The organism is Butyrivibrio sp. AC2005 (genome assembly GCF_000424145.1).
GTDB lineage: Bacteria > Bacillota > Clostridia > Lachnospirales > Lachnospiraceae > Butyrivibrio.
In genome coordinates this window covers 23,456-81,126 of the sequence record NZ_KE384141.1, presented here as the reverse complement: position 1 = coordinate 81,126, position 57,671 = coordinate 23,456, and the positions used below count along the sequence as shown (strand labels likewise).

Below are 57,671 nucleotides of genomic sequence, written 5' to 3'. Positions count from 1 at the left end.
AACTTCTGTGCTGCTCTTAACTACAGCGAAAAGAAGTGTTGTTGAACCTGTCGGAACCGGTACTCTCTGAGCAGCGCCGATGAGCTTGCCATTGAGTTCAGGAATAACAAGGCCGATAGCCTTTGCAGCACCTGTGCTGTTAGGAACGATGTTAACAGCGCCTGCACGAGCTCTTCTAAGGTCACCCTTTCTCTGAGGTCCGTCAAGGATCATCTGATCACCTGTGTAAGCATGGATTGTTGCCATGATACCGGACTGGATAGGTGCATAGTCGTTAAGAGCCTTAGCCATAGGTGCAAGGCAGTTTGTTGTGCAAGAAGCTGCAGAGATGATGTTGTCATCTGCTGTAAGTGTCTCGTGGTTAACGTTATATACGATAGTAGGAAGATCATTTCCTGCAGGAGCAGAAATAACAACCTTCTTAGCACCAGCGTTGATGTGTGCCTGAGCCTTATCCTTAGATGTGTAGAAACCTGTACACTCAAGAACTACGTCTACACCAATCTTACCCCAAGGAAGGTTATTAGCATCAGCTTCCTTGTAGATCTCGATCTCTTTACCATTAACTGTGATGGAATGATCGCTGAATGATACCTTATCAGCATACTTGTACTTACCCTGTGAAGAGTCATACTTAAGAAGGTGTGCAAGCATCTTAGGATCTGTAAGATCGTTGATTGCTACGATCTCTGTTCCCTCGTGCTCAAACATCTGTCTGAATGCAAGACGACCGATACGGCCAAAACCATTGATTGCTACCTTTACTGCCATTTTAAGTCCTCCTAAAATGATTAAAAAAATTTATTTGCTGTTACTAATTCTTTACAACGTGATTGTCAAAAATTTGACAGCAAAACTATTTTATCTAACTTCTCACATTTTTTCAAGTAATCTTGGGCAAAAACATAAAATAATCACAATAAAAACACAACATTCCAAAATCACTCATATTTATAATAGAAGATATTCAATTTTTCTGTATTTTTCATATGCATATTAATAGTTGATTAAATAATTCTAAAATCAGTAAGAATTCTATAAACTCCATTTTATTTTCTGATTTTTCGTCTAAAATATTACTATAAATGTCAATCTTCCGGCGATTAGCCGTTAATGAATGGAGGTCTGGAAATGTCTGGAAAAAACACTAGTGATGTATCGAATTCAGCAAATGGTTCAGGACGGAAAGTAAAAAGAAGTATCAGTACTACTCTTCTGCTATGGCTAATGCCTGTTATCACTGTCGGTATTGTGGCAATCATCTTATTTTTGACAATCAGTGCTAAAAATACCATAACTGAAATTTCACTTATGGATCTTCAGGCAGAAACCAATGCCAATGCCTTAGAGCTCGGTACTTCCTTCAGAATGCTGACTGCAAAATTCGGTGAATACTGTGACACAATGGAGCAGGTTCCCTTCGAGGATCATGATGCACTTTTGAAATATATAGAGCCTTCAGCAAGCTACAGCGCAATAAAGAACACCGGTATCTATATTGGTTTCGAAGATGACAGCTACATTTTCGCAAACCACTCAGAAATGCCTGCTGACTGGCGACCCACGCAGCGTGACTGGTACAAGGCAGGTCTCGGACATGAAACCTTTGTAGAGACAGAACCCTATGTCGATGCTTCCACCAATTCTCTTTGTGTTACCTTTGTACGCCAGAACGATTTTTATAATGGCGAAATAGGTGTCTGTGCCGCTGATGTTTTCCTTGATGATCTGACAGAACGTGCAAATGAACTAAAGCCGCTTAACACCGGTGGTACTTTCATACTTGCCGGCGATTATATCATTTCATTTTTTGATCCTTCACTTGTCGGAACAAAGGTCTCAGAATCAGGCAACAATTATCTTAAGACAATCAAGTCACATATAGACAGTGGTTCAGGTGAGATAATAACAGTTCCACAGGAGGGTTCTAAGGACAAGCTATATATTGCAACTTCTCCTATTCAGGGCACAGGATGGACACTGGTTTCATCTGTTAACGTAAATGACGTTGAAGCGACTGCCAACAATTTTATGAAAGTCGGCATCATTGCCATGATTATTCTGATTTTAATAATTGCTGCTATTATTCTGTTTACAATAAACAGAGTTATCACAAAGCCTGTTCATGGTCTTTCAGACAGCATCAGCAAAATCTCCAGCGGTGACTTCACTGCAAAGATGCCAAAAGACACTGGTGATGAAATTGGTCTTATCAGTAGGGAAATGGATAATTATGTAAAAATCATGAATAGTACCATAACATCAATTCAGTCAAAAGCCGAGCAGTTAAAAGCCGATTCTTCAACCTCCCTGGATGCCTCCGGTAAAATGTCAGAAGGTGCCAATGAGCAGTCTCTTTCAATGGGCCAGATTCAGACAACAATGGATGACATCGCTAACGCCGTCAGCGAGCTTGCAAACAACGCAACCCAGCTTGCGGGAGCAGTTGCAGATCTTACAGACAGCGGAAACAGGACAAATGAAATCATGCTTGAGCTGGTAGACCAGGCAGACATTGGCCAGCATGATATGAACACAGTACAGCAGAACATGGAAACAATCACAGCATCCATGAACGAAATGAACGATGTTGTTACCACCGTAGGTGAATCCGCTGACAAGATCACGGAAATCGTGGAAATGATCGACTCTATTTCACAGCAGACCAATCTCCTGTCTCTTAATGCTTCCATCGAGGCAGCACGCGCAGGAGAAGCAGGAAAAGGCTTTGCGGTTGTTGCTGATGAAATCGGAAAACTGGCTCAGAATTCTCAGGATGCTACTAAGGAAATCAGTGCGATCATTTCAGAGATCACACAGCTCATCCGTACCCTGGCTGATAAGTCCCAGAACAATATGGCGGCAATCAACCAGAACAGCGAGGCCGTTGCTAAGGCAGGTGACAGCTTCAATAAGATTTATCAGGATTTGAATACAACTGCTGACACCATGAAGGATATGATCGGAATGATGGGCAATGTTAACGACATAGCATCCAGCGTTGCAGCGATCTCCGAAGAGCAGTCAGCAAGCAGCGAGGAAGTAACCGCTACTGTCACCTCACTTGCACAGAGTGCTCAGGATATTGCTAACGAATCCAGAGGCGTTGAGGATGTTGCAAACTCCGTATCAGATTCCGCACTTTCCATCAACGACGAACTGAGCAAGTTCATAATTGAATAATACACACCGGTAGAATAATGACATAAATACGCCCCCGGAAGATATTCATTCCGGGGGCTTAATTTTATCAATGTATCATTATAGCTTGTGAAATGAAGCTTTGCGCTGCGAGAATGTGGCGTAGTATTTGAAATGGCAGGATTTTACAATATGTACTGCCGTTTCAAAGCCAAGAGCTACATGTTCCGGTTTGTGGGCATCTGACCCAAAGGTAAGGATTTCTCCTCCGAGTTCCTTGTAGCGCGATATAATTTCGCGGGAAGGATTAGGATCTCCCAATGAGGGTTCGGAATATATGGATTTTGTGTTTATATCAAGTCCTTTTCCCTTGCTGATAAGTGTTTTTAAAATCTCATCCAAAACATCACTGTAGTCCTTATATTTGTAGCTTTTATTAAGATTTGGCGCATATCGTACAATATAGTCAAGGTGTCCGAGTACGTCAAAATCATCAAAGAGCTTTATATTCTCCAGTGTTGATTCAAAGAATTCAGTAAATGCTTCTTTTTCTGAACGCTCCTCATAAAAAGACATGTAATAGGGATCTTTTCCATTACACAAATGGTTTGAACCTATAATAAAGTCAAAAGGATAGCTTTTTGCATATTCACTGTTACGCTCTACAAGATGCGGCTGTAATCCCAGCTCTATCCCGAAATTAACAGTGATACGATCCTTGTACTTTTCCTTTAGTATCACGGTTTCAGCCATATATTCGTCTGTATTCACTTCGAATATTCCTGCTGTATCATGCTCATTCACAGGATAATCAAAATCCATATGCTCAGTTATACAGATTTCCGGCACCTTCCTCTCGATTGCTTTTTCTATCATCATCTCCATCGGAGCTTCCGAATCACCTGAATGATGCGTATGCATATGAAAATCTGCGGGTATTCTTTTTGCCATATTTTTTGCTCTCCCTTTTTATTCTAAGGCTCTTGCGACGCAGATAGTCCAGCCGGAGGTATCATCCTTTATGAAATAAACTGCCCTCTCTCCATTTCCTGTATCTATTTTATAGCATTCTTCTTTTGAATCAGACTGCATGAAAACAGCACTGCTCCAATCGTTTGCATCTTCAGGCTTCACCTCATACTGGGAATTTGCTGCTTCAAATCCCGTGCGGTCAACCATAAAGGATGCATCGCTTAATGTTTCTTCAGCAAGCATTTCGTGCAAATTAAACAGATCATAATTTCTCTGCACTACTCCGATAATTTTTCCATCATTACTCTTTACCGGTGCGGAAAATGTAACATAAGACGTCCCTGCTGCTTTGGACACAAGAATATCCGATACGTATGAATTGTCATTCATAGCCTGTCTGAAATATTCTCTGTCACCTATGTCGACAAGATTACCCTCTGCTCTTAAAACCTGCATTCCATCTGTGCCGGAAAGTATTGTACATGAGTTATCTTCCATCATGGCATCGAAACTTTTTATGTATTCGAGCTCAGCCTCCATGAGTTCAGCATTGTCCTTATCTTCAAGATAAGCAATCGTTGACGGTGAAAGTGCAACTGACTGAACTGACTTCTGATTTTCCGAAATAATACTCTGCCATCTGTTTTCAATATTTGAAGCTTCCTGCTTCATGGAATCAACCATTTCCTGACTTGCTTCGTTAGTGGGAGCATCTACTTTCTTCATTGCAATCTTTATATATTCCAAAGCTTTAGGCGCCAAAAATGCCATGACTGCGCCAATGAGCAGGACAATAACCAGCGTACCTATTATTCCCTTTGCCTTACTGCTCTTACTGTTATATCCATTAAAATCGTTCATGTGTAACCTGTAACCTCCAAAATCAAAACTCATATTATTCTAGAGGAAAACTGTCGATTTCGCAATGTACAAAAAAATACCTGCCAATGCGAAATATAATCGCGCGGTAGGTATTTTCCCTCATCCGTCAGCTTCGCTGACACCTTCCCCCAGAGGGGGAAGGCTATATTTATATAATGTCAACTCACTTGAAACACAAACAAAAAACTATCTTAAAACATGGGCAAAAAACTTCACTTGAAGCATAGGCAAAAAACTTCACTTGAAGCATAGGCAAAAAACAAAAGCCTTACTTAAAGAACGCCATCTCTTCGTTTAGCTTCTCTGCTACTTCCTTAAGGGAGTCAGCTGAGGAAGCAAGGGTTGTAACCGTAGCAGACAACTCCTGCATGGAAGCGCCTGTCTCCTCGGAGGATGCAGCATTTTCCTGAGAAATTGCTGACAGGGAAGCCATGGCATCCGCAACCACATTCTTGGCATCAACGCAGGTTCCGGCGTCTGCTTCAATACTCTTTACACTTACTACAGTTGAGGAAATATCCTCTATCATTGCATTTACACTCTGTACTGTGCTTCCCAGTACTGCCTGCTGCTCGTCGTTCTGGCGCTGTACCTCGGATGCCATTGAAACCGCCGACTGTGACTCTGTAAGAAGGATATCCATCTCTCGTCTGATTTCATCAGCCATGTTTCTGGAGTCATCAGCCAGTTTTCCAATCTCTTCCGCAACAACCGCAAAGCCCTTACCGGCTTCTCCTGCTCTTGCAGCCTCAATTGATGCATTGAGTGAAAGGAGGTTTGTCTGTGAAGCAATTGAAGCAATACCCATAACCTTTTCATTGATATTCTCAACAGCCTTACTTGTTGCACCGATTTTCTCGGTGATCTGTACAATACTCTCGCTCATGTTCTCCGAACTATGCTGCAGATCTGCAAGGCTCTGAGCAGATTCGGTGCTGACCTCCTGCATCCGGCTTGCAAGATTTGACAGATCATCGGTACTTGCCTGCACATTGCCCGTAGCTTCGCCGATGTTGCCAACATTCTCAGTAACGCTCTGAATCTCATCTGCCTGCTGAGTAGCACCTGATGCTATCTCCTGAACCGCATTGGATACATCATCCGCGGTCTGAGAAATCTGATTCGCTGTATCAGCAAGTTCCTCAGAGGAACTGTTCACAGATACCGTTGAGCTCTTGATACTGCTTACAATAGACTGCAGCTTATCTATAACTGAATTTGTACTGTTAATAATATCTCCGAATTCATCCTGCCTGCCGGTAAACTTGTTAATCCTGAGGAATTCACCCTCAGCCAGTTTGCTTACGGTATTATTAACTTCCACAAGAGGCTGTGTGAAGGAATTTGCCATCTTCCAGGAAATAAATACCGCAATAACAATCATAAGGAGTCCAAGACCAATGATAAGATTTGCGCTTCTCTGAGTTTCTGCCATAACCACATTGTAGTTTGCAACTGATCCTATAACCCAGCCTGTAAGATCGGCTTCTATCAGTGACATAACTACTTTTTGGCCATTGTTACTTCCAATGTAGTTATTGCTTCCATTCGCCTTAGTCTGAGTATAAAAATCAACACCGGCAAAATTCTGCATATCATTTATGTCAACTTCAAAGCCGGAATTACCGATCATATTACCCTCTGAATCAAGAACCATCACTTCTTCGTTCTTGGAAGTATCGACGACGCTTGCCAGATAATCATGTAATCCATCAAGGCCATAGCTTCTCTGAATTGTACCGACCACATTTCCTGAAGAATTCTTTATAGGGGCAATAATGAAAATAGTGGCACTTCCTGTAGACTTTGAGGCATAAACTCCTGAAATAAGAGTTTGTCCTTTAAGTGCAGCCTGAAAATAATCTCTGTCCGCAATATTCTGAAGATCTCCCGAGGATCTGACAACCTGTTGGCCGTCAGGAGCTGTAACTACGATGGAATTATCACCCTGAAGCTTCGCCTCCATAGCCTGCAGCCATTTCTGCATTGCTTCTATGTCTCTGTCTTCCTCTGCACTCTCCATAAAAGAAACAAGCAAGGGACTGGACGCTGCCGTCTCAAGAGAAAATACCATCTCTTCGAGGTAGCCCATGTACTGCTCTTCAATCACCTGTGCTTTTTTAATATTGATTGTCTCTGCATCCTCAAGTGACTTATTCATAGAGCTTACATAGCTCACAATCACAGAAACCATAATCGGTATAATGCAGCTAAGAAGCATTACACATATAAGCTTTGGTTTCACACTCTTCAACCCTTTTTTGGCTCCTTTTTCGTTATTATCCTTTGCCATGATATACCTCCTCATTAGACAGGATGTTTGTTACCGGGTAGATTTATATATCCCTTTCAACTGTCAGAAAGCACTCCTCTGCCAGCTCAGTTTCCTTTTCATAGAGAATATCCTGCAGATAGAACAATGAAAACTTCCTGGAAAAAGATGCTATTTCTTCCTTTTTCACACCAAGTCTAAGAAGCTTTTTGCGCAGTCTTGAGCACTCCTCTGCATAAAGATAGCCTGCAATTACAATCCCAATAGCAAAAATTACAACAATTGCAAACAAAAAGATCATAGCTGTTCACCTCAGTTTACATTTTACCAAATCAAATTCAGTAAATGTCGGACTTTCCCAATATTTTAGGGTATCTTTATCCTTAGTTTATGGTTAATGCATTTTTTTAAAAGACCTATATCTTATAATGATAACGAGGGATTTATGCGCTCAAAATATCGCTAATTAATTACTTAAAAATCACACCACGTCCTGCCGGGGCCAAGTGAATAAGATACATCACCCGGGTTAACAAAGGGGAGTTTATGCCAACAAGAAAAAAGCTTGTAAAAAAGCTACGCTTAACAAAAACAATTATCATGACAATATTCATAATCCTGGCCTGTTTATACTTTACAATCCTTATCGTCAACAAGGATTTTCGCAGCCAGATTGTACATGACAAGTTCTTTCTCACAACATTTTTTATTACCTGGATTTGCCTTCTGACAGGATTTGTGAATATACTCATGGATTTTATTTTGTTAAAGAAAAATACTGAAATCGCCCGTGATCTTAACGACCTGGCCTTTCTTGATAAGCTTACGGGTCTGCCAAACAGATACAGCATTGACCGAATATCTCAAAAATATGACACTCCATCTAAGCTCGTGGGACTTGGATGTGTGCTATTGGTAATAAAAAACCTGAAAGAAATAAATGAGAAGAGCGGAAGATCCGGAGGCGATAAAGTCATCTCCGATTTCTGCGCTATTCTTGAGTCCGTCGGCACACAGTACGGACTGATCGGAAGAAACAGCGGAAACGAATTCCTCGTAGTAATAGAAGGCTGTGACCACAACGCCGTGGATGCCTTCATAAGCGATTTGGAAAGAAGGATACACAACCACAACACTATTAGTCCGGAATGTGCCATAGAGCTTGAATATGCAAGCATTTTGGAAACAGAAGTCAATGCAGATCATTTCTATACACTGATAACAAATGCTTATAAGCGCTTTGAAGAAAGCCCAAAGATACTGGTGTAACTATAACCAAAGGAAAACAGGCATGCTGAAACGTGATACCAATTCAAAAATCAGAAAACTTGTGCTTGGTGCATGGAATGATGATACAGAAAGCTTTGCTGAGCTCTACTGCCTCACTGTGGATGACACCTACAACTATTGCAGGTATATCATGGATGATGAAAAAGAGACCCTGCAGGCTGTTGAAGAGATTTATTCAATAGCCCTGAGAAACATTTTAAAGCTCAAGGATCCGGCACTTTTTCCGGCATGGATAAGACGCATTGCCTTTGACGTCTGTTATCAGCGGGCTGTCGCCGGAACCAGGACTGACCTGTACTCTCTCCTTCATCCTGAGGAGCTTTTATCGCTTCCTTTTTTTGAGAGACAGATTTTTTTCCTTCATGACTTTACAGGTCTGACTGATAAGGAAATTGCAGGTGCACTACATTTAAGAAAAAGCCATGTTTTAAGGACGCTTTCCCTGGCGCGTGAGCATATGCTTCAGTTGCGGAAAATGTCCAGAGCCGAAACGCTATGAAATACATAAAAAACCGCGCAAACAAATTTCATATAGGCGATGATGAGGCCTCCGGAATTTTGATAGATGTCCTTTATGCCAATGGCAAGGATCCTGATTTTCTGTCAGAAGACGGTAATTCAAAAAGCCCCCCTGTAAAAGAGCGCTTTTTTACAGAACCCTTTACCCTTAGGATTTTTGCCTGTCTTGCCATGCTTGTTTTCATCTTTTTCTCACCCCTACTGCTCCTTATTCTTCCGAGCGGACCGGTCATTAGCGAAGAAAGAGCGATGGCCGCAAAGGCCATGGCAAACAGGGAAACCTATGATGTATCAGGTCTGGTAAAAGGCTCCCGCGATAACACTCCGGTATGTTTAAGACCAACACCTGGAAGAAAGGATATTCTTCAAAACGACATAACAATGGTTGACATAACCAACGCAGAAGACGGCTACATCATCGTCAAATACACCGGAGATTCGAAGAAAGTAAAGCTAAGAATAACCGGTCCCGACGAAATAGTTTATACATATAACCTCGCTGTTGACGGAGGTAAGGAGGAGGTTTTCCCTCTGCAGGCAGGAGACGGTGAATATCTTATCTGTGTATATGAGAATCTTGCTGCTACTCAGTATGTAACAGCATTTTCCAAAAAGGTGACCGTGACAATAGAGGACAAGTTCCTGCCCTTCCTGTATCCAAATCAGTATGTGGACTTCAACGAAGGTAATCAGGCCATCGCCTACAGCGAGTACCTGGCCTATACCGCTAACAGTGACCTGGATGTAGTTTCAAACGTGTACAACGCCCTGATTAGCAGTCTTACTTATGACTACGAGGAGGCTGAAAGTGTACAGAGTGGTTACATTCCTGATGTGGACGAGGTACTTACCACAGGAAAAGGTATCTGCCTTGACTATGCGGTTCTGATGACAGCTATGCTCCGCTCGCAGAGGATTCCGACGAGAATGGAGGTCGGCTACGCCGGAACTGCTTATCACGCCTGGATCAGTACATATATAACCGATATTGGTTGGGTAAACGGAATGATCAAGTTTGACGGAAAAGAATGGTCGCTTATGGATCCGACCTTCGCGTCCACGACGGATACGGAGAAGCTTGCGAACTTTATCGGTGATGGGAAGAATTATCAGAGGAAGTATATTTATTAGGAGCACTCACAAATGAAAACGAAGACCAATAAAGTCTTAAATGATTATGAGATTTCTGTTTTTTGCAGGCAGATGGCTCTGCTTATAAAGGCAGGAATTGCGCCTCTGGAGGGAATCGAAATCATGCTTCAGGATTTCAAACTGGATGATGACGATTCAACTCTTAGAACAATTTCACAGATTCTCAGTTCAGGTGAAAAATTCCATATCGCCCTGCAGATGTCCGGTGCCTTTCCGGGTTATGTCATTCACATGGTAACCATAGGTGAAGAGTCCGGTAATCTCGATCTTGTCATGGATTCACTGGCGGATTATTACGAGCAGGAGGATACGATAAGAAACAATATCAGTAGTGCCATCTCCTATCCTCTTATCATGATAGGTATGATGATTGTCGTAATCATAGTTCTTATCACACAGGTGCTGCCGATTTTCGGGCAGGTATTTGCCCAGCTTGGAACAAGTATGAATTCATTTTCAAGGTCCCTTATGTCCATTGGAAACGCACTGAACAGATACTCCATTGTTTTCATAATAATTATGGTGCTCTTTTCAGGCGCATGCATTTTCTTTGTAAAAACAGCTAAAGGTCACTCACTTTTCAGATCGATAGGAATGCATATTCCGCCCATCAGAAAAATCTATAGTGAGATATCCACCGCCAGATTTGCCAATGGTATGGTTCTCACATTATCAAGCGGAATGGATACCTATGAGGGACTGCGACTTGTGAGTAAGCTTGTTGAGTACAAGGAAATGGCCGTAAAGATAGACACCTGCCGCTCCCTTATTGCTTCAGGTGACAGTTTTCCTGAAGCTCTCCAGGAAGCAGGTATATTTAACAAATTTTACTCAAGGATGGTCGCAATAGGTTTCCAGTCAGGTTCCATGGACACCGTAATGAAGCAGATAGCAAGAAAATACGCCGATGAGACTCAGCGAAAAATGTATAACTTCATCTCCATCCTGGAGCCTACACTTGTTATCATTCTGTCACTTATTGTCGGTCTCATCCTGTTGTCAGTAATACTTCCTCTTATGGGAATAATGTCGTCAATAGGTTAATGATATATGGAAGAAATTACTTTAAGAAAAAAAGAAAGTTTTATGTCCGGAGTGCTTGGATTCATTATCCCCACTGTTATCCTTGTTGCGGTCGTGGTGTTTTTTTTCATAGGAGTAACACAAATAAGCGACAGCACTTTGGATAAGCAGGAGGACAGCCTGTATACAGCTATAGAGCGAGACATTGTACAATGCTACTCCTTAGAAGGCATCTATCCTCCGAGCCTCGAGTACCTTGAGGAGCACTATGCTCTTGTTTATAACAAGGATTTGTTTTTTGTAGACTACCGACCCATCGCATCCAATATATATCCGGATGTGACCATAATACGAAAAGGTAAAAAGTTCATAGGTGTTAATCCATGAAGAAAAATATGGAAAGCAGACATACCGTGGATATGCTTTTTGTAATAGCACTCCTTTTCCTGTTCGCAATGGGAGCGCTGATGCTGATTGCCCTTGGCTCAAGTATTTACAAACGCGGTGTGGACACTCTCACAAAAAGCTATGACAGGCGCACGGCCTATGCATATATAACCGAAAAACTGCGGCAATATGATTCCGAGGGAAGTATCAGTACCGATATCTTCAACAAATCCGGGGCCATCCGCATAGATACAACCATTGGTGATACTCCCTACGTAACCTATCTTTACGATTACGACGGCGCACTGATGGAACTCTTTGCCAGGGCTGACGCCGGTGAACTCCCGCCGGAATCCGGTCAGAAGATAATGGATATAGAAGATTTTCTTGTAACCTCAAGAAGTAACGGACTTTTGGAAATAACCATCACACTTACCAGCGGAGAAGACCTTACCTTTATAACCGCCAAACGATCAGGAGACTAATACTTATATATGAACCGGGCACAACACAGTAAAACGAGTCTCTTTCTAATGGAGCTCATCATAGCGATCCTGTTTTTCTCGATATCAGGGGCTATCTGCGTGCAGCTTTTTGTAAAAGCTCATATGCTCTCGGAAGCCTCTGTCGAGATGAACAATTCCGTGCTCTGGACGCAGAATGTCTCTGAGACGTTTCATGGTATGCATGGAAGTCTTCACTCAATCGCCGACTTCTTTTCAGACAGTTCCATTGTTATTGTCTCCTACGAGGATAACCCGGAGGTCGGAACCCTTGTTATGTTTTTTGATGAAGACTGGGAGCTTATAAACTTCCCCACTGAAAATGGCGCTTTGGAAAATGCAAAATATGAGCTCCTTCTTTGCATATCAAAGCTTCCTGCTGCAGAGGTTTATGCAGACACCTCAGCTAATACCTCTCTTATGAATGGCAATGCGTTAGTCGGAGAAATTGTAATTTTAAAAATGGAAGACAGCACAATAATTGATCACATTCCGGAGGAGAATAATCCAAGTATTATTTCAGACAGATTCACGGACTATTACATCGGAATAATGGAGGACGATGCATATGAAACGTAATCCTGTTTACAGCACCCATATCGGCGCAGCCTCCGTGCTCCTCATTTTTTTGGTACTCAGCCTTATTTCCTTTGCTGCTCTCACACTGGTGAACTCAAGAGCAGATTATGTGCTCAGTAAAAAGATGTATGAGCGATCGGTTTCGTATTACAAAGCCTGTCATGAGGCAAACGGATTTATTGCGGAAAATGAGCCCGGACTTCGCAATGGTTCTCATGGAAAAGGTGATATAAAAAGGAGTATTCCCTTAAGTCAGTTTCAGACTTTGGATGTATGTATAAGACCTTCCTCGGAAGATAGCGAAAACTCTTACGAGATAGCTGAATGGAAAGTGGTAACCCACACTGATGATGTAATTTTAGATGAATCCTTACCTGTATTAAAATGATTGGATTTATTTTCTGAAGAAACACGTTTACGCTTGAGGTAAAATATGGCGCATTTGGATTTAAGTGATTACAGCCTGAAAAAAGAATATAAACTCATCCGTGAATACTTTGATAAGTGCAAGGTTTCCATCTGCGAAAGCAACAGATATTCGCTTAGAAAATCCTGCATGTATATTTCCATGGTCAGTGTGGCGATGATTATCATTGCTTATCTTGTCGTGCCTGATTTCAGACTTAGTCTGGCCCATGTTTTGTTAATACCATTCCTTGCCATTTACTTTTTGATCAATCTCTTTACAAGAACAAAGGATAACATCACGCCTGTTGTCACTGACTCTTTATGCCTTATTTTCTACTTTTTCCTGTTCATAATCTTTATTTACAGGGATATGACGGCAGATCCGGGAATGCAGGCGGTGTGGTTTCCTCTGTTTTTAATGGTATTCCCGACAGTCTACATTGCCAGGATCTACATGTATGGGCTCTTTGAATTTATACTTCTTATAATTTTCTGCACTGCCTCTTTTTTTTACAAACCACACGAAATATTCTTAAGGGATGTCTACCTGGCCTTTGCATCGTACATCCCCTCCGTTCTCTGCGCTCAGATAATCCTTGTATCCCGTGCAAAGGAAGGTCTTGCCATTGATGAGCTGACAAAAATAAGCACCATAGATAAGCTTACTTATCTTCTTAATAAAGGCGCTTTCCTCTCCTCCATCAATACCTATTTTGAGAGAAGAAAGCCCGGCGAGCCCTGTGGTATGTGCGTAATTGATGTGGATAATTTCAAGCATGTAAACGACAACTTCGGACACAATGTAGGCGATCAGCTTCTGTCAAACATTGGTGATCTGCTACGCAAAAATTTCCGTTCCTCGGATTTTATCGGCCGTTTTGGCGGTGATGAATTTATGGTCTTCATGCCGGGTATCGCCCGCCTGGATTTGGTGGAGATGCGCTGCAGAAGTCTGCAGATGATGCTTATGGATCTTGATCTTGGAACCGGTACTCCTTTCACACTAAGTATCGGTGCAATCATCGATACAGGAGATCATCCAATGGGCGAAGTATTCAGAATGGCTGACGATGCCCTGTACCAGTCCAAGGTAATGGGTAAAAACTGCGTAAGCTCCTGGATAATTCCAAAAACAGAAACCTATGGCAAGCCGCTTATATTGCTTGCCTCTCCGGAAAACAATCCACGCTCGGCACCTTTTGTTACCAATGCCTCTGAACGATATTCGATAATCGAGGCGCACAGCGGTGATGTAGCTCTGACTAATCTCAGCCAGTATCATGATAATATACGCCTTGTAATCGTTGATCTTGATCTTGAAAAGATATCAGGTGACCAGGTTGTTCACTACATCAAGGAACGTGCCGGATTCAAGCACATTCCCGTTATCGCTGTTGCATCCGATGAAGATTCATTCATGGAGGCCCGTGAATCCGGAGCAGACCGCGTTTTCTTCTCAACAGAAAAGATAGGTTCATTTAAAGCCGCAATAGATGAGCTTATTAGCAATACAAAATCAGAGGCTGTCGTTTGACAGCCTCCTGATTTTTATGCCGTAACCATCTCCGGCTTATTTCCTGTATATAACTGATAGTATCTCTGTTTAAGTCCAAGAAGTTCTTCATGGTTACCCATTTCGACTATTCTGCCCTGTTCAAGAACTACAATGACATCGGAGTTCTTAACGGTTGAAAGACGATGGGCGATTACGAAGGTTGTACGTCCATGCATCAGCTTATCCATACCATCCTGGACAATTTTCTCGGTACGTGTATCGATGGAGCTTGTAGCCTCATCAAGGATAAGTACAGGCGGGTTGGCGATTGCTGCACGAGCAATAGCAAGGAGCTGACGCTGTCCCTGAGAAAGGTTCGCACCGTCTCCGGTAAGCATAGTATTGTACCCTTCAGGAAGACGCTTAATGAAGCCATGTGCGTTGGCAAGCTTAGCTGCTGCCTTAACCTCTTCATCTGTCGCATCCAGTTTTCCATAGCGGATGTTCTCTGCAACCGTTCCCGTAAACAGATGTGTATCCTGAAGTACCATTCCCAGTGATCTTCTAAGATCAGCCTTCTTAATCTTGTTTACGTTTATGTTGTCGTATCTGATCTTTCCATCCTGAATATCATAGAAGCGGTTTATCAGGTTTGTGATTGTAGTCTTTCCTGCACCGGTCGAACCGACAAGAGCAACCTTCTGTCCCGGCTTAGCATGGAGAAGGATATTGTGGAGAACGATTTTTTCATCTGTATATCCAAAGTCCACATCATTGAAAGTAACATCACCTTCCATGGGCTGATAGGTTGTTGTACCCTCTGCCTTGTGGTAATGCTTCCAGGCCCATTTTCCTGTAAATTCAGAAGACTCTACTATCTGGCCATTCTCTTCCTTAGCGTTAACAAGAAGAACATAACCATCATCATCCTCAGGCTTCTCATCAAGAAGATTGAAAATACGCTCTGCTCCCGCAAGTGCCATGATAATACTGTTAAACTGCATGGACACCTGATTTATAGGCATTGAAAAGCTCTTGTTGAAAGTAAGGAAGCTTGCAAGTCCTCCAACTGTAAACCCAAGGTACTGGTTCAGCGCTATGGCACCACCGACAATCGCGCATACAACATAGCTCAAGTTACCGAGCTGTGCATTTATAGGCCCCAGAATTCCGGAATAAGCATTAGCCTTATATGCACTCTGGTAAAGTTCCTCATTAAGCTCATCAAATTTCTTTATTGTATCTTCCTCATGGCAGAACACCTTGATAACCTTCTGTCCTGTCATCATTTCCTCGATGTAACCATTGAGAGCACCCAGATTTTTCTGCTGAGCCACGAAGTTTTTACCTGAAGCTCCTGTTGCCTTTGCCGAAAGGAAAATCATAAGTGCAACCATGATAAGTGTCACTATAGTAAGCGGAACACTGAGAATGAGCATTGAAACAAATACACTGACAATAGTAATCGCACTGTTTAAAAGCTGAGGAATACTCATTGAAATCATCTGTCTTAGTGTATCTATATCGTTTGTATAAATTGACATTATGTCGCCACGGGCATGAGTGTCAAAATACTTGATAGGGAGTGATTCCATGTGGTTAAAAAGCTCTATTCTAAGATTACGAAGAGTTCCCTGTCCAACATAAATCATCAGTCTCGCCTGAACAAAAGCAGCTACAACACCGACTGCATAGAAAACAATTACGTTTCTGATTGCTCCCGCAAGCGGTCCGTAATCGGGATTTGCCTGTCCTATCAGAGGTGTGATGTAAGTATCGATAAGTGTCTTTGTAAACATTGTTCCCTGAACACTTGCCACAACCGAAAGGATGATACATCCAACTACGAGCACCATATGAATTCCGTAATCCTTGAACACATAAGACATAAGTCTCATGAAAAGCTTGCCGGGATTTTTTATCTTAGGTCTCGGGCCTCCGCGCATATGACGATTACCGGGGCCTCTAACTTCTTTTACTCTTTCCTCTGCCATCAGTTATCACCTCCTTCGTCAAAATCAGCGTCTCCTGAGCTTCCGACCTGTGATTCATAAACCTCACGGTAGATTGTGTTATTTGCAAGTAATTCTTCATGTGTTCCGAAACCGTCAACCTTACCGTCATCCATAACAATTATTCTGTCGCAGTCCTGAACACTCGATATTCTCTGGGCGATAATAAGCTTTGTTGTGTTGGGAATTTCTTCCGCAAAAGCTTTTCTTATCTTAGCGTCTGTTGCTGTATCGACAGCACTTGTAGAATCATCAAGAATAAGAATCTTAGGCTTTTTAAGAAGTGCTCTTGCAATACAAAGTCGCTGTCTCTGACCACCTGATACATTGGTTCCACCCTGCTCGATGTAGGTGTCGTAACCATCCGGCATTTTTTCGATAAACTCATCAGCACATGCAAGGCTGCAGGCTCTTCTTACTTCCTCATCAGTTGCATTCTTGTCACCCCAGCGAAGGTTCTCATATATTGTTCCGCTAAATAGGACATTTTTCTGAAGTACTACGGAAACCTGATTTCTAAGGGCTTCCATATCATATTTTCTTACATCCACGCCGCCGACGCTTACGCTTCCTTTTTCCACATCGTACAGACGGCTGATAAGGTTAACCAGTGAAGACTTGGCAGAACCCGTTCCACCGATTATACCTATGGTCTCACCTGATTTAATTTCAATATTTATATCCTTAAGTACAGGCTCCTCGGACTCTTTGTTGTAAGCAAAATCAACATGATTGAATTTGATGCTTCCATCCTTCACATCCATAATGGGGCTGTCAGGATTTGAAAGACTTGTCTTTTCATCAATAACCTCAGCAATACGCTTGGCACTGGCCTGAGACATTGTAATCATAACGAATATCATTGACAGCATCATAAGGCTCATAAGGATATTCATACAATATGTGAGAAGACTCATCATTGAACCGGTTGTAAGTTCCCCTGCTACTATCATATGAGCACCCATCCAGCTTATAAGAAGGATGCAGGCATAAACTGTTGCTGTCATTACCGGTCCGTTCAAGGTAACAACCTTTTCTGCCTTTACAAACATCTCATAGATATTAAGCGCTGCAATCTTGAACTTGTTGTTCTCGTACTCCTCACGTACATAAGCCTTGACCACGCGGATCGCGGATACGTTTTCCTGAACACTTTCATTCAATCTATCGTATTTTTCAAAAACCTCTTTAAAATACTTTGTAGCTTTGCTCATTATGAAAACAATGAAAACTCCAAGGCAGAGCACTGCAATCAGGTATACTGTTGCAAGCTTAGGACAAATAACAAATGACATAATAAGTGCAATTATCATTGATGCAGGTGCTCTCATTGCCATTCTGAGTATCATCATGTATGAGTTCTGGATATTTGTAACATCCGTTGTAAGTCTTGTCACAAGTCCTGATGATGAGAATTTGTCTATGTTTGCAAATGAAAAGGTCTGAATATTATCAAACATTCTCTTTCTGAGATTTCTTGCAAGACCGGTGGATGCCCTCGATCCGAAAAATGCTCCTCCGATGCCGGCAAGAAGCCCTAAGATTGCCACAATTATCATCATAATACCCGTGCGAATAATGTAGCCTAAATCCGCACCGTTGATGCCAAGGTCAACTATTCTTCCCATAAGTACAGGGATGATCATCTCTGCGATAACCTCTCCTATCATACACAGGGGAGTAAGTATGCTTGGCAGTTTGAATTCATGTAATTCCCCAAGTATCTTCTTTACCATTTACTCACCTTCCTTATAAAAAATAGAAGAGGCGCCGAAGCGCTCTCTTACACTAAGATTGTATATCATATATTGCACACAATTTGTAAGCAATATATGATATCTATTTCACTTTAAACTGTATTCCCCTCATCCGTCAGCTACGCTGACACCTGTCTTCGCTTCGCTTCGGTCCGCGCAAAGCCATCGTCCCCCGGACGATGTGCGCCCCCAAGGGAAAGGCTATATTTTTTTACTTGTTCATCTTTGAATCAAAGATTTATTCTTTTATAAAGGTTCGTACATTCACACCGTTAACTTCGATGTGGTCATCTACCGCAATTACAAGGCACTGCCTGCCGTCAATTATTCTTGATTCAACAAGGTCCGCTCTGTCGGGCTTAACCTTGATCACAACGTTAGGTGCTGTGATATCGAATTTCCTTGTGTTGGCAATATTGGTAGCAAGGAATGGCTGCTCCTGCTCTCCTAATATCTCCTGATAATTGTGATCAAAATAGTTCATTCTGTCTTCAGGAACACCACTGTCTGCAAGAAGGTGCTTAACGTCATCCTTGGAAAGTTCAAAATGAACCTCATCCTCCTCATGATCCTCCAGCATCGTTGCAAGATTTTCATGAAGATTTCTCATAACATCGTAGTCAGCCTCCTCACCTATTGTCTCCTCGACAAGTGCCTGGAACAGGTTCTTCTGCTCAGGTGCTGACATGGGCGGTCTTCCTCCAAAGAGTGCCTGTATAAATTCAGGCTGAAGATCATCTGCCTTTTTTGAGAAATAAAGCATATTGTGAATATCTGCATTTCTATCGATAAATGCCGGGAAAAGGAATCCCTTTGAAGGACCGTCAACAACCCAGTCACGGTACCTGTCCTCTATCTCATTGGTCTTTTCATTATAGAAAAGACCTGCCTTGGAAGGTTTTACAGGACAGATACTGCAGAGTATGTAATCATAAATATTCTCAGAGGCATCCTCCATCTCGATTCCGTCCCTTGTGATTCCGGGAACATCATAAATGGCATGAACAAGAATAATATAGTAACTGTCTTCCATGAAAAGATTTCCAATAACCTTGTCATAGAACTCGTCAATAAGACTGTCATCCTCAAGATGAGAGTCTCTAAGGCGCAGCAAAAACTCCTGCGTTCCACCTTCCTGTTCCTGATCGATTGGAAATTCAAGATTTATAAGACTTTTCCCGAAAACACCTGAGAGAGTGTGCTTGAAAATGTCGAGATATTTAAACATCTCCTCTTCGGGTATACTTCCAAACGCCTTCTTGGATACAAGGCGCTTGTTCAACTCCCCATCAACATAACACCCGCAGATGTGATCAATCGTACATCTGTCGGGTGTGAATTGTTTCCTTATTTCTAATGCTTCTGCTTTGTTCATGTGCGCTTCACCATTACCCCGGCTAATTAACAGCCACGAAGTAACTTTAGTCCTTTGCTATAAATTTATCACACATCTCGCGAGCAAACTGAACAGGGTAGAGCTGCACCATAACTGAATCTATAAGATTTTCAATAGTCATCTTAAAAGCAACCTTGACGAAATTATCGTATTCTGTTTCAAAACTCTTTTCAAAAATCTTGACGCTATCCACGTCAATTCTGTTAACTACAGGTGTGCTGATATCAGTGGGAACGCTAAGCATCATGGAAAGAGATGTAGCAGCAGCGCCCATCATCTGGTTCATGGCCTCAGAAGCAGCTGACAAATGCAGATCGGAAATCTCACAGTCTGTATTTGTTCCGTCACCGCCCATCATCAGATCGGTCATAACCTTGACATCATTTTCTTTAAGGATTAGGACATTGTTACCTGTAAGTCCCTTTACATAATGTATCTGAACGAAAATACAGGTTTTTTCATAGTCATCAAGTGATTCACTTCTCTTGATAATCTTTACGTTAGGAGTGGTAATATCAACCTTCTTGTTTACCATCATACTGAGAGTGGTAGCTGAATTACCCATACTGATATTGGCAATTTCTCCTAAAGTGTCTATCTGTACGTTTGTAAGTACCTGATCCATAAGAACCCCTCGCTCCTTGTATAATCAGTTTTTTTACTCCGTTTAGAGTAATACTTCGCTAGATATCACGGATATACTACTATTTTATGCTAATAAAGGATGAGTGTAAAGAAAGTTTCAATGTGGGATTTCTTAATTTTCTATAACCTTTTTTTGATTTTTTTATTTATTCATTAGATGATAGGCGTGCCTATTTTATCAAGTCCTGCATAAAATTCTGCAGTTCATATAACGAACCAAGTTTTTTATAATATAGTCCCTTAAGTTCTTCCTCATCATCATTCTGGTCAGGTATATAGATTGTTTTTATTCCCGCAGCGGTTGCTGATCTTACCCCATTTGGCGCATCCTCTACTGCTATGCAGTTTTCCTTCGGCACTCCCACCTGCTCGCAGGCATAAAGATACAGATCAGGCTTTGGTTTTCCCTCTTTAACCATGGTGGCACAGCATATTTTATCAAAATAATCAACGAGGCCAACCTTTTTCAGATATCGCTCAGTGCGCTCTTCGTCGGTGGCTGTCGCTGTAGATATAAGTATTCCCTGCTCTTTTAACCATTTAAGTATTTCCTCCGCGCCGGGCTTTAGACTTATTCCTTCTTCCTTTATATATTCTTCAAACAACTGCTTTCTGTACTCTCTTACCTTTTGGTAATCAAAGTCCTCACCATACCATTCCTTAAACCTCTGTGGTGCAAACGGTCTGCCGAGACTGCGCAGCTGCAGAGTCTGCTCTCTTGTCATGCTGTAGCCGAAGTGCTCCACTGCCTTGGGCCATATTGTCTGGTAAATGCGCTCTGTATCTATCAGAGTGCCGTCTAAATCGAATAATACTGCTTCTACTTCCATCTTCGCTCCTTACCCTCATCCGTCAGCTTCGCTGACACCTGACTAGAATATTACATTACCTTACCACGAAACATGTGATTTTTTACAATTTTTTGTGATTATTTTTGTTTATTAATCCTTTCTTAATTTGATTATTTTTGATTGACTTTGATTTTTTGTGATGCTATCCTACTCTCAGATGGTGATTACACCTTGCGTTTTTCATGCTTATCATTCACCATCAACATCATTTTGGGGAGAAAACACATGCTTACAGAAGAAAGAAGATCTGCGATCGTTTCTTATGTAGAAGAACATAAAGCTGTAACCGTACAGGAACTTGTTGATGCACTTGATTCCTCTGCGGCCACAATAAGACGTGATCTGAACGCACTTCATGCTGAGCACAGAATACTCAAGGTTTTCGGAGGTGCAACTTCTCTTAGCAGTAAGGACGTCAACACTATAGAGCCTTCGGTTGCTGAGAAGATACAGAAGAATACTGAGGAGAAGGACATTATTTCAGAATATGCCGCCTCTCTCATACAGGATAACGATTTTGTATATATTGATTCCGGTACAACCACTCTTCACCTGATAGATCACATAACCAATAAAAAAGCAAAATATATCACCAATGGTATCGTTCATGCCAAGAGACTTCTTGAACGGGGGCTGTCAACAATGATCATCGGCGGAAGAATAAAGCCTGTCACAGAGGCTGTAATCGGCCCTGATTGTGTGGAGGCACTTAGTAAGTTCCATTTCACAAAAGCTTTCATGGGAACTAACGGCGTATCGGTACAGGCAGGTTTTACCACTCCCGATGTGGATGAAGCACTGGTAAAGGCTGAGGCAATAAAGCACACTTACCTCTCCTACATCCTTGCTGATCACACTAAATTCGGAGTAGTAAGCTCGGTTACTTTTTCAGACCTCAGAAGTTGCTGCATCATCACTGATGAAGAACCAGCTAAAAAATATAAGGATCAGACAATTATAAAAGCTGTATCTTAAAAATGGAGGTAAACATGATTTACACAGTTACATTCAATCCGGCAATTGACTACATTGTCCGCATGGACAAGCCACTTGATCCCGGCATGACAAACCGCTCGGTATCTGAGGACTGCTTCTTTGGAGGTAAGGGCATCAATGTTTCTACCATATTAAAGAATCTTGGAATAGAAAACACCGCTCTTGGCTTTGCGGCAGGTTTTACCGGAGAAGCAATTGTTGAAGATGTAAAAAGGAAGGGAATTCTTGCAGATTTCATCATGCTCGACAAAGGAATCTCAAGAATAAATGTAAAAATAAAATCTGAGCAGGAAACAGAGATAAACGCTCAGGGACCTGCAATAAGCGACGAGGCTTATAACGAGCTTCTCAAAAAACTTGATTCGCTTAAGGAAGGTGACATGCTTATTCTTGCAGGAAGCATTCCCAGTACTCTTCCAAGCGATGTGTATGAAATCATTTTGGACAGGTTAAAGGATAAGGGCGTTGTCTTCGTAGTTGACGCCACCAAGGATCTTCTGATGAATGTCCTTAAATACCATCCTTTCCTTATAAAACCGAACAATCATGAACTTGGTGAAATGTTCGGAACAGTGCTTAAAACCGATGATGAAATCGAGGCTCACGCTAAAAAGCTCCAGGAAATGGGTGCCCGAAACGTCCTCATCTCAATGGCCGGCGACGGTGCAATGCTTATCACAGAGGACGGTGAGCGCTTCCGTGTAGGTGTTCCGAAGGGAACAGTTAAAAACTCGGTTGGAGCCGGTGATTCAATGGTTGCAGGTTTTGTTGCAGGCTACATGAAAACAAAGGATTACAAGGTAGCTCTTAACATGGGAACCGCAGCAGGCAGTGCTACTGCTTTTTCAGACGATCTCGCTACAGGCGAGCTTATAAACAGTATTTACGAAACGCTTAAATAATCACTTATATACACGTTTCGTCAATATAAATAATAAAAATGTATTGGGGGTATCCTCAATCGCTAAATGCTAAGGCATAGAAAGGGAGAATAATGAAAATCAAAGATCTTTTAAGCAAAGATGGGGTTAGCTTAAATCAGACCGCTGCAGACCAGAATGCTGCAATTGATTTGATGGTAGCGCTTCACGACAAGGTAGGCAATCTTAACGACAAGGCTGCATTCAAGGCAGCAATCGAAGCAAGAGAAGCAAAAGGTTCAACTGCGGTAGGTATGGGGATAGCTGTTCCGCACGCTAAGACATCAGCTGTTAAAAAGGCCGGTCTCGTAGCAATCACTGTTCCTTCTGGTGTTGATTACAAATCACTTGATAATCAGCCCAGCAAGCTCCTGTTCATGATCGCAGCTCCCGATGGTGCTGCTGACACACACCTTGAAGTATTGTCAAAGCTCATGACAATGCTCATGGATCAGAGCTTCACACAGTCTCTGATCGATGCCAAGACTCCCGATGAGTTCCTTGATATCATTGACAAGCAGGAAGCTGAGCGCGATAAGAAGAGCTCTGCTTCAGAGACAGCTGCTCCTGCTCCCTCAAAGTCAGGACTTAAGTTCCTCGGTGTTACAGCTTGTCCCACAGGTATTGCTCACACCTACATGGCAGCTGAAGCCCTTGAACAGTGTGCTAAGGACAACGGCATCTCAATGAAGGTTGAGACCGATGGTTCAGGCGGTGCAAAGAACGTTCTCACTGCATCTGAAATCGCAGAAGCTGATGTAATCATCATTGCAGCTGATAAAAATGTAGAGATGGCCCGTTTCGATGGCAAGAAGGTTATCAAAGCTTCTACCGCTGATGCCATTCATCATTCAAGCGATCTTATCGAGCGCGCTTCATCAGGTGATGTTCCGGTTTACAAACACACAGGCAGCAAGGTATCTGCTGATGCATCTCTCGACAATGAGAGCGTTGGAAGAAAAGCATACAAGCACCTTATGAACGGTGTATCACATATGCTTCCTTTCGTTATCGGTGGTGGTATCCTTATCGCTATCGCATTCCTTCTCGATGACTATTCAATCGATCCCAGCAACTTCGGTTCCAACACTCCTGTTGCTGCATGGTTTAAGTCAATCGGTGGAACAGCATTCGGATTCATGCTTCCTATCCTTGCAGGATTTATAGCACAGAGTATTGCAGATCGTCCTGGTCTTGCAGTTGGTTTCGTAGGTGGTGCTCTCGCTGCATCAGGTGCTACATTTGCAGCTCCCGGCGGTGATATTCCTTCTGCTTTCCTTGGCGCTCTTGTTGCAGGTTTTGCAGCAGGTTACATCGTACTTGCTATCAGAAAGCTTACAGATGGTCTTCCGGCAGCACTTGAAGGTATCAAGCCCGTACTCATCTACCCTCTTTGCGGTATCCTGATAATCGGTCTTGTAATGTGTGCTATCAATCCTATCGTTGGTGCTCTTAACGCATGGATCACAGGTGTTCTTAACGGAATGAGCAGTGGTTCAATCGTAATCCTCGGAGCTATCCTTGGCGGAATGATGGCTACAGACATGGGTGGCCCGCTCAACAAGGCAGCTTATGTATTCGGTACAGCAGCACTTGCAACAGCAAGCCAGAGCGATCAGACAGGCTGGATGATCATGGCAGCAGTTATGGTTGGTGGTATGACTCCTCCTATCGCAATCGCTATTGCAACACTTATCTTCAAGAACAAGTTCACAGAAGGCGAGAGAAAGTCCGGTCCCGTTAACTTCATCATGGGTCTTTGCTTCATCACAGAGGGTGCTATCCCGTTTGCTGCAGCAGATCCGCTCCACGTAATCCCTTCTCTTATGATTGGATCAGGCGTGGCAGGTGCTCTTTCAATGCTCTTCAAGTGCACACTTATGGCTCCTCACGGCGGAATCTTCGTATTCCCTGTTGTAGGTAACGTAGGAATGTACCTCGTTGCTCTCCTTGTTGGTTCAGTAGTATCAGCAGTACTGCTCGGCATCCTCAAGAAGGACGTAACTAAGTAATATATCGCGTTGCAGATAACTAAGTAATATATCGCGTTGCAGATAATCATCTTATAGCCTTCCCTCTTTGGGGGAAGGTGTCTGCGTAGCAGATAATCATCTTATAGCCTTCCCCCTTTGGGGGAAGGTGTCTGCGTAGCAGACGGATGAGGGTTTTAACAAGAAAGGAAATAAATTATGGTATCAAAAAAAATCACAGTAAAAAACGAGCAGGGCATGCACATGCGTCCCGCCAGTCTTCTCTCTCAGAAAGCTACTCCCTTTGACAGCAATGTCAAGATTCTCTTCAATGGAAACAGCTATGACTGCAAGAGCGTTATGTTCCTCATGAGCGCATGTATCAAGTGCGGATCTGAAATCGAGCTTCAGTGTGATGGTCCCGATGAAGAAAAAGCTCTCGCTGAACTCTCAGAGTTTATCGAGTCCGGTATGGGAGACTAATTAATCCAATACGTTGTTCTGCTCCCCTACTATAGTGAACGACAAACGTAAATTGTCATTCTTTATAGTAGGGGAGTATTTGTAATTTATACATATGGAGGTAAATAATGTACAAAGGAATAGCTGCATCAAGAGGTATCGGCATCGGAAGTATCTGCCGTATAATTGAGCATGATCTTTCTTTTGAAGCAAAAAAGATTGATGACCCTGCTACGGAAAAAGAACGCTTTCACAAGGCTATCTCGGATTTTGTAGACGAAACAAATGCCATGGCTGAAGATGTCAGAAAGCGCATAGGTCCCAAAGAAGCAGAAATTCTTCAGGGCCACGCGGTGATGATCTCAGACCCTGCCATGTCCGGTGAAATGGATAAAATGATAGATCAGGGACAGTGCGCTGAAACGGCTCTCACCGCTGTCTGTGATATGTTTATCAACATGTTTTCACAGATGGATGATGAAATGATGAAGCAGCGTGCTTCAGACATTTCCGATGTAAAAGTGAGTGTACTGAAAAAGCTCCTCGGAATCCAGGATATTGATATCAGCAAGGTTGCACCCGGAACAGTCCTCGTTTGTAAGGATCTTACTCCTTCCATGACCTCACAGATTATCAAGGAGAATGTTACCGGTATCATCACAGAAATCGGCGGCAAGACCTCTCACTCTGCCATTCTTGCCAGAGCACTTGAGATTCCCGCTGTACTCTCCGTTCCCGGAATAGTTGATGAGGTAAAGGATAAGGATACCGCTATAATAGACGGAACCGAGGGTGATGTTTTCATAAATCCCGATGGCGAAGTTCTTTCAAAATATATGCTAAAGCGTGAGGAATTCATCCGTAAGCAGTCAGAGCTTAAGACCTTCATCGGCAAGGAAACAGTTAACGCTGACGGAACAAAGCTTGAACTCTTCTGCAACATCGGCACACCGAAGGATGCAAAGAAAGCCATCGAATGCGATGGTGAAGGAATCGGACTTTTCAGATCAGAGTTCCTTTTCATGGACAACACACACCTTCCTACCGAGGATGAGCAGTTCGAAGCATACAAGGAAGCTGTTCAGACAATGGATGGCAAATGCGTAATCATCCGTACTCTCGACATCGGCGGTGACAAGGACATTCCTTATCTGGGGCTTGAGAAGGAAGAGAATCCATTCCTCGGTTACAGAGCTGTCCGCTACTGTCTTGGAAACCAGGATATGTATAAAACACAGCTCCGTGCCATCATAAGAGCCAGCGCTTTTGGAAAAGTAAAGATAATGGTGCCTCTTGTAACAACTGTAGATGAGGTAAGAAGCGTAAAAGCACTTGTAGCTGAGATCAAAGAAAACCTTTCATCAGAAGGAATCGATTTCGATAAGAATATCGAAGTCGGCTGCATGATAGAGACAGCCTCTGCTTCTCTCATTGCTGATCTTCTTGCGAAGGAAGCTGACTTCTTCTCAATCGGAACAAACGACCTCACTCAGTACACGATGAGCGTCGACAGAGGAAATCCTAAGGTTGCTTACCTGTATTCTTCCTTCCAGCCATCCGTACTCCGCTCAATAAAGTATATTATCGAGTGTGGTAAAAAGGCCGGTATTCCTGTAGGAATGTGCGGTGAAGCTGCTGCAGATCCTCTTATGATTCCGCTCCTTATGTCCTTTGGTCTCGATGAATACAGCGTAAATCCTGTACTTGTTCTTACAGCCCGCTGCATCATCTCCAAGTGGTCCAAAGCCGAGGCTGACGCCCTTACCGAAAAGGTGATGGCAATGGATACTGAAGCTGAAATCGTAGCTGCCCTCAAAGAAGCTGCGAAGGAATAAAAAACATCATTCTCCATTATAGCTACAGGGAATCGTTTCCCTGTAGTTTTTTTTTGTTATTTTATATCTTTATTTAACATATTTTGTTATAATATTTCCAAGATTCCTCATAGGAGTATCCCTCCTATTCATATAGAATAGGCACATCCCTCATTGGTTATGTCTATCCTAATTTAGGCATCTATCGGAGGCATGTATGAAAAAAGCTTTACTATCTATTCTGACAACAGCTGTACTATCCCTTTTCATCATATCCTGTGGTAAAGATAATAATAATGCTATAAGTCCAATAATATCACTTGATAAATCAATTAAAGAAAATGGTAGCATATTGGATATTATAGTATGTTGCTCAACAACTTTTAATGAAGCGCAGAAAAAACTGTCCGACTCAAAGTGCTCCTTTTATGATGAGGATGAATGTCTAAAAAGTGAACAACCTACTACTTTCTGCGGTTTTCCAAGCAACTTTGAAAGCGGTATAACACAGCCTGCTGCCAAAACATCAGGCTCCTGGTCTGTAAGCTGTGATGGAGAGGGCAATATCTCTATTCAATAAACATCCAATTACCAATAATACTACTATTCATCCAAGCATCTGCTCACCCAGGGCAGATGCTTTTTTATGCAGCAAGAGTACTTACAGAAATAATTAATTTCATGATCAGAGCATAAAAAATGTATTATTTAGTATATAAATGTATTAAAATAGTGAATACATGAAAAAATACAGTTGAATTGGGAGGAATAAAAAAAATGTTTCAAATTATGGAAGTGGATTTTTCACTATCAGATTTTCTTAGTTCAAATCCCTGGATTATCGAACTATTAAAAAACAATGTAAATGTACTTATAATCTTTGCATCAATATTTGCTTTATGTAGCTGCTTCTTATTTACCAAAAATATCATGTCAATATCTGTGATTGAAATGATCTTCAGAGAAAAAAAATTTGAGACTTATAAATCTATTACATTTACACTTATATTCACAGTAACATATTTCTTTGCCAACTTAATTTTCTCTTCGTCCCAGACTTCTTTTGCTCTTTGTTTTATTTTTACTACAGTAAGCGTAGTTCTCTTCTCTTTATATGAACTATTTATTCTTCTATCAAAAAAAATAGAGCGATTAAGACCATTTATCAATCGTATAACAACATTATGTAAAGATTACCAGACCTGGCTCATATGTCTAATTATGGCAACCCCCGTCGCACATAAATTTGTAATATCTTATTTACACATCAGTATAAGGCGTGAAACAATTTCGCTTATCCTGATGGCATCCGTAATCGAATCAATAATAACCATGATCATCAGCGATTCTCAAATACCTCAGGAATCCACGCTTGAAATAACTACAGATAACAACATCTTATATTATCTTAGAAAAATCGATGATAATACGATTCTTTGTGGTGAAGACCGAATAATGAAAAATTGCAAAAAGCTCCGCCCCATGAAAAAAGAAGATCTGATAAAAGATTCTGTCTCTTTTAGAATAATTTATCCGGAAAACGCTTCTGAAAATGAAGCCTCATCCAGAAATGTAAACCCTCAAACAATTAACAAGTTTATATGCAAGCATAATATATGTGACGTCGACCTCGCTGTTTTCCATGGAAGTAAGATATTAGTAAATTATCTTGATGATAACGGCACCCTTTACCTGTATTCCAAAAACATGGATCACTTAGTCGGTTCTTCTGACACCGCCCTTAAAGTAGGTATTTGTGACTCCAGAAAGAACCAGTACTTTTCGGGTGAAGGCATAGCCACTCTCTACACTCAAGGTGAAACACAGTATGAAGACTTATTAAACAGAGTTCCAAAATTAAAGCGTAATGCAAAGGATTCAAATCACATCATAAGACTCATACTCGCTAATCAGAGATCGAAACTATATAATTATAAAAATAATGAAGTCGTTGCATACTCTGACGAAGCATTGGATGATATCAACCAGGCATTACCAAATAATTCATAAGAATAACAATTAAAACAATAAAGCATCTGCTCATAATGAACAGCCCCCTGTCAAGTAGATAGGGAAAATAACAAAAATATCATCAAAAAAATGGTGGTCATAGTAACATGATCACCGTTTTTTATTTCTGATGCTGTTAAGTTTTTTCTGCTACTTTATCAAAATATGCCATAATACAGGATGAACAAAACCACATGAACTGTATAGTGCAAAGGGATTGTCAGGATTATCGATACGTCCTGAGACTGTAGCAAAATCAGCTTTCGCCGAAAGACGTTTTAGCAGTTCGCATACAATAACTCGCCCAAGTCCATTATTTTAGCAATTGTATTTGGATTATATTCTGTTTGGATATCACCACCAATATATTCTGCGGATAGACGACATTATACAATTAGGTTTGTAAATATGTGGGAAAAACCATTTACAGCTGGCTAAAATTTTATCGTGGATTTTCTACATATGTTTACAAACGATGAACGTGTATTATTTTTTCTATATCATGTATTGTTGTGTTGTTGACAGTAATCGCTTATAACATGAGTCTGCAATTCGACGTTAATGCGCTTAAGTATATTTTGTGTAGCGATTATTTGTTATTTAGTTTTGTAGCATTAAAGCAATCTCCAGCGATTTCATTTGGTGTGATAGCAACAATTTTATTACCCGGCAAGATATGTGTGTAAAAATCTATCATGGCATTTTACATCTATCTTTATTTAAGCAATTGCAATTATATCAATTGCCTATATTTAGCATTCTATACTTATAAAAGAAAAAATACAATAATATATACTACATTTTTGAAAGTTTATTTCATTTTTATATATTTAGACTATTTGTTAAAACGTCATTTATTAGGAGTTTTTATAAATGGAAAACATAATTGATTATGAAAAAATCGGAAGCAGAATACGCGAAGCACGTATAAAAAAGGCGCTGACACAGGAGCAGCTTGCTGAGCTAACCGAGCTATCAACCTCACATATAAGCCATATCGAAAGCGGTTCAACCAAGATTGGTCTTCCTGCTCTCGTACGGGTATCCAACGTCCTGACAGTTAGTGTTGATTACCTTTTGCAGGATAATTCAGAGGTTCGTTTCAATGCATATGCTGAATATCTTATGAAAATAATCGATAACTCCAATTCCAAGGAGCAAAAAGCCCTAACGGATGTCGCCACCATCATTCATGGAATATTTGAAGAAAATAAGGAATAACAAAAATCGCTCGAAATTGATTCACATCAATCTGAGCGATTTTTTCTATATAATATATCATTAAATATATTTGCAATAAATAAAGGGATAACCGAACATATATCGGTATCCCTTAAAATCACCATATTATCAAGCCTTCTGAAGGCTCTGAAGCATCTCAATTGCTGTTCTGCTCTCTCCACTGCTAACTGTACTTGCAGGTGAATCATATTTTCCCAGCAGTCTGCACCTCATTTCTTCCGGGTGATTGTACAACTGATCCATGATGCGGTCAAATGCTTTTTTCCATTCCATACTCTTTTCTCCTTGCTAATCTGAAGGTCCCCACCATCAGATTCTGAATACTACGTCCGTCTTTTCTCCCCCCAGATTGAAGACAACCATACATTTCAGATGCAAGGTTAATATTAAAGCATTGCCGCTTCTCATACAAGGAACAAAAACTTAAGAAATTCTTAAAATTTTATTACCTGAATTCCAATTATTTTTGAAACAAAAAATCATTAATCAGCTGCCACCTTTTTAATTCCATATATTGTGGCAATCATAAGAACCGCCCCTATTGGTAGGCATATGAGCCAGTTGCGGATAAAGCCTGCAATAATATATGCCACACATGAAACTGCTGCTGCTGTTAATGCATATGGCAACTGCGTTGATACATGATAAATGTGTTTGCACTCTGCTCCCGCACTTGACATTATGGTTGTATCGGAAATCGGTGAGCAGTGATCTCCGCAAACGGCTCCTGCCATGCAGGCTGAAATAGATATTATCATCAGCTCATTACCCATATCCGCTCCAAATACATGTGCTACGATGGGGATAAGAATACCGAAAGTACCCCAGGAGGTTCCTGTGGCAAATGCCAGGAAAGTACCGATAACAAATACAAAAGCGGGAATAAAACTCATAAAGGTAGTATTATCAGCCACTCCGGCAACAAGGCCACCAACGTATTCTGCTGCCCCAAGTGAATCTGTCATCGATTTAAGTGTCCATGCAAAGGTTAGAATCAGGATTGCAGGTACCATGCTCTTGAAGCCGTCAGGAATAGCACTAATGCACTCTGTAAAGCTCAAAACCTTTGTCACACGCATAAATATAATAGTGATAATCAATGCTGTTACAGAGCCATATACAAGTCCTACGGATGCATCAGACCCCGCAAAGGCATCTACAAAGCTTGCTCCTTCAAAGAAGCCGCCTGTATAGATCATTCCAATTACGCAGCATATGATAAGTGTTACTATCGGAAGTACAAGATGAATAACCTTACCCTTTAATGATATCGGAGGCTCAGGCTGATCCTCAGCACCGGTCATGCTGGCGTGCATCTTTTCCATCTCCTTATCACCCTTGACCCGTGCATTATGCTCTGCCATTTTCATGGGACCATAATCAATCTTGGCAAATGTCAGAGTAAGCATCATTACTATAGTAAGTATCGCATAGAAATTATAAGGGATAGCTCTCACAAAAAGTGTAAGTCCGTTTGCTCCGTCAACAAATCCGGTTACAGCTGCCGCCCACGAAGATATGGGAGCTATGATACATACAGGTGCTGCTGTCGCATCAATCAGATATGCCAGCTTTTCTCTGGAAATCTTGTGCTTATCAGTAAGCGGTCTCATAACCGAACCAACTGTAAGACAATTGAAATAGTCATCGATGAAAATAAGACAGCCAAGTGCTATTGTCGCAATCTGCGCACCTACCTTGGTTTTCACATGAGTAATTGCCCATTTTCCAAAAGCAGCAGAACCGCCGGCTCTGTTCATCAGCATTACTATACTTCCCAATATGACAAGGAATATCAGAATACCAACATTCCAGCCGTCCGAAAGCTGTCCTATCATACCATCAACAAATACATGCTGCATGGTTGCTGCAAAATTAAAGTTTGTGTAGAGAAGACCACCAACCAGAATTCCTATGAAAAGGGATGAATAAACTTCCTTGGTGATCAGTGCCAGAACTATGGCGATAATAGCCGGTAGAAGTGCCCAAAAACTATTAGCGAACATAACAACTCCCCTCCTATTCTTTTTATGATTTAATTATAGTTGAAAATAATGAATAAGGATACATTTTTCATACAAAATAGCGTTTAAAATAATGAAAAAGCATGTTGCTTGCAACATGCTCGCGCCGAGCGCGGTTGCATTTATGCAACAAATACCATACGCGCGAGTGCGCATCCATAGCGGAGCGTTTTTTATATATTAGGAAATCCGGAGGAATTTCCTAATATATAAAAAAATCATCGCATAGTTTCGCAACCATGCGATGATTTTTGATACTCCCCTCATCCGGCACTTCGTGCCACCTTCCACCAAAGGTGGAAGGCTAGGGAAGGCATTTTTTTATACAATACCCTGAGCCTTCATAGCCTCAGCAACCTTAAGGAAGCCTGCGATGTTAGCACCTGCAACATAGTTGCCTTCCTGGCCATATTTCTTAGCAGCATCATCGATGTTGTGATAGATGTCAACCATGATTCTCTTAAGCTTTGCATCAACCTCTTCGAAGGTCCAGCTAAGTCTCTCAGAGTTCTGGCTCATCTCAAGAGCTGATGTAGCAACACCACCTGCGTTTGCAGCCTTACCACCTACGAACATAACCTTGTTCTGCTGTAAGTACTCTGTAGCCTCGATTGTTGTAGGCATGTTAGCACCTTCACATACAGCGATACATCCATTAGCAACAAGCTGCTTAGCATCCTCAAGAAGAAGCTCGTTCTGAGTTGCGCAAGGAAGAGCAACATCACACTTGATGCTCCATACGCCTCTGCCCTCGTGGTACTCAGCTGACTTTCTTGCATCAGCGTACTCTGTAAGGCGTGCTCTCTTAACTTCCTTAACTTCCTTAAGAAGCTCAACATCGATTCCTTCGGGATCATAGATCCAACCTGTAGAATCAGAACATGTAACAACCTTAGCACCGAGCTGCTGTGCCTTCTCGATAGCATAGATAGCAACGTTACCAGCACCTGAAACAACTACTGTCTTACCACTGATATCAGAGCCGTTGCACTTAAGAAGCTCCTCTGTAAGGTAAAGAAGTCCATAACCTGTAGCCTGTGTACGAGCAAGTGATCCGCCATAAGTAAGTCCCTTACCTGTAAGAACTCCCTCATATGTATCACGGATTCTCTTGTACTGACCGTACATATATCCAATCTCACGTCCGCCAACACCGATATCACCGGCAGGAACGTCTGTATCTGCACCAATGTGTCTGAAAAGCTCTGTCATGAAGCTCTGGCAGAATGCCATGATCTCTCTGTCTGACTTGCCCTTAGGATCAAAATCAGAACCACCCTTACCACCGCCGATCGGAAGGCCTGTAAGTGAATTCTTGAAGATCTGCTCGAAACCAAGGAACTTGATGATACCAAGGTTTACTGAAGGATGGAAACGAAGTCCTCCCTTGTAAGGTCCGATTGCTGAGTTGAACTGGATACGGAAACCGTTGTTAACCTGAACCTGTCCCTTGTCATCAACCCACGGTACTCTGAAAAGAATCTGTCTCTCGGGAGTGCAAAGTCTCTCAAGGAGTGCATCCTTTCTGTACTCGTCTTCGTGAGCATCGATAACGACTCTCAGGGAATCAAGTACTTCCTTTACAGCCTGATGGAATTCCGGCTGTGCGGGATTCTTCTCAACAACATAATTGTAGACTTCATCAACGTATGACATTTTTTTGTTCCTCCTAAAGATAAATTGTTTTTGGGCGTTTCAAACCTAAGCCCTACTCTAAAAGTGTACAAAAAAAGAGCGTAAAGCTTTAAAGGTCTTTACGCTCCCTTGCGTAGACACCACTGTCTGACAAGTATTATTCCACAGAGAAGAAAAATCGTCAAGCACTTTATTGCTTTAAATTGATAAATATTATAATTGAGGAAAAACAACACCTGTCTGTTTACGGATATAATCCATCTCATTCATGATTTTAAGCGTCAAAGCGTGCGGCATTGCAGGGCATTCCTTCCACCCCTCATCGAGCGCATCAAAAGCTGCCTGAACTTCATACTCATATCCTGTTATCTGCTTTTCCTTTTTATAGAAGCCTATCTTCTCACCTGCGTTGTTGTAAACGGTTATGCTCGAGAAGTTATTGATGTCCTGTACCTCTATATGGCCATTAGCACCATATATAATGCCCTTACATGGTCCAAAGGAAGTTGCAGAGCAGGTTACTACAGCCATCTGATCACTTCTGAATTTAAGGGTGATAACGTCCTGTATATCCATTCCCCGGTCATTAAGTACCGCAGAGCTCTGAATGTCTGTAATATCCTCTCCAAGTACCAGCGAAACAAAATTCAGACCATATACGCCTAAATCCAGAAGCGCCCCTCCACCAAGTAACGGATCCTGTATTCTCTGTTTCCATCCGATATTATAGCTAAGGTCAGCCATTACCATAGATATCTCACCTATTATATTGCTGGAAATGATTTCCTTAAGCTTGCCTGCAAGTGGTACATACCTTGTCCACATCGCTTCTGTAAGGAGCAGGTCCTTTTCTGCCGCAAGGTCAAATAGTTCCTTAGCCTGTGCCTCATTAAGAGTAAATGCCTTCTCACAAAGAACATTCTTGCCGTTTTCAAGCGCAAGCTTTACATTTTCATAATGCGCTGAATGTGGTGTTGCCACATATATGAGATCAATCTTAGGATCCTGGCAGAGCTCTTCATAGGAGCCGTAAAAATTCTTTATCTTGAATTCTTTGGCAAAAGCCTCAGCCTTCTCCCTGGTTCTGGAGGCTACAGCGTAGCAGGTAGTTCCTCTCATTCCAGCAAGAGTTGTTGCCATCATTCTGGCGATGTCTCCTGTTCCTATTATTCCGACTTTTTTCTTATTAAACATAATGATTCCTCGCCTCCCCTCATCCGCCCCTTCGGGGCACCTTCCCCCCAAGGGGAAGGCTTTATTTTATTTATTTCTCCATAATATAGCTTAACAATATACTGTTACATAGACAAAATCTACAGTAACGCAAATAAGCGCGTGACACTGAGTGTCACGCGCTTATTATATCATATATTTACTCTTTTTTAAGGAATTCGGACTTTATATATCCGGTCTTGCCGTTATACTCAACCTTAGCCCAGCCACTTGCGTACTGTTCCTTAACATCTATAATGTCGTTTGCATATATAGTGGTGATAGCCTCTGTATCGGTACTCTGTCCCTTACGAAGCTTAACAGCCTCGGAAACCTGCATCTTACCCTTATCATAGATGCTCACACCACCGTTATTGGCTGTTTCCTCAGTAGTGGTCTCTTCTGTAGTATTATTCTCAGCTGTCTCCTCTGTAGTATTCTCAGTGGTATTTTCAGCTGTTTCTTCTGTAGTATTCTCAGTGGTATTTTCAGCTGTTTCTTCTGTAGTCTCCTCAGTAGTCTCGTTTCCGGCATTAGCCTGATCTTCAGTAACCTCTTCAAAGAACTCAGTCTTTACATAAGCGGTTCCATCGTTATACTCAATCTTGCTCCATCCGTTCTCAAGAGCTTCCAGCTGAACAAATTCCTGACCCATCTCAGTCTTACCAATCTTATCAGCTGTCTCTGAATCAGAGCTTCTAATATTAACTACATCTGTTGCCCTTATCTTCTTTGTTGTGGGCTGAGCAGGTTCTTCAGTCTGCTCTGCAGGCTGTTCCGTATTCTCGCCCTCTGTCGCCTCCGCAGGCTGCCCCTCAGTATTCTCAGCTGCCCCCTCGGCAGTGGCCTCAGCATTCTCGCCCTCTGCAGGAGCCTCAGCTGCAACAGTATCTCCGGATTCGATGGCTGCAAGAGCCTCTCCGACCGATACCTGAATGCTGGCACTCATATCGGACAGAAACTGCGCCAGTCCCTCGTTACCTGCGATAATATCGTTATACTTAGCGGCAACTGTGTTGTTCAGATCAACAACATCTGCCTGAAGTGAAATATTACTGATATATTCGGTAATCTTATCATCGACAACATCACCATTGATATAAAGCTTACCATTCTCATCTGTACAGACATACATTGTCTGCATGCCCGGAAGAGGTGTATCATAACCGCCGAAAAGAACCTCTGTGTACACATAAGCAACGTAGCTTCCGTCTACCGGTCCGGGCTTAGTATAAACATCAACTGTAGGAATATCATTGATATACTGTGATACTTCCTTAAGTCTAAGCTCTTCTGTTGCTTCAAGGCCTGTATAAATAGTCTTGATAGTATCCATATCTCCTGAAGCATACGCATTAAAATATGTACGCATAAGCTCATTTACATCTTCATATGCATTCTTCTCAAGATCAACTTCAGGTACTACATAGCTTCCGTTATCATCTACCGTCACCTGATCATTATCAGTCGAAGCTGGAACAGTTCTGTTATTTGCGCTAAGCGCTATTACTATGGTAAGTCCGACCGCAACCACCAGAACTATAGGCATTACAAGTTTCTTATTGTCTGAAATAAACTCCCAAAAATTTCTTTTATCCTGTGCGGCAAACGGGTTTTCCGGTTTTGTATTCTTTTTGTTAAAATTCATTCCTTTAAAATTCATAGATATATTTCCTTCCTGTAACAGATGATGCACCCGACAGGAATCGAACCTGCATTAAAGGCGTCGGAGGCCTCCGTTCTATCCATTAGACTACGGGTGCACAAATTGTTACAGATTTATTACGTACCCGACTATAATACCATAGTATCTTCGACATATTCAACCTTTTTTATATTATCACCGCTTCTGTCATAGTAATACAGATTGTCTGATAATACATCCTCAGGCAGAACACAAGTATCATTAACACATTTTACCATATCTTTTAAGTTAAACGCTCCATTTTTGACAGCAGTCTCAGAAATAAGTATTACTTCATGCCTTGAAGACGGAATAATATAAAAATCATTTCCGATTCTGTCACCAACCTCACCAAGAAGACCAGGGTACAATATTACAGTCGCGCCTCCAAAATACTTCTCATTGCTCGCAACAAGAAAATCGTCTTTTGGGAAAACAACTGCCAATTCCGGTCTCCCGGTCCTTTCTCCAAGAAATTCTCCCATGGGGATAATCTCTGCAGGCAGAAATCTCGGAGTATTGTCAATTGCTGCCTCAAACAAATCCTCCTCGGTTACCTCCCAAACGCTCATAAGCTTATCATTTATAGCAATGCTCCCCTCTATTCCAAGGGTCTCAAGTGCTATGTAATATGTTACAGCCAGATCCTCAATCAGTCTGTATGGCATATTTCTAAGCTTTTCTTCATTTCTTACACTATCCACAAGTCTGAAACATATCTTATTATAAATGGCATTAAAATCCGAAACAAAAGAAAGGTCCACCTTTCCATCCACTGCATATTCCTCGAACAGTTTAATTATGTCATCCATAATCAGATCAAGGCTTTTTCCTTTTCTAAAATCCTCATAGAAATCATTAAGGTATATTGTAGGGCCGCAGTTACTTCCGTTTATCCTCACACAAAGGCCCTTTTTCATAAGTCCGTTATTCTTTGTAACATCTGACAAAAAGACATTCGCCTTTTCACCATAGTGTTCTTTAACCTTTTCCATTACGTCATTATAAAACTTTTCATTATTCATTATGTTTATCTCCTTAAATTGTAGCTGCATGTGTGAAGCAAAGGCAAATAAAAAATTGCTTAACACACAAAAAAGGCAACGAAAGCTTTTAAATTACTTTCATTGCCTTACAAGTCTATAAATACAATTTTCAGAAAAACGGTAATTAAACTCTGGAGAGGTATTCTCCTGATCTTGTGTCAATCTTGATCACGTCGCCTTCGTTAACGAAAAGCGGAACCTGAACAACAGCACCTGTCTCAACAGTAGCGGGCTTAGTAGCACCTGTAGCTGTATCACCCTTGAAGCCGGGCTCTGTCTCAGAAATAGCGAGCTCTACGAAAAGCGGAGGCTCTACAGCAAAGACATTACCATTGTAAGAGTTGATCTGAACTGTCTCGTTCTCCTTAACGTACTTCATAGAATCGCCAACCTGATCCTTTGTAAGAGAAATCTGCTCATATGACTCGTTGTCCATGAAGTTGTAAAGATCACCATCAGCATAAAGATACTGCATATCCTTACGATCAATACGAGCTGCAGGGAACTTCTCTGTGGGACGGAAAGTTGTCTCCTTAACACCACCATTGATAATGTCCTTGAGCTTTGTTCTTACAAATGCTGCGCCCTTACCGGGTTTAACATGCTGGAATTCTACTATCTGACATACATTGCCATCGATTTCGATGGTCATACCGTTTCTGAAATCACTTGCAGAAATCATAAAAATCCTCCTAATATATACAAATCAAACAACTACCTAATATTATACTAATGTTCAATTTTTTTCAACACCTTTTTTTGAGAGAATCTTTCATTTCTTAGGCGTTTCTATGCAATAATCTATTGCTTCGAGATATCCGTTAAGCCCATGTCCGTATATCTGCTTATCACAGGCAGGTGCAGTAACTGAATTTGCCCTGAAATCTTCCCGCTCCTTAATATTGGAGATGTGTACCTCAACCTTGATGATATTTTCAAGGCTTTTAAGAGCATCATGGATGGCATAGCTGTAATGTGTATAAGCCCCCGGATTTATTACTATAGCTTCTGTTCCATCAAAATAGCATTCCTGAAGCTTATCAATGATAGCGCCTTCGTGATTTGACTGCCATGTTGTTATTTCGCAGGCTGTAAGCTTTGCCTTATCCTCTATCATCTGCAGTAAGTAATTATAGTCTTCTTTTCCGTAGATGCTTTTTTCCCTGATGCCAAGGAAATTTAAATTTGGTCCGTTAATGACAAGTATTTTCATGGTAAGCTCCGTTCAAAATAAACAATTTATTATTCATCATAAACTATCTCACAGCATAAGCTCTATTATCTCGTTTGCGACCTGATCTATGGTCTTATCATCCGTATCAATCTCAAGATCGCAGGCCGCCTTGTAAACATCTCTGCGCGCTTCCTGAAGCTCTTTTATTTTTCCCAGTACGTCATCCGCTTTAAGAAGTGGTCTCGATTTATCACCCTTTACTCTCGCGTAAACAGTATCGGGTTTAGCTTTTAAAAACACCACCGTTCCTATTTTCTTAAGGTATTCACGATTTTCAGGCTTAATGGGTAATCCTCCGCCAACTGAAAGAATTATATGCTTTCTATTTTCCTCTGCGAGTTCCTTAACAAACTCTGTCTCCATATCACGAAAAGCACCCTCTCCCTGTTCCTTGAAGATGGTATTTATTGTAGCTGACTGCATCTGCTCTATCTCAGCATCCGAATCAAGCATCTCATAGCCAAGTATCTCACATAGTCTTACAGCAACTGAGCTTTTACCGCTTCCCATAAAGCCTGTAAGAACTATGCTTCTGCCCTCCATGAGTTCACCCAGGAGCTTGCCATACAGCTTACTGCAAACAGATTCCTTTATTCTTACACCATTCCACATTTCATAGGCATCAATTCCCTGATAAAGAAGCATTTTCAGACCGGATATGCACTTTGCACCCGCTTCTTCGCAGAGCCTTAAAAATCTGGTATTTAGTGGTCTGTATACCGCATCAAAGCCTATCTCCACCTTTTTATAGAAATCAGGATCCTCAATTACTGCATTCTCAGCATTTGGATACATTCCAACCATTGTCATCTGGAGGCATATATACTTCCTGTCATCCGGAAGTTCCTTATATTTACCGAGCTCCATCGGCTTTGCAACATCTTTTCCAATGTAACTGTTCACATCCTCGCAGAGCTTTTCAGCCTTTTCCAAGGTGCGATTTAAAACAAAAATCTCAGCTGCTCCTTCGCTGGCTGCAAGAAAAGCTGCCGGTCTTGAGACACCGCCTGCTCCAAGAATTACTACAGGTTTTCCAAGCATATCTACACCGGCCTCACGCAGCGACCTGTTCAGTCCGGAATAGTCTGTATTATATCCTCTGAAGCCATTTCCATCCTGAGTTCTGACCAGGGTATTTACAGCGCCTATTCTCTCTGCAACAGGATCTATTTCCTCAAGAAAGGGAATAACTGCACTCTTATGCGGAACTGTAACATTCAGCCCCAGTACATCAAGTGCAAGAGCCCCTTTTACAGCTGCCTCAACATCTTCTCCCTTTACTTCAAAAGGAACATAGACCATATCTGTATCGGTAATATCATTTAATGTATTATGTATCGCTGGTGACAGAGTGTGATGCACCGGATTTCCAATGAGTCCGCAAACCCTTGTCGTCCCCTTTACCTCTCTTTTCATACCGGCCTCCCATAGCGCAGGATTGCGCATTTTTATTGTGTATTATCGCTTATGCTTTTTAATATGTCTATGGTAAAAAAATAATACTATGGACTCAAGATACCTTTTCAGAACAATCTGTATCTCTTCCTTTTTATCAATCTGCCCAACGAGGATAGTATGCATCCCGACTCTGTTGGCTCCCCAGACATCAGTGAATATCTGATCACCTACAAAAAGCGTATTTTCAGGTGTAGTTCCCATTTTCTCCATTGCCTTCATATAACCCTTAAGCATAGGCTTACCGGCCAAATGGATGTACTCTGCCTCCACTGCCTGAGCAAAGGGAGCAACTCTGGGCTCCTTATTATTTGATAACAGAAGAGTCTTAAAGCCAATATCGTGAAGTTTATCAAAAAGCTCTATTGCTCTGTTATCTGCAGGTGCACCATGAGGAACAAGTGTATTATCAATATCAAAGATAATACCTCTGTAGCCTTCATCATAATAATTTTCAAATGGAATTAAATAAGTTGATTCCGAGGTCTCACTCGGATAAAGTAAATGTCTCATAGAAAGAACTATACCATATTAGAGCAGCCTTCTGCCACACTTAACTTATGAAAAAAGATAATGTTCATTCACATAAGTCAATAAAAAGAAAAAACGGACAGAAATGAATTTCTGTCCGATAAGTGCTGAATCTTATTTAGTCCAGCTGAAGTACAACTCCGTCCTCATCACTGGATATAACCTTCGCATTCTGCAGTTTTTCTGCTCCGCTGATGACCTTGCTTCCAACGAAGTACTGATACTCATGAAGAACTGAATCCTTCTCCATATCCATAACTGCCTTCTGCATTACGCTGGACTGTATACCGCCAAGATCTCCAAGTCCCGAAAGTGAACTGTCTCTATTCTGACTCTCTGCAGACCGAATCCCCTGATACCTGTCATTCATATAAGAATTGCCAAAGCTATCTATTCTCATATGCCCCTCCTCTCTTCATACGCTACCATTTTACACGAAAGCATAGGGCAAATCAATTATCTGGCTTCATTCATGAATGTATTTCGGTATATAGTTTCAAAATCTTTAGGGTTAAATGAAATTTTTGTTTAATATTACCGTATCCCTGCTGCGCTGAGGAGTTCCTTTGTGTATTCACTCTGTGGATTCCTGTAGACATCATGCGGAATCCCGTATTCCCTGATTGTTCCTTCCTTCATGATAGCAACATGGTCACAAATCTGATAAATAACTCGAAGATCATGGGATATAAAAAGAATAGTTATCCCGTATTCCTGGTGAAGCTGCCTTAAAAGCTGAAGAATCTGGGCCTGTATCGTCACATCCAGAGCTGAAACAGGTTCGTCTGCAATAATCACCTTAGGAGATCTCATAAGAGCAACTCCTATACTGACTCTCTGCCTCTGTCCTCCGGATAGCTGTGACGGATATCTTTCAAGCAATTCCTGTGGAAGACCTATTGCCTTCATTATTTCAAGAACCTTATCTTTTCTCTCTTTTGGGGTCCAGTTTTTCTCCTTATCCACTCTAAGCGGTTCCTCCAGGAGCCAGCCTATTTTTTTACTTGGATTAAGGGATGAATAGGGGTCCTGAAAAACCATCTGCGTGTCAGTATATTTTACTGATATCTCGCCTTCAATATCCTTGTTCATACCGACAATAGCCTTGGCAAGAGTAGACTTTCCGCATCCGGACTCACCTGCTATTCCAAGAATTTCTCCCTCGTAAACATCGAGGGAAATCCCTTTTAAAACCTGTTTTTTTCTCTTTTTGCTAAAGGGGCTTTTTCTATGATTTTTATAATAAACCTTCAGATCCTTTATCTGAATTACCTTTTCCTGTTCCATATATCAACCTTTAAGATCATCATCGCCTAAATCAATCTGAGGGATTGCTGCAATCAGTTTCCTTGTGTAGCTCATTTGGGGATTCTTAAAAATCTCCTCAACACTTCCCGTCTCTACAATATTGCCTTTTTGCATAACAATTACGCGCTTGCAAATCTGCCTGATAAGTGACAGGTCATGGGATATAAAAATAATCGCTGTTCCCTTTTCCCTGTTCATTTTTCTCAAAAGCTCCACAATCTGTGCCTGAATCGTCACATCCAGTGCGGTTGTAGGTTCATCTGCTATAAGTATTCTGGGTTCTCCTATCATGGCAGCAGCAATCATTACACGCTGTCTTTGCCCTCCGGATAATTCATGGGGATACCTCTCATATGGTCTCTCGAGATCGCCAAGTCCAACGGCTGTCAGCATCTCTATCGCTCTGCGCTTTCTCTCTTTTTTATCCAAATCCTTATGATGGATTCTCAAGGATTCCTCTACCTGCCAGCCAATCTTTTTCACCGGATTAAGTGATGTCATGGGCTCCTGGAAAATCATGGAGATTTCATCTCCCTGATAGGACCTGAGCGTCTTTCTGTCGCAGGTAAGAAGATCTGTTCCATCAAACATTATTCGGCCTTTTTTTGTAAGCGCATGTCTCTTCAATAGTCCTGCAATAGCAAGGGCACTCATACTCTTACCGGAGCCGGATTCGCCTACAATTCCTACTATTTCACCCTCTTCAAGCATGAGATCAAAGTCCTCAACTACCGTCTCAGGCCTGTCATGATCATGAAATTCAATATGAAGATCGGTAACGTCCAATATTACATTTCCCATAGATTACCTTCCTATATAGTGAAGTTTTGTTCTCCTCTGTAAAGCATCTCCCCAGACTCGAAAGCACCCACTAAGTTATTACTTGATTCTCTTTATACCTTCTCCAAGGAAGGAAAATCCCAAAACCATCAAAACAATGACAACACCGATGCTGATTACATAACTGGGTCTGTTAAAAAGGTAGCCCTGAGCATCAGAGAGCATTTTTCCAAGACTTGCATGAGGAGGCTGAGCACCTATTCCCAAAAAGCTAAGGCCCGCTTCCGCAAGAACCGCATTGTTAAAACCAATCATCACTGAAGAAAGTAAAACTCCTACTGTATTAGGCAGTATGTGAACAAAAATGATTCTTATATCAGATACCCCCTGAAGTCTTGCAACTTCTACATAATCCATGTTTTTACATCTAAGGAACTCTCCCCTTACAATTCTGGCAAAGCTGGGAATGAATGATATTCCCAGGGCTATGGCAACCTGATAAGTGCCTGTACCAAAAAGACTCACGAATACAAGCGACAGCAGAATACTTGGAAATGCAAGCATGGCATCAATTATTCTCATGGTAATTTCATCAGCAATTCCGCCAAAATATCCGGTAAGTGCTCCGATTATAGTTCCGATTCCGGCCCCTATAATAATTGTAAATGTAGCAATGGCAACGGTAATTCTGCTACCGTACATAACCCTGCTGAATACATCGCGCCCCATGTTATCGGTACCCATGATATGTTTTAGGGAAATGCCCTGGAGCTTGGCGGATGCATCCATCTTAGTAGGATTGTAGGGTGTATAAAAAAGTCCCACAATTACCATAAGTAGCATAAGTCCTGTAATAATAGCTCCCAGCAGCAGAAAGGTATTCCTTTCTCCGGTGGCCTTATTCTTTTTAAAAAGCGAAAAGAATTTTTTCATCATTCCTCCACCTCGATTCTGGGATCAATAATTCTGTAGATAATATCAACCAAAAGGTTAATAACAAGCACCATTATTGCAATGCCCATAATAATGGCCTCAACTACCGGATAATCGCGGTTATTTATAGAAGAAAGAAGTATACGGCTCACTCCGGGAATACCGAAAACCTGCTCTATTACTATACTTCCTGCAACCATGTCTGCCAGAGCCATTCCCATAAAGGTTATAACGGGAATCATGGCATTTTTCAAAACATGAAGATAAAGGACTGCATTGGTGGTATTACCTCTGCTATAGGCCGTTCTCGTATAATCCTTACCCGCTTCCTCAATAACAGAGCCTCGAAGGAGCTTTGTTGCCATCGCAGCCTTTGGAAGGGCTATGGCAAAAGCCGGCAGAATCAGGTATTTCAAAAATCCATGCAAATCCTTTGTATATGATACAAAACCTCCAGGCGTAAAAATCTTTAAAATAACACCAAAAAAGAAGGTCAATAATATTCCTGAGAAAAATGGCGGTATAGCCATTATGATCTGGTTAATAACCGAAATGATATGGTCGATTATTCCATTTTCATACTTTGCTGTATATATTCCAAGCGGAATTGAAATAATAACCATGATAACAAAAGACATTACCGCAAGGGTAAGTGTGATCGGGATTTTTTCTGCAAGCATACCTGCAACCGGTACCTTGTAATCATAGGAAGTTCCCATATCCCCCTGCAAGAATGAAGTAAACCAACGAAAATATCTAACGAGAAGGGGATCGTTGAAGCCCATCTTCTCTCTGTACTGAGCTATAAGTTCGGGCGTAGCTTCTGTGCCGAACATTCTTGTGACCGGATCTCCGGGTATTAAACTAAAAGCAAGGAACACGCACAAAGATACAACAATTAAAGTAAGCACCATGCTCAAAACCTTTTTCAGTATATATCTCATATGCGTGTTCCTCGTATTTCAATTAGTTAGCAGGCTTAATCTTTGCGAAATCCTGCGCATAAAGCGGATAGAATGTATATCCTGTAAATTTCTTGTTAAGTACTACGAACTCGGGAAGATCCTGAATGTAAACATTTGCAGCCTTCTCTGAGAGAATCTTCTCACATTCCTTGTAGTTCTTAGTCTTCTCATCATCATCAGTAGCTTTTATGGCTGCATCAAGTGCAACATCATAATCAGCGTCACTGAAGTTGATGAAGTTGTTGTGTGCATCGGATCTGAATCTGCTAAGAAGCGCATAAGCTGTAAGTGTTGATGCGTCTACACCGATTACGGTTGACTGGAAATTACGATTAGTATAAACATCATCAAGCCATGAATTCCACTCAACCTCCTGGATAGTAGCGTTAACACCGATCTCCTTAAACTGCTCAACAAGTACCTGTGCTGTATCTACATGCTGTGTGTAGTTTGAAGGAACAGTTATTGTGAAATCAAATCCGTTCGGATATCCTGCCTCTGCAAGAAGTTCCTTTGCCTTATCGATATCCTGATTGTAGGTATCGTTAAGTGATGCATCAAAATATTTTCCAAATGAAGGGAACATACTGCTTCCGATCTCGGTTCCCTTACCATCTGATACAAAATCCATGATAGTCTGAGGATCAATTGCATAGCAAAGAGCCTGGCGCACCAATTCATTATCAAAAGGCTTCTCTGCATTGTTCAGATAAAGTGCCTGAACAAGATTCATTGTTCCTTCGTAGACATCAAATTTGTCTGAGAGCTGAGCCATCTGTGCAGATGTGATACGTGGATACATATCGATTGAGCCACCCTCAAGATCCATCACAACTGAATCAGCATTTGCCTCTATCTTGAGTGTGATGTCCTGAATATATGCAGGCTCTCCCCAATACTCATCAAACTTTGTAAGTATTACATTCTCCTGGGGTGAACGTGATACAAACTTGTAAGGACCTGTTCCGATAGGATTTCCTTCGGGATCCTCATTTGAAGCAGGAATAATAGCCACAATCATGTAAGCCAAAAATTCTGTGTTTGCTTCCTTAAGTGTCAGTACAATTGTGGAGTCATCCTGAATCTCGACTTTATCGATATTAGAAAATGCCGATATCAACGGATCTGTTCCATCGGTACCGGCATTGCGCTCTATTGAATATTTAACATCCTCTGCCGTAACCGAACTTCCATCATGGAACTTAACTCCATCTCTGAGTGTGAAAGTATATGTCATTCCATCTTCAGAAATTGTGTAATCACTGGCTAAAGCAGGCTGAAGATTACCGTCCTGATCAGGCTTTACAAGTCCCTCAAATACATTAAACAGTATCTCTCTGGTTCCCGCCGCTTTTGCCATGTGCGGGTCCATACTGTCGATATCCTGGGGAATACCTATGGTAATCTTAGAAAGATCATCTGCTCCTGCGGTGCTGTCTGCGGTCTCCGTTTCACTGTTCTCGCTTGAACTAGCGGTTTCGGTCGCATTTGTCACATCCGGGGTAGACTCCTCTGCCTTTTTACTTGAGCATCCGCTCAATGTAAGAGTCAGTGTCGTTAACACAACCAGAATAGAGGAAAGACTTCTCCTTCCAATACTTTTCTTCATCATGTTACAATCCTTCTTTCTGTATGTAGTTTTTATGGTGCCTATAAAACTATACGTAAAGAAGTCTCATATGTCAATGATTATTGTTCTCTTTTTAACAAAGGTGTACTTTTATCTGTAGCGTCGGTAATAACGCCCTCTTCTTCCTTCTCAAGGACAATCTTAAGTTCATCCATAAAGGTATTAACATCCTTGAATTCGCGATATACAGAAGCAAACCTTACATAAGCAACAGGATCCAGGTTCTTCATCTTCTCCATGCAAAGCTCACCAATGATTCTGCTTGGAATTTCCTTCTGTTCAAGATTAAATACTTCTGTCTCCACTGCGTCAACTATAGCGGTAATCTGTTCCGCACTAACAGGTCTCTTATGACATGCTCTGAGAACACCGGCTTCAATCTTAGCGCGATTGTAGGGTTCACGATTGTTATCCTTCTTGATAACAATAAGCGGAATCGTTTCAACCTTCTCGTAGGTTGTAAATCTCTTTCCGCACGAATCGCAGACACGTCTGCGCCTTATAGAGGTGTTTTCATCAGCAGGTCTGGAATCAATTACACGAGTGTTGTCTTTACCGCAAAAAGGACACTTCATAACATTAACCTTTCTGTGCAATATGCACACCTATATTTAGGGTCTTGACATTTTACCCACACAAGTTATTGTAACATTATTAATCGCAATTTTCCATAATAATATCGCAAAATCACGCATAAAATATAGAAAAAAGCAGCCACTATAGCAGTGACTGCTTTCAAACATCGTAATTATTTTACTTTTTCTGTAAGAAATCCGGAATCTTAAGGCTCTTAGCCTCTACTGAACTCCTTACCTCAGGTGTACGATTAAGACCTGATGTAGTAGGTCTTGTCGGCTGAGGTGTAACCGGCTTCTGCGGCTGAGCAGCCTGAACCGGACGAAGTGTGTCAATTGTCGGTTCCGGAGCAACAGGCTGTACCTGCGGCTGAATCTGCTGCACGTGCGGCTGAGGAGCCACATTCGGTGTTACCTGGGCAGCTGTGGGCTGCTGAGGAGCACTGACAGGCTTGGATACCGGTCTGGCCGGCATAACATTTGCCTTATCGTCGATACCTGTAGCAATAACAGTAATGTTACATGTATCAGACATAGACTCATCATACATAGCACCGAAGATGATATTAACATCATCACCTGCAAGATTTCTAATATAATCAGATGCAGTTGAGGCATCCATAAGTGTGATATCACCGGATACATTGATGATAACATTGGAAGCTCCGTCAATCTTAGTCTCAAGAAGAGGAGACTCAACAGCCATCTTGACTGCGTCAGCAGCTTTATCATCACCCTTACCGGATCCAATACCGATATGAGCAATTCCCTTATCCTTCATTACAGTCTGTACATCAGCAAAGTCAAGGTTGATTACTGCCGGTACATTGATAAGGTCTGTGATACCCTGAACTGCCTGCTGAAGGACTTCATCAGCCTTCTTCAAAGCATCGGGCATAGTTGTACGTCTGTCAACTATCTGTAAAAGCTTATCGTTAGGAATAACGATAAGAGTATCCACATTATTCTTGATGGTATTGATACCTGAAAGTGCATTCTGCATACGAACACGAGCTTCAAACGCGAAAGGCTTTGTAACAACACCTACCGTAAGAATACCCATATCCTTAGCAATACCGGCAACAACAGGAGCCGCACCGGTACCGGTACCGCCACCCATTCCACAGGTAACAAAAACCATGTCAGCGCCCTTGAGAGCTTCTGTGATTTCTTCCTTACTCTCCTCTGCGGCCTTCTGACCGATTTCAGGCTTAGCTCCAGCACCAAGTCCCTTGGTCAGCTTCTCGCCGATCTGCAAAAGCTTGGGTGCCTTGCAAAGCTGCAAAGCCTGCTTATCCGTATTAATTCCGATGAATTCTACACCGGAAATACTTTCTTCTACCATTCTATTTACAGCATTATTACCTGCGCCGCCTACCCCAACAACAATAATCTTGGCGCCGGATTCAGCCTCATTTGACTTAAGTTCAAGCAAGATAGTGCTCCTCCTTCATAACCTAAAACTCCTACAAGCCATTTTATAATTATTTTATACAATTTACAACCTAGAATATTATTTTTTTTCTTCAAAAGTTATATTCTGAGTATTCTCATCATATTCTGACATATCCAGGATGCCGCTTTTTCCTTGGAGTTCTGGCAAAATGTATTGTAATTGTATCACTTTTTCATCTATGTTGTCATTAGTTCCAAGACTAACTTCTACATTTTCAAAGTAAACATATAAATGAAAATTACTGTCAAAGAAGATTTTATCTGCATTCAGGTCATATTTATTAAGCAGTTGAGTAATATCAAGTATCTGCGCAAACACATCTTCATTCTCAACAGGAAGCTTCTCATGAAGAACAATATACTCAAAATTCAGCCCGAGCACAAGAGGAACATCGTCCGAAGGTTCTTCTGAAGTCTCTACCACGTACCCATTCCTGTCAAAATATATGTATCTGTCAAGATATTTTACATAACCTGCGACAGCCTTTTCATAGACATTAATTCTTACGGTATGCGGATCAAGAACCTCCACATCCATTTTTTCAATAAATGATATACCCGTAATGTCTTTATTTTTATATTTGAGCGACAGATAAATAGAATTTTTGCTGAGATTATCCGTCATTATCATGTTCATTATTTCTTCATCAGTGTAATGAATATTTCCTTCCACATACACTTTAGTAATAGTGTAGTTTTTGGAGACATACAAAAATGCCGAAAATAATCCTATCAGGATTACAATCAGCACAGCACCAATAATAAACAGGCTTTTATGAAGAAAAAACAGCTCCCCAAAGGTCTTTCGAGGAGCCTGTACTCTTTTTTTTATTACTCTTCTACGTTTTTTTGCCATTTAGTAAAACCTTCAGACTTCAATATGCCTTGCAACATTAAATACAATACCAATCTCTGTCAGCAGGAAAAGAATCGCTGTTCCACCATAGCTGATAAACGGAAGGGTAATACCGGTGTTCGGAATTGTATTGGTCACAACGGCAATATTAAGTATTACCTGGATTGATATATGAGCCATAACTCCGATAACAAGGAGTGCGCCATACATATCAGGTGCATTCTGCGCTATGATCATCATTCTGTAAATGAGAATAACGAACATAAGCATTACAGCAATAGCACCGACAATCCCAAGCTCTTCACAGATAATTGAAAAGATCATGTCATTTTGAGCCTCAGGAATAAATCCAAGCTTCTGCATGCTCTCTCCAAGGCCTTTACCAAATAATCCTCCGGAACCTATCGCATACAAAGACTGAAGCGTCTGATATCCCTTATCATTAACATAAGCCTCAGGATCAAGCCACGCAAGGATACGGGCAAAACGGAAATTCAGCTCACTGTGATATCCCGCCTTTACTATAAGTGCCACAATTCCTCCGGCAGCAGCTACAAGAAATGTTACTATTGCAATAAACCTTCTATAACCGGGTGTTGCAACAAAAAGCATAAGAAAAGCTATTCCGAAAATAATGATAGCAGAGCTTAAGTTTTTCGTTATACGCCACACAAGCAGGCATACAGGGACAGGCATTCCAAGCACTATCCAAAACGCCTTGGGATTAATAATCCCCTTTCCAAGCTTACTGATAAAGGTCGCAAGAACTATGATCATGGCAAGCTTCGCAGCCTCTGCTGGCTGTATTGATATGCCAAGGATTTTTATCCATCTTCTTGCACCGTTGACCTCTAATCCAAGAGGCGATTTTACCAGCAGAATAAAAACCATGGCGAGCACATACGCCAATGTTGCAACTTTTTTATAAAAATGGTACGGAATCCTTGAAACAAATATCATAAGTCCGATTCCAAGAGCCGTAGGAAGAAGCTGATGCTTCAAATAATAAGCGGAATCCCCCCACTTAAGTCTCCCGTCGTATGAACTTGTAGAATATAGCATTACAAGGCCGAAAACCAGCAAAAAGAGCACCACGAATACCATGCTGTAGTCAACGTAGGCATCCTTTTTCACCCTTTTCTTCGTAATCTCCCGGTCCATAGCCCTGGCAGAATATCCCCCTGCTCTTGCTGACCCGGCTGTTCTTGCCATTCCTGCAGCTTCCATAAGCACTCCCCCTTACAGACTATTTACATAATCCTTAAACTCTTTCCCTCTTACTTCATAACTGGGGAACATATCCCAGCTCGCACAAGCAGGCGATAAAAGTACCGCTTCGCCTGATACTGCATTATCACTACAAAACTTAAGCGCATCTTCATAAGTTTCCATGAAAACATAATCATTGAAACCGTGTTTTTTTGCGCATTCTGCTATTTTTTCCTTTGTAACACCGATGAGAACAAGCTTTTTCACCTTGCCATCGAAGGCTTCAATCCACTCATCATATTCACTGCCCTTATCATAGCCTCCTCCAATGAGATACGTAGGCTTGCACATAGCCTTTATGCCCTGTATTGCAGCATCAGGATTTGTGCCCTTTGAATCATTGTAGTAATCAACTCCATTCTTGGTCGCAACAAACTCTATACGATGTTCCACAGCCTTAAAGGACCTTACAACAGAAAGGATTGTATCAAGCGGAACTCCCATAGCCATGCCCATAGCAATGGCAGCCATAACATTTTCATAGTTACATGTGCCCACAAGGTTCATCTCGTGAACGTTCATTATCTTTCTGGTCTCGCCGTTTTCTCCGAGCATAATATCTTCACCATCAAGATAGAAGCCCTCTTCAAGCTTTTCCTTTGATGAAAAGAGTACAACCTTTGCAGGGCATCTCCCCGCAAAATCCCTGGTGTATTCGTTATCATAATTGAGGACACAGGTATCATCCTTCGTCTGGTTGTTTGTGATATTCTCCTTCATGGATGCATAGCATTCCATTGTATGATGCCTGTTAAGATGGTCAGGTGTAATGTTGAGTATAGCTGAGACTTTAGCATGAAAATTCTCTACAGCTTCAAGCTGGAAGCTGCTGATCTCACCTATTGAAACCGTGTCATCAGTCATCTCCAGTGCTCTCTCTGCATATGAATATCCTATATTTCCAACAACATAGGTTGATGAAAAATGTGCCTTCATTATATCGCCGACAAGCGTGGTTGTGGTTGTTTTACCATTGGTGCCGGTTATGGCAACAAGCTGGCCCTTTGCAAAATTAAAAGCAAGCTCTATCTCACTCCAGATTGGAAGTCCTGCTTCCTTAAGACGCATAATCAGAGGAGAATCAAGAGGCACCGCGGGACTCGGGACAACAAGTACAAGTTCTTTAATGACATCATCCGCCAGTTCTCCTATTATAATCTCAGGTTCCGCACCTTCGTAGTCACCCAGCTTTTCCTTTACTGTTTCTGTCGTCACCTTTGTATTTTCATCAAAAATCACAGGCTTTGCGCCTACTTTTCCAAGAAGTCTGGCACTTCCTATACCGGAAATCCCGGTTCCTATTACCAGTACTTTTTTATTTATTATGTCTTTTGCGTTCATATTTATTCCTTTTTAATTGTTATCTTCTTCCGGAGGATTGTAGTCCGGGAGTCCATCTCCGCCAATTGAATGGCCATCCTCAGGATTTATCAGGTCGCCTGTTTCCGGGTCAATATAATACCCCGTTTCTTCGTCTATTTCAAACGACTTCCAGACAGGTTCACTGTTCTCATCATTTGTTGTCGAAAGTTCATCCTCAGGTATTTTCTCCCAAATACCCTCGTCTCCTTCGCTGTTTTCAGAATTTTCGCCATTCTCACCGTCAGCATTTTCAGAATTATCACCATCTGATGCTTCCTGCATAACAGGATTACCATCCTCATCCAGTACAGGATTACCGTCCTCATCAAGAAGCGGTGTTCCACCTTCGGTTTCTATCGGATTACCGTCTGCATCCACTGTGGCTTCACTCTGCTGAGCAGCTGACATCATTATTTCTTTTTCCCTGAGTTCATCAAGCTCTGCCTGTTCTTCCTCTGTAACAGGTTCTGTCATGGGAATATTGAGGTAAGGCAGCGCTTCTGTGAGCACTTTTCTTACAACTCTGGTTGCAAACTTGGCGTCCGCCTGATCCATTGCGTTAGGTCTGTCTACTACAACATAGATTGCTATCTGAGGGTCATCAGCAGGAGCATATCCCATGAAGGATACGACATACTGGCGGTTTTTACGCGGTATAGTCTCTGCTGTACCTGTTTTTCCGCCAATCATATATCCTGCAGGTCTTGCGGTTTTACCGGTTCCTTCATCTCCGGCAACAACCTGATTACAGTACTGAATAATCTTCTCAGATGTAGACTCTGAAATTGTCTGTCTGAGCACTCTGGGTTCAATACTTTTTACAGTAGCACCCGAAGAATTAAGAATCTTACTGACAACATGTGGTTCGTAGTATTTTCCACCATTCACAAGAGAGCTGAATGCCGTGATCATCTCGATCATATCCACATTGAAGCCCTGGCCAAAGGTTCCGGTAGCAAGCTCTGATGAGCCCATATCCTGTGCTGCGTATGTGAGTCCTTCTGTTCTTGCTTCTCCTGCAAGATCAACATTGGTTTTAAGTCCAAAGCCAAAGGATTTCTGGAACTTTGCAAAGGTATCTGCACCGATGACCTGTCCGATTTTCATCATGGCAACGTTACAGGATATCTCGATTCCTCGCTCAACTGATACAGCGCCATCACCAAACTTGTTATGGCAGTATATTTTATGACCACCAAACTCCATGTATCCGGTACAGTCATAAACTTCGTTGCCTGTAATGCATCCGGACTCCAATCCCGTTGCTACGGTAAAAGGCTTTGCAACTGAACCGGGCTCGTATGTATCAGAAATACAGAAATTTCTCCAAAGAGCGTTGAGATTCCACATTTTTTCCTCATCACTCATCTCATCAATCATCTGCTGAGTAATGTAAACGCCGGAGTCATATATGCTCTCGCCTGCAATTTTCAAACCTCTCTCATCCACTCTGGGCATTCCGATAAGGTTGTCAGTGTTCTTAGTATCATTCAAATCGAACTTAGGATAGCTTGCCATTGCAAGGACATCACCATTGTTAACATTCATGATGACGCATCCGATATTGTTGGCGCCATTCCCCTCACGAAAAGCATCCTTGTAGGTATCATTGAATTCCTGCAGATATTTCTCAACTATACTCTGTAGGTTGCCATCAATTGTTGTAACTATGCTGTTACCGTCGGTTGCAGGAATTGTCGTTCTCTCTAAGTTGGAATCCTCATCAATATAACCATATGTACGGCCATTGCTTCCGCTAAGTGTGTCATTGTAATACTCTTCAAGTCCAAAGATTCCGTTATTATCACTTGTTGTAAATCCTATAACATCACATGCCATGGAACCGTTCGGGTATTTTCTTACGTAGCTTTCCTCAAACCAGACACCCTGAACATTTTCATCAAAGGTCTCGCTCCCCGGTGTTATCATAGTCTGAAAATCACTAATCTGATCATAGGTCAGCTGCTTGGCAAGTGTGTAATACTGTGAATCAGGATGTTCGGATATATAATTTCTTATTTCACCCTCATCAAACGCAAACTGCTGTACAAGTGCATTCACCGTAGGATCCAGATATTTATTGTCTTTACCTGATAAAACAAGCTTTGCATCTAGGATTACGTTGTATACCTTCTCACTGTAGGCAAGAACAGTCCCGTTAGCACCAAGTATTTCCCCACGTCTGTAGGGAATTGTACTGGAATCGTACTTTTGCTGTGACAGAACCTGCTTTTCATATTCCTTGCCGTTATCCCTGTTTATAAGGATAAGTCTGATACTCAAACCAACAAAAGCTGTCAGTACTATCACAAACAGCACTGCCAGCTTTTTTTTCATTCCTATCGTAAATTTTTGTGCCTTACTTTTTCTCTTTCTCATAACTTCAATTTCCGTCCGGTATAGGAGCCAGCTGCCTTACATAGTCATTTCCGCCACCATCGGAATATGTTATGATCTGCCCCTCCGTCGCATAAGTCATGCCATACTCTCCTATGGCTATGCGTTTAATCTCCTCCAAATCAAGACTGCTTACAGCCTTGTTATAAGCTTCGTCATTGTCCTGCTTCAGGGTATTGAGCTGAGCCTCGAGAATTGAAACCTGTTTCACGCTCGCTGTTATATCTGCCTGAAGAGTTATATACCATGTCAGTATAATACCTGTAGCCAAAACTGCAAGTGACAAAAATAACAAATATCCAAAACTCATACGATGAGCTCTTCTTTTTGCCTGTGCGCGTTTTTGCACATGAAGAGGCATTTCCTCCCGTCTTCCGGGTTCATTCAGTTTTCTTGCAGTATTTCCGTATACGTATCTCTTTTCCATAACCAGTTCCTCTTTATTACTTTGGCAATTTTATTATTTGAATCAGAATGTAATTGTGCGTTTTGCCTAAAGTAATATCAGTGCCCCCACGACAGTTTTATGACTGAATATCCGCGGTCAGCTCCCCCCGACTGCCCTGATTTTCCTGTTCTTTATGCAGTCTTTGTCCTTTCATTCTTTTATTTTTTCAAACACTCGAAGCTTTGCACTAGCGCTTCTCGAGTTTTCTTCCAGTTCTTTTTCAGACGGAAGTATTGGCTTCCTTGTTATCACTTTTCCCTTTGATTTCTTGCCACAGACACATATCGGTATCTCTGGCGGACAGGTACAGGGATTTTCATTTTTCCTGAAGTTATTCTTTACAATTCTGTCCTCAAGAGAATGAAATGTTATCACACATATTCTCCCACCCGGAGCCAGAAAATCTATCATTCCGTCCAGCGAATTTTCAAGAACATCAAGTTCTCTGTTGCAGGCTATTCTCAGCGCCTGGAAGGTTCTCTTCGACGGATGTCCTCCCTTTTCTCTCATCCTCGCAGGTATTGCAGCCTTTATTATCTCGTTTAATTCAAAGGTTGTTTCAATAGGCTTCTCACTGCGCCTTGCAACTATGTGCTTAGCAATGTTCTTGGCAAATTTGTCTTCGCCGTAATTTCTTATAATATGGAAGATTTCCATTTCGGAAAATTCATTGACAATTGTTCCGGCAGTCAATTCCTGCCGTCTGTCCATCCTCATATCAAGCGGGGTATCGAATCTGTATGTAAATCCTCTCTCCTCGTTATCAAGCTGAAATGATGAAACTCCAAGATCAAGAAGTATTCCGTTTACATGTTCTATTCCAAGCTCTTTTATTCTGCTTACAGCGTTTTCATAATTGTCACGAATAATGGTAACTCTGTCCTTATAAGGTTCAAGTCGCTCTGTAGCAGCCTTTATGGCATCTTCATCCTGATCAATTCCGATAAGTCTTCCTTTATCAGACAGCTTTGCCGCAATATGGCTTGAATGTCCTGCCCCGCCCAATGTTCCGTCAACGTATATTCCGTCAGGATCAATATTCAGATTTTCAATCACCTCATTAAGAAGTACTGAGTAGTGTTTGAATTCCATATTGGTTGCTTCCTTATTATTTGCGTTATCTGCAATCCGGACTACTGTACTTATCTAAGCCATGCTCCAGGCTCGAAATGCTTCGCATTCCTCGCTGGAGGGCATCCGCCCTATATTTCCGGAACAATCAGTATCCCGGCTTGCAAGCAATCCGGACTGTTGATTGTTCCGGAAATGCATGGCTTAGATACTTAATCCATATTCGCTCATTTTAGCTGCAATGTTATCAATGTCATCAAAGGCAGTAGCTTCTTCCCATTTCTCCTTGCTCCAGATCTCAACGCGGTTGCCGACACCTGCGACAATTGCATCTTTTTCAATAGAAGCATGCGTAAGCCAGTTTGCTTTCAGAAGAATTCTTCCCTGCTTATCAAGCTCAACATCATCGGCTCCCGCCATAAAGAATCTTCCTAACTGTCTGGCACCGGGTATATCCATAGGCAGCGCTTTGAGTTTCTCCTCAAAAGCATCCCAGCCTTCCTGGTCAAACGCAAAAAGACATCCATCAAAGCCCTTCGTTACGACAAACTGCTCTCCCAAGAGTTCGCGAAACTTGGCCGGGATGATCAGTCGTCCTTTTGCATCGATTGAATGGCTGTATTCGCCTTTGTACGCCTTTCCCATAGTTTCTCACCGGTTTATGTGGTTGCTTTTTGGTGTGTTAATTTATTTGTACCACTTTCCACCACTTTGTGACACTTTTTACCACCTATATGTATAATATACTATTTTTTTTCATTTAACAACCTCCCGGAAATGGCATATGGACTGATTTCATGCGCAAAAAAGCCTCTCACCGTCCGGTGGGAGGCTCGCCCATACAAGATATTGTGGTCTGATTATTTTGAGTGGCATATGTTGCTTTTGAGGTCTTTTTTGGAAATTTGTGATTTTTTTATAAACTTGTAATAGTCAGGGAGCCTATGTTGTTACTTCGGTTTGATTGGTTTAAATGGCTTCATTGTCCTGATTGGAGGTTAGGGAGATTTCTGAATTTTTGCATTTCTACATTTTCTGGGGAGATATTTTCCTTCGTACCCTGATTTCTCTTTATTTTCTATTTTTCAGGGTAGTTATTTTTT

Annotated in this window: 53 protein-coding genes and 1 tRNA gene (1 of these 54 cut by a window edge); 18 read left to right on the top strand and 36 right to left on the bottom strand. The window is 41.6% G+C overall.

Features of this window, described 5'->3' with window-relative positions:
• Positions 1-771 carry the 5' portion of a type I glyceraldehyde-3-phosphate dehydrogenase gene (gap, locus tag G602_RS0123740; protein WP_026494260.1) on the bottom strand. 255 nt of this gene lie to the left of the window's left edge, so the window shows 771 of its 1,026 coding nt (coding positions 1-771); its start codon is at positions 769-771; its stop codon lies off the left edge, out of view.
• Positions 772-1,131: 360 nt separating this feature from the next.
• Between gap and G602_RS0123735 the strand changes: the two genes are divergently transcribed.
• The gene (locus G602_RS0123735; RefSeq protein WP_026661260.1) at positions 1,132-3,183 is read left to right on the top strand and encodes a methyl-accepting chemotaxis protein; all 2,052 of its coding nucleotides are present in this window, start codon (positions 1,132-1,134) and stop codon (positions 3,181-3,183) included.
• A gap of 78 nt (positions 3,184-3,261) precedes the next feature.
• On the opposite strand, the gene G602_RS0123730 is transcribed toward G602_RS0123735, so the two are convergent.
• From G602_RS0123730 to G602_RS0123715, 4 genes are all read right to left on the bottom strand, one after another.
• Positions 3,262-4,092, bottom strand: a complete 831-nt coding sequence (locus G602_RS0123730; protein WP_026661259.1) for a histidinol-phosphatase HisJ family protein — start codon at positions 4,090-4,092, stop codon at positions 3,262-3,264.
• Positions 4,093-4,110: 18 nt separating this feature from the next.
• Entirely contained in the window at positions 4,111-4,974 is an 864-nt protein-coding gene (locus G602_RS0123725; protein ID WP_026661258.1) for a cache domain-containing protein, read from the bottom strand.
• Positions 4,975-5,263: 289 nt separating this feature from the next.
• Positions 5,264-7,288: a methyl-accepting chemotaxis protein gene (locus G602_RS0123720; RefSeq protein ID WP_026661257.1), complete on the bottom strand. Its 2,025-nt coding sequence runs from the start codon at positions 7,286-7,288 to the stop codon at positions 5,264-5,266.
• Positions 7,289-7,331: 43 nt separating this feature from the next.
• Positions 7,332-7,568 carry a hypothetical protein gene (locus G602_RS0123715; protein WP_026661256.1) on the bottom strand — a complete coding sequence of 79 codons (237 nt, stop codon included), beginning with the start codon at positions 7,566-7,568 and terminating at the stop codon, positions 7,332-7,334.
• 245 nt (positions 7,569-7,813) lie between these two features.
• Between G602_RS0123715 and G602_RS0123710 the strand changes: the two genes are divergently transcribed.
• From G602_RS0123710 to G602_RS29600, 9 genes are read left to right on the top strand one after another with little or no spacing between them, the layout of a single operon-like run.
• Positions 7,814-8,536, top strand: coding sequence for a GGDEF domain-containing protein (locus tag G602_RS0123710; protein ID WP_026661255.1), 723 nt, complete (start codon positions 7,814-7,816; stop codon positions 8,534-8,536).
• Between the two features lie 22 nt (positions 8,537-8,558).
• Positions 8,559-9,056, top strand: coding sequence for an RNA polymerase sigma factor (locus tag G602_RS0123705; protein WP_026661254.1), 498 nt, complete (start codon positions 8,559-8,561; stop codon positions 9,054-9,056).
• On the top strand, positions 9,053-10,207 hold the full coding sequence (locus G602_RS28290) for a transglutaminase-like domain-containing protein (protein WP_049945453.1): 1,155 nt from the start codon (positions 9,053-9,055) through the stop codon (positions 10,205-10,207). Before G602_RS0123705 ends, G602_RS28290 begins: the two co-directional genes overlap by 4 nt.
• A gap of 12 nt (positions 10,208-10,219) precedes the next feature.
• The gene (locus G602_RS0123695; RefSeq protein ID WP_026661253.1) at positions 10,220-11,272 is read left to right on the top strand and encodes a type II secretion system F family protein; all 1,053 of its coding nucleotides are present in this window, start codon (positions 10,220-10,222) and stop codon (positions 11,270-11,272) included.
• 6 nt (positions 11,273-11,278) lie between these two features.
• On the top strand, positions 11,279-11,638 hold the full coding sequence (locus G602_RS0123690; RefSeq protein WP_044933519.1) for a hypothetical protein: 360 nt from the start codon (positions 11,279-11,281) through the stop codon (positions 11,636-11,638).
• Positions 11,635-12,123 (top strand): DUF4860 domain-containing protein, encoded by a 489-nt coding sequence (locus tag G602_RS0123685; RefSeq protein ID WP_026661251.1) that lies wholly within the window; start codon positions 11,635-11,637, stop codon positions 12,121-12,123. Before G602_RS0123690 ends, G602_RS0123685 begins: the two co-directional genes overlap by 4 nt.
• Positions 12,124-12,132: 9 nt before the next feature.
• The gene (locus G602_RS0123680; protein ID WP_155830069.1) at positions 12,133-12,720 is read left to right on the top strand and encodes a hypothetical protein; all 588 of its coding nucleotides are present in this window, start codon (positions 12,133-12,135) and stop codon (positions 12,718-12,720) included.
• Positions 12,710-13,108 carry a hypothetical protein gene (locus tag G602_RS29605; protein ID WP_026661249.1) on the top strand — a complete coding sequence of 133 codons (399 nt, stop codon included), beginning with the start codon at positions 12,710-12,712 and terminating at the stop codon, positions 13,106-13,108. The genes G602_RS0123680 and G602_RS29605 overlap by 11 nt, the downstream gene beginning before the upstream one ends.
• A 45-nt stretch (positions 13,109-13,153) precedes the next feature.
• The gene (locus G602_RS29600; protein WP_026661248.1) at positions 13,154-14,662 is read left to right on the top strand and encodes a diguanylate cyclase; all 1,509 of its coding nucleotides are present in this window, start codon (positions 13,154-13,156) and stop codon (positions 14,660-14,662) included.
• A gap of 14 nt (positions 14,663-14,676) precedes the next feature.
• On the opposite strand, the gene G602_RS0123665 is transcribed toward G602_RS29600, so the two are convergent.
• From G602_RS0123665 to G602_RS0123645, 5 genes are all read right to left on the bottom strand, one after another.
• Positions 14,677-16,617 carry an ABC transporter ATP-binding protein gene (locus G602_RS0123665; RefSeq protein ID WP_026661247.1) on the bottom strand — a complete coding sequence of 647 codons (1,941 nt, stop codon included), beginning with the start codon at positions 16,615-16,617 and terminating at the stop codon, positions 14,677-14,679.
• A complete protein-coding gene (locus G602_RS0123660) occupies positions 16,617-18,371 on the bottom strand; it encodes an ABC transporter ATP-binding protein (RefSeq protein WP_026661246.1) in 1,755 nt (584 codons plus the stop codon). The genes G602_RS0123665 and G602_RS0123660 overlap by 1 nt, the downstream gene beginning before the upstream one ends.
• 259 nt (positions 18,372-18,630) lie before the next feature.
• Positions 18,631-19,767 carry a DUF4317 domain-containing protein gene (locus tag G602_RS0123655; RefSeq protein WP_026661245.1) on the bottom strand — a complete coding sequence of 379 codons (1,137 nt, stop codon included), beginning with the start codon at positions 19,765-19,767 and terminating at the stop codon, positions 18,631-18,633.
• 46 nt (positions 19,768-19,813) lie between these two features.
• Entirely contained in the window at positions 19,814-20,413 is a 600-nt protein-coding gene (gene fliY, locus G602_RS0123650; protein WP_026661244.1) for a flagellar motor switch phosphatase FliY, read from the bottom strand.
• Between the two features lie 190 nt (positions 20,414-20,603).
• Entirely contained in the window at positions 20,604-21,263 is a 660-nt protein-coding gene (locus tag G602_RS0123645; protein ID WP_026661243.1) for an HAD family hydrolase, read from the bottom strand.
• Positions 21,264-21,509: 246 nt separating this feature from the next.
• Here G602_RS0123645 and G602_RS0123640 point away from each other — a divergent pair, with 246 nt between their 5' ends.
• From G602_RS0123640 to G602_RS28275, 8 genes are all read left to right on the top strand, one after another.
• Positions 21,510-22,259: a DeoR/GlpR family DNA-binding transcription regulator gene (locus tag G602_RS0123640; RefSeq protein ID WP_026661242.1), complete on the top strand. Its 750-nt coding sequence runs from the start codon at positions 21,510-21,512 to the stop codon at positions 22,257-22,259.
• 14 nt (positions 22,260-22,273) lie between these two features.
• Positions 22,274-23,182 carry a 1-phosphofructokinase gene (gene pfkB, locus G602_RS0123635; RefSeq protein WP_026661241.1) on the top strand — a complete coding sequence of 303 codons (909 nt, stop codon included), beginning with the start codon at positions 22,274-22,276 and terminating at the stop codon, positions 23,180-23,182.
• A 92-nt stretch (positions 23,183-23,274) separates the two neighbouring features.
• The gene (locus G602_RS0123630) at positions 23,275-25,212 is read left to right on the top strand and encodes a PTS fructose transporter subunit IIABC (protein WP_026661240.1); all 1,938 of its coding nucleotides are present in this window, start codon (positions 23,275-23,277) and stop codon (positions 25,210-25,212) included.
• 177 nt (positions 25,213-25,389) lie between these two features.
• Positions 25,390-25,653 (top strand): HPr family phosphocarrier protein, encoded by a 264-nt coding sequence (locus tag G602_RS0123625; RefSeq protein ID WP_026661239.1) that lies wholly within the window; start codon positions 25,390-25,392, stop codon positions 25,651-25,653.
• A 107-nt stretch (positions 25,654-25,760) separates the two neighbouring features.
• Positions 25,761-27,467, top strand: coding sequence for a phosphoenolpyruvate--protein phosphotransferase (gene ptsP, locus G602_RS0123620; protein ID WP_026661238.1), 1,707 nt, complete (start codon positions 25,761-25,763; stop codon positions 27,465-27,467).
• Positions 27,468-27,663: 196 nt separating this feature from the next.
• Positions 27,664-28,026 carry a hypothetical protein gene (locus tag G602_RS0123615; RefSeq protein WP_026661237.1) on the top strand — a complete coding sequence of 121 codons (363 nt, stop codon included), beginning with the start codon at positions 27,664-27,666 and terminating at the stop codon, positions 28,024-28,026.
• 197 nt (positions 28,027-28,223) lie between these two features.
• Complete coding sequence (locus tag G602_RS31250; RefSeq protein WP_026661236.1) at positions 28,224-29,456, top strand: hypothetical protein; 1,233 nt, start codon at positions 28,224-28,226, stop codon at positions 29,454-29,456.
• A gap of 873 nt (positions 29,457-30,329) precedes the next feature.
• Positions 30,330-30,677, top strand: coding sequence for a helix-turn-helix domain-containing protein (locus tag G602_RS28275; RefSeq protein WP_044933517.1), 348 nt, complete (start codon positions 30,330-30,332; stop codon positions 30,675-30,677).
• Between the two features lie 129 nt (positions 30,678-30,806).
• Here the strand turns inward: G602_RS28275 and G602_RS30760 are convergent, their stop codons facing one another.
• The 26 genes from G602_RS30760 to mraZ all read right to left on the bottom strand — a co-directional run bounded on the left by G602_RS30760 (position 30,807) and on the right by mraZ (position 57,213).
• Positions 30,807-30,971, bottom strand: coding sequence for a hypothetical protein (locus G602_RS30760; RefSeq protein ID WP_155830067.1), 165 nt, complete (start codon positions 30,969-30,971; stop codon positions 30,807-30,809).
• 209 nt (positions 30,972-31,180) lie between these two features.
• Complete coding sequence (locus G602_RS0123595; RefSeq protein WP_026661235.1) at positions 31,181-32,704, bottom strand: Na+/H+ antiporter NhaC family protein; 1,524 nt, start codon at positions 32,702-32,704, stop codon at positions 31,181-31,183.
• Between the two features lie 339 nt (positions 32,705-33,043).
• On the bottom strand, positions 33,044-34,378 hold the full coding sequence (gene gdhA / locus G602_RS0123590; protein WP_026661234.1) for an NADP-specific glutamate dehydrogenase: 1,335 nt from the start codon (positions 34,376-34,378) through the stop codon (positions 33,044-33,046).
• Positions 34,379-34,570: 192 nt separating this feature from the next.
• The gene (locus tag G602_RS0123585; protein WP_026661233.1) at positions 34,571-35,551 is read right to left on the bottom strand and encodes a Gfo/Idh/MocA family protein; all 981 of its coding nucleotides are present in this window, start codon (positions 35,549-35,551) and stop codon (positions 34,571-34,573) included.
• A gap of 178 nt (positions 35,552-35,729) precedes the next feature.
• A complete protein-coding gene (locus tag G602_RS0123580) occupies positions 35,730-37,232 on the bottom strand; it encodes an SH3 domain-containing protein (RefSeq protein ID WP_026661232.1) in 1,503 nt (500 codons plus the stop codon).
• A 28-nt stretch (positions 37,233-37,260) separates the two neighbouring features.
• A tRNA-Arg gene (locus tag G602_RS0123575) sits at positions 37,261-37,332 on the bottom strand.
• Positions 37,333-37,363: 31 nt separating this feature from the next.
• Positions 37,364-38,278: a DUF5688 family protein gene (locus G602_RS0123570; protein WP_026661231.1), complete on the bottom strand. Its 915-nt coding sequence runs from the start codon at positions 38,276-38,278 to the stop codon at positions 37,364-37,366.
• A gap of 145 nt (positions 38,279-38,423) precedes the next feature.
• Positions 38,424-38,981 (bottom strand): elongation factor P, encoded by a 558-nt coding sequence (gene efp, locus G602_RS0123565; protein WP_026661230.1) that lies wholly within the window; start codon positions 38,979-38,981, stop codon positions 38,424-38,426.
• A 90-nt stretch (positions 38,982-39,071) separates the two neighbouring features.
• Complete coding sequence (locus G602_RS0123560) at positions 39,072-39,512, bottom strand: type II 3-dehydroquinate dehydratase (protein WP_026661229.1); 441 nt, start codon at positions 39,510-39,512, stop codon at positions 39,072-39,074.
• Between the two features lie 48 nt (positions 39,513-39,560).
• Positions 39,561-40,949: a shikimate dehydrogenase gene (aroE, locus tag G602_RS30755; RefSeq protein ID WP_026661228.1), complete on the bottom strand. Its 1,389-nt coding sequence runs from the start codon at positions 40,947-40,949 to the stop codon at positions 39,561-39,563.
• A gap of 42 nt (positions 40,950-40,991) precedes the next feature.
• Positions 40,992-41,501 (bottom strand): YqeG family HAD IIIA-type phosphatase, encoded by a 510-nt coding sequence (locus tag G602_RS0123550; RefSeq protein WP_026661227.1) that lies wholly within the window; start codon positions 41,499-41,501, stop codon positions 40,992-40,994.
• 136 nt (positions 41,502-41,637) lie between these two features.
• Positions 41,638-41,919 carry a hypothetical protein gene (locus G602_RS0123545; RefSeq protein ID WP_026661226.1) on the bottom strand — a complete coding sequence of 94 codons (282 nt, stop codon included), beginning with the start codon at positions 41,917-41,919 and terminating at the stop codon, positions 41,638-41,640.
• A 134-nt stretch (positions 41,920-42,053) separates the two neighbouring features.
• The gene (locus G602_RS0123540) at positions 42,054-42,806 is read right to left on the bottom strand and encodes an ABC transporter ATP-binding protein (RefSeq protein ID WP_026661225.1); all 753 of its coding nucleotides are present in this window, start codon (positions 42,804-42,806) and stop codon (positions 42,054-42,056) included.
• Between the two features lie 3 nt (positions 42,807-42,809).
• Positions 42,810-43,628: an ABC transporter ATP-binding protein gene (locus G602_RS28270; RefSeq protein WP_049945452.1), complete on the bottom strand. Its 819-nt coding sequence runs from the start codon at positions 43,626-43,628 to the stop codon at positions 42,810-42,812.
• A 78-nt stretch (positions 43,629-43,706) separates the two neighbouring features.
• On the bottom strand, positions 43,707-44,540 hold the full coding sequence (locus G602_RS0123530) for an ABC transporter permease (protein ID WP_044933511.1): 834 nt from the start codon (positions 44,538-44,540) through the stop codon (positions 43,707-43,709).
• Entirely contained in the window at positions 44,540-45,484 is a 945-nt protein-coding gene (locus G602_RS0123525) for an ABC transporter permease (protein ID WP_026661223.1), read from the bottom strand. Before G602_RS0123525 ends, G602_RS0123530 begins: the two co-directional genes overlap by 1 nt.
• Positions 45,485-45,506: 22 nt before the next feature.
• The gene (locus G602_RS0123520; protein ID WP_049945451.1) at positions 45,507-47,117 is read right to left on the bottom strand and encodes an ABC transporter substrate-binding protein; all 1,611 of its coding nucleotides are present in this window, start codon (positions 47,115-47,117) and stop codon (positions 45,507-45,509) included.
• Between the two features lie 77 nt (positions 47,118-47,194).
• A complete protein-coding gene (nrdR, locus tag G602_RS28265) occupies positions 47,195-47,710 on the bottom strand; it encodes a transcriptional regulator NrdR (RefSeq protein ID WP_044933508.1) in 516 nt (171 codons plus the stop codon).
• Between the two features lie 178 nt (positions 47,711-47,888).
• Positions 47,889-49,145, bottom strand: coding sequence for a cell division protein FtsZ (gene ftsZ / locus G602_RS0123510; protein WP_026661221.1), 1,257 nt, complete (start codon positions 49,143-49,145; stop codon positions 47,889-47,891).
• Positions 49,146-49,223: 78 nt separating this feature from the next.
• Positions 49,224-50,021 carry a cell division protein FtsQ/DivIB gene (locus G602_RS0123505; RefSeq protein WP_026661220.1) on the bottom strand — a complete coding sequence of 266 codons (798 nt, stop codon included), beginning with the start codon at positions 50,019-50,021 and terminating at the stop codon, positions 49,224-49,226.
• A gap of 12 nt (positions 50,022-50,033) precedes the next feature.
• Positions 50,034-51,248 carry a putative peptidoglycan glycosyltransferase FtsW gene (locus G602_RS0123500; protein WP_330369252.1) on the bottom strand — a complete coding sequence of 405 codons (1,215 nt, stop codon included), beginning with the start codon at positions 51,246-51,248 and terminating at the stop codon, positions 50,034-50,036.
• Between the two features lie 12 nt (positions 51,249-51,260).
• Positions 51,261-52,631, bottom strand: coding sequence for a UDP-N-acetylmuramoyl-L-alanine--D-glutamate ligase (gene murD / locus G602_RS0123495; RefSeq protein ID WP_026661218.1), 1,371 nt, complete (start codon positions 52,629-52,631; stop codon positions 51,261-51,263).
• A gap of 12 nt (positions 52,632-52,643) precedes the next feature.
• A complete protein-coding gene (locus G602_RS28260) occupies positions 52,644-55,031 on the bottom strand; it encodes a penicillin-binding transpeptidase domain-containing protein (protein WP_044933505.1) in 2,388 nt (795 codons plus the stop codon).
• 4 nt (positions 55,032-55,035) lie between these two features.
• Complete coding sequence (locus G602_RS0123485) at positions 55,036-55,476, bottom strand: hypothetical protein (protein WP_026661217.1); 441 nt, start codon at positions 55,474-55,476, stop codon at positions 55,036-55,038.
• A gap of 171 nt (positions 55,477-55,647) precedes the next feature.
• On the bottom strand, positions 55,648-56,589 hold the full coding sequence (gene rsmH, locus G602_RS0123480; protein ID WP_026661216.1) for a 16S rRNA (cytosine(1402)-N(4))-methyltransferase RsmH: 942 nt from the start codon (positions 56,587-56,589) through the stop codon (positions 55,648-55,650).
• A 183-nt stretch (positions 56,590-56,772) separates the two neighbouring features.
• Positions 56,773-57,213, bottom strand: a complete 441-nt coding sequence (mraZ, locus tag G602_RS0123475) for a division/cell wall cluster transcriptional repressor MraZ (RefSeq protein ID WP_026661215.1) — start codon at positions 57,211-57,213, stop codon at positions 56,773-56,775.
• Positions 57,214-57,671 lie beyond the last annotated feature (458 nt).

Excerpts from the sequence above, each read along its gene's own strand:
- G602_RS0123530 (WP_044933511.1), bottom strand. The coding sequence starts at position 44,540 with ATGAAAAAATTCTTTTCGCTTTTTAAAAAGAATAAGGCCACCGGAGAA.
- G602_RS0123660 (WP_026661246.1), bottom strand. The coding sequence starts at position 18,371 with ATGGTAAAGAAGATACTTGGGGAATTACATGAATTCAAACTGCCAAGC.
- G602_RS30760 (WP_155830067.1), bottom strand. The coding sequence starts at position 30,971 with ATGGAATGGAAAAAAGCATTTGACCGCATCATGGATCAGTTGTACAAT.
- G602_RS0123625 (WP_026661239.1), top strand. The coding sequence starts at position 25,390 with ATGGTATCAAAAAAAATCACAGTAAAAAACGAGCAGGGCATGCACATG.
- G602_RS0123720 (WP_026661257.1), bottom strand. The coding sequence starts at position 7,288 with ATGGCAAAGGATAATAACGAAAAAGGAGCCAAAAAAGGGTTGAAGAGT.
- mraZ (WP_026661215.1), bottom strand. The coding sequence starts at position 57,213 with ATGGGAAAGGCGTACAAAGGCGAATACAGCCATTCAATCGATGCAAAA.
- aroE (WP_026661228.1), bottom strand. The coding sequence starts at position 40,949 with ATGAAAAGAGAGGTAAAGGGGACGACAAGGGTTTGCGGACTCATTGGA.
- G602_RS28290 (WP_049945453.1), top strand. The coding sequence starts at position 9,053 with ATGAAATACATAAAAAACCGCGCAAACAAATTTCATATAGGCGATGAT.
- G602_RS0123520 (WP_049945451.1), bottom strand. The coding sequence starts at position 47,117 with ATGATGAAGAAAAGTATTGGAAGGAGAAGTCTTTCCTCTATTCTGGTT.
- G602_RS29600 (WP_026661248.1), top strand. The coding sequence starts at position 13,154 with ATGGCGCATTTGGATTTAAGTGATTACAGCCTGAAAAAAGAATATAAA.
- G602_RS0123640 (WP_026661242.1), top strand. The coding sequence starts at position 21,510 with ATGCTTACAGAAGAAAGAAGATCTGCGATCGTTTCTTATGTAGAAGAA.
- G602_RS0123725 (WP_026661258.1), bottom strand. The coding sequence starts at position 4,974 with ATGAACGATTTTAATGGATATAACAGTAAGAGCAGTAAGGCAAAGGGA.
- G602_RS0123540 (WP_026661225.1), bottom strand. The coding sequence starts at position 42,806 with ATGGAACAGGAAAAGGTAATTCAGATAAAGGATCTGAAGGTTTATTAT.
- G602_RS0123500 (WP_330369252.1), bottom strand. The coding sequence starts at position 51,248 with ATGGAAGCTGCAGGAATGGCAAGAACAGCCGGGTCAGCAAGAGCAGGG.
- fliY (WP_026661244.1), bottom strand. The coding sequence starts at position 20,413 with ATGGATCAGGTACTTACAAACGTACAGATAGACACTTTAGGAGAAATT.
- murD (WP_026661218.1), bottom strand. The coding sequence starts at position 52,631 with ATGAACGCAAAAGACATAATAAATAAAAAAGTACTGGTAATAGGAACC.
- pfkB (WP_026661241.1), top strand. The coding sequence starts at position 22,274 with ATGATTTACACAGTTACATTCAATCCGGCAATTGACTACATTGTCCGC.
- nrdR (WP_044933508.1), bottom strand. The coding sequence starts at position 47,710 with ATGAAGTGTCCTTTTTGCGGTAAAGACAACACTCGTGTAATTGATTCC.
- G602_RS0123710 (WP_026661255.1), top strand. The coding sequence starts at position 7,814 with ATGCCAACAAGAAAAAAGCTTGTAAAAAAGCTACGCTTAACAAAAACA.
- G602_RS0123585 (WP_026661233.1), bottom strand. The coding sequence starts at position 35,551 with ATGTTTAATAAGAAAAAAGTCGGAATAATAGGAACAGGAGACATCGCC.
- G602_RS0123690 (WP_044933519.1), top strand. The coding sequence starts at position 11,279 with ATGGAAGAAATTACTTTAAGAAAAAAAGAAAGTTTTATGTCCGGAGTG.
- G602_RS28270 (WP_049945452.1), bottom strand. The coding sequence starts at position 43,628 with ATGGGAAATGTAATATTGGACGTTACCGATCTTCATATTGAATTTCAT.
- G602_RS0123550 (WP_026661227.1), bottom strand. The coding sequence starts at position 41,501 with ATGAGACATTTACTTTATCCGAGTGAGACCTCGGAATCAACTTATTTA.
- G602_RS0123560 (WP_026661229.1), bottom strand. The coding sequence starts at position 39,512 with ATGAAAATACTTGTCATTAACGGACCAAATTTAAATTTCCTTGGCATC.
- G602_RS28275 (WP_044933517.1), top strand. The coding sequence starts at position 30,330 with ATGGAAAACATAATTGATTATGAAAAAATCGGAAGCAGAATACGCGAA.
- G602_RS0123580 (WP_026661232.1), bottom strand. The coding sequence starts at position 37,232 with ATGAATTTTAAAGGAATGAATTTTAACAAAAAGAATACAAAACCGGAA.
- rsmH (WP_026661216.1), bottom strand. The coding sequence starts at position 56,589 with ATGGAATTCAAACACTACTCAGTACTTCTTAATGAGGTGATTGAAAAT.
- G602_RS0123545 (WP_026661226.1), bottom strand. The coding sequence starts at position 41,919 with ATGAGAATAGATAGCTTTGGCAATTCTTATATGAATGACAGGTATCAG.
- G602_RS0123735 (WP_026661260.1), top strand. The coding sequence starts at position 1,132 with ATGTCTGGAAAAAACACTAGTGATGTATCGAATTCAGCAAATGGTTCA.
- G602_RS0123715 (WP_026661256.1), bottom strand. The coding sequence starts at position 7,568 with ATGATCTTTTTGTTTGCAATTGTTGTAATTTTTGCTATTGGGATTGTA.
- G602_RS0123665 (WP_026661247.1), bottom strand. The coding sequence starts at position 16,617 with ATGGCAGAGGAAAGAGTAAAAGAAGTTAGAGGCCCCGGTAATCGTCAT.
- G602_RS0123525 (WP_026661223.1), bottom strand. The coding sequence starts at position 45,484 with ATGAGATATATACTGAAAAAGGTTTTGAGCATGGTGCTTACTTTAATT.
- G602_RS0123505 (WP_026661220.1), bottom strand. The coding sequence starts at position 50,021 with ATGGCAAAAAAACGTAGAAGAGTAATAAAAAAAAGAGTACAGGCTCCT.
- G602_RS0123655 (WP_026661245.1), bottom strand. The coding sequence starts at position 19,767 with ATGAACAAAGCAGAAGCATTAGAAATAAGGAAACAATTCACACCCGAC.
- G602_RS0123680 (WP_155830069.1), top strand. The coding sequence starts at position 12,133 with ATGAACCGGGCACAACACAGTAAAACGAGTCTCTTTCTAATGGAGCTC.
- ptsP (WP_026661238.1), top strand. The coding sequence starts at position 25,761 with ATGTACAAAGGAATAGCTGCATCAAGAGGTATCGGCATCGGAAGTATC.
- gdhA (WP_026661234.1), bottom strand. The coding sequence starts at position 34,378 with ATGTCATACGTTGATGAAGTCTACAATTATGTTGTTGAGAAGAATCCC.
- G602_RS0123630 (WP_026661240.1), top strand. The coding sequence starts at position 23,275 with ATGAAAATCAAAGATCTTTTAAGCAAAGATGGGGTTAGCTTAAATCAG.
- G602_RS28260 (WP_044933505.1), bottom strand. The coding sequence starts at position 55,031 with ATGAGAAAGAGAAAAAGTAAGGCACAAAAATTTACGATAGGAATGAAA.
- G602_RS29605 (WP_026661249.1), top strand. The coding sequence starts at position 12,710 with ATGAAACGTAATCCTGTTTACAGCACCCATATCGGCGCAGCCTCCGTG.
- G602_RS0123570 (WP_026661231.1), bottom strand. The coding sequence starts at position 38,278 with ATGAATAATGAAAAGTTTTATAATGACGTAATGGAAAAGGTTAAAGAA.
- G602_RS0123730 (WP_026661259.1), bottom strand. The coding sequence starts at position 4,092 with ATGGCAAAAAGAATACCCGCAGATTTTCATATGCATACGCATCATTCA.
- G602_RS0123645 (WP_026661243.1), bottom strand. The coding sequence starts at position 21,263 with ATGGAAGTAGAAGCAGTATTATTCGATTTAGACGGCACTCTGATAGAT.
- efp (WP_026661230.1), bottom strand. The coding sequence starts at position 38,981 with ATGATTTCTGCAAGTGATTTCAGAAACGGTATGACCATCGAAATCGAT.
- G602_RS0123485 (WP_026661217.1), bottom strand. The coding sequence starts at position 55,476 with ATGGAAAAGAGATACGTATACGGAAATACTGCAAGAAAACTGAATGAA.
- G602_RS0123695 (WP_026661253.1), top strand. The coding sequence starts at position 10,220 with ATGAAAACGAAGACCAATAAAGTCTTAAATGATTATGAGATTTCTGTT.
- G602_RS0123685 (WP_026661251.1), top strand. The coding sequence starts at position 11,635 with ATGAAGAAAAATATGGAAAGCAGACATACCGTGGATATGCTTTTTGTA.
- G602_RS0123705 (WP_026661254.1), top strand. The coding sequence starts at position 8,559 with ATGCTGAAACGTGATACCAATTCAAAAATCAGAAAACTTGTGCTTGGT.
- G602_RS0123615 (WP_026661237.1), top strand. The coding sequence starts at position 27,664 with ATGAAAAAAGCTTTACTATCTATTCTGACAACAGCTGTACTATCCCTT.
- G602_RS0123595 (WP_026661235.1), bottom strand. The coding sequence starts at position 32,704 with ATGTTCGCTAATAGTTTTTGGGCACTTCTACCGGCTATTATCGCCATA.
- G602_RS31250 (WP_026661236.1), top strand. The coding sequence starts at position 28,224 with ATGTTTCAAATTATGGAAGTGGATTTTTCACTATCAGATTTTCTTAGT.